Raw genomic sequence first — 57,671 nt, 5'->3', positions numbered from 1 at the left:
CAAATGGACAAGATACAGCAAAAAAAGATCAGAATACGAAGAAGAATGAGAAAATTACAGTTGTGCTTGATTGGACGGCAAATACAAATCATACAGGTTTATATGTTGCACAAGAAAAAGGATATTTTAAAGAGGAAGGCTTAGATGTTGAAATCATTATGCCAGGAGAAACAGGCGCTGATCAGCTCGTTGCTTCAGGTAAAGCAGACTATGGTGTAAGCTATCAAGAAAGTATTACTCAAGCTCGTGTGCAAGGAGTACCACTTGTTTCAATTGCAGCAGTCATTCAACACAATACATCAGGTTTTGCTTCACCAGCTGAAAAAAATATTAAATCTCCAAAGGATTTCGCAGGGAAAACATATGGAGGATGGGGAGCACCTGTTGAGAAATCAGTCATCTCATCATTGATGAATCAGGAAGATGCAAATGTTGAAGATGTTTCGATTGTAAATATTGGAGATGCTGACTTTTTTACAGCAGTAAAACGCGATATTGATTTTGCATGGATTTATTATGGTTGGACAGGTATTGAAGCTGAGTTACGCGGTGAAAAAATTAATATGATTTATTTAACTGACTATAGTGAAAATCTTGATTATTATACACCTGTGCTAGCTACGAATGAAGAGAAACTTGAAACAAATCCAGAACAAGCAAAGAAATTTTTATCTGCTGTTTCAAAAGGTTATAAGTATGCAATTGAAAACCCAGACCAGGCAGCGGACATCTTAATCAAAGCTGCTCCAGACTTAGATCCTGAATTAGTAAAGAAAAGTCAAGAATGGTTAGCTTCTCGCTATCAAGATGATGCACCGAGATGGGGGGAACAAAAGCAGGAAGTTTGGGAAAACTATGCAAATTGGATGTACGAAAATAAATTATTAGAAAAACAACTAGATGCAGAGAAAGCATTTACAAACGAATATTTACCAAAGTAAGGAGTAGTTAAAAATGACCAATGCATTAATCAGCATACAAATTATCCCGAAAACAAAAAATGGTGAGGATGTCATTCCATATGTGGATGAAGCAATTAAAATCATTGCTGAAGCAGGTGTGAAATATGAGGTACATCCATTGGAAACCACAATGGAAGGTGAGCTTCCTCAATTATTTACTATTATTACAAAAATGAATGAGCGCATGATCGAAATGGGAAGCCGAAATGTAATCTCTCAAGTGAAAATCTTATATCAGCCAACTGGAATTGCAATGGATGATTTAACGGAGAAATACCGCTAATGAAAACGAACTACTTGAAGGGATGGAGACCGATTATTGTTCTCCTTCTTTTCTTTTTTCTTTGGGAAATTCTTGTTAAAAAGACTAATGTCCCTGAGTGGCTTTTACCAGCACCATCTAAGATTATCAAAGAAATGATCACAGGCTGGGAAAGCTTTTCGGGACACTTGCTCGCGACAACAAAGCTTGGATTTTCAGGTTTTGCAATCGGAGTTTGTATAGGATTATTAACGGCAGTGTTACTACATGTGGTTCCATTTGTGAGAGAGTCTGTTTATCCATTGCTCATTCTATCACAAAATGTCCCGGTAATTGTTTTAGCACCCCTTCTCGTCATATGGTTTGGTTTCGGTGTTTTGCCGAAAATGATCGTTATTACACTTGTCTGCTTTTTTCCGGTTACTGTTGCAGCACTTGATGGCTTTAAACAAACAGCTTCTGATTTAATCCATTACATGAAAATGTCAGGTGCCAGTCGTCAACAATTGTTTTGGAAGCTGGAACTGCCACACGCACTTCCAGCGATTTTTTCTGGAATTAAAATTTCTGCTACATATAGCATTATGGGAGCGGTTATTTCTGAATGGCTCGGAGCCAAAGAGGGGGTTGGGGTATACATGACACTAGCTTCTTCTTCATTTCGAGCTGATCGTGTGTTTGTTGCAATATTTGCCATTATGGCTCTTAGTCTCATATTCTTCGCAATCATTATGCTATTAGAACGCTTACTTATTAGATGGCAGTTAAAAGGAGCTAAATGATATGAGCATATTAACCTTGCAGGATATTTCAAAAACATTTTCAGGAATTGAAGTCATCAAGAACCTTAATATGCAAGTAAATGACGGCGAATTTGTATCGATACTTGGACCTTCCGGGAGTGGGAAAAGCACACTCTTTTCTTTGATTGGTGGAATTCTTACACCTGAAAAAGGAACGATTTTACTAGAAGATGACATCATTAATGGGAGAACAGGCTCAATTAGCTATATGCCGCAATCGTCTTCTTTACTTCCTTGGAGAACGGTTTTACAAAATGTTCTTCTTGGTCAGGAGTTAACTGCCAAAAAGAATAAGGAAAAAGCTATGCAAATGCTAGAAAAAGCCGGTTTAACTTCATATGTCCATGCTTATCCACATGAACTGTCAGGCGGAATGAAGCAGCGTGTTTCATTTATTAGAGCGTTGTTAAGTCCGCAGCCGCTTATTTTACTCGATGAACCATTTTCTGCTTTAGATGAACTAACCCGTCTTGATATGCAGAAATGGCTATTATCAATGTGGGAAAACAATCGTCAAACAGTTTTATTTATCACACATAATATTGAGGAAGCCTTATTTTTATCGGATCGTATTGTTATTCTTTCAAATAAACCTGCATCGATTGTGAGTGAATTTGTGATACCGTTTAAGAGACCTCGAGATGAAGAACTTTTTCTTACTGAAGAATTCTTGGAGTGGAGAAGAAAAATTTATCGTACATTAAAGGTGTGACACCTAAAGCGTAGTATATTAAAAATCTACGCTTTTTTTTAAACTAAAGGAATTTAAATAGTAAGAACCGAATATAAATTGTGATTATTTTTATATGAAAACAAAAAAAGAAAGACTGTCAATTAGTCTTTCTTTTCCGAATCTTTATTGGTATTTAATTCTGCAAGCTTAGCAAGTAGTATATGCTGCGGCATATGCATAACTTGTTCAAGTGGAACATTCAATGACTCAGCAAGTTTTTGTGCTGTTTCAGCAGATATTTGTAATGGTCTCATTTGCATTCCTCCTCTTTCTTATTTTACACGAAATGAAGGTGTTAACAAGATGACATTAATAATTGGACATAGAGGTTCTGCTGGGAGTTTTCCAGAAAATACGATGATATCTTTTAAGGCAGCAATGGATGCAGGGGCAGACGGTATTGAATTAGATGTCCAAATGACAAAAGATGGAGAGATCGTCGTAATCCATGATGAAAAAGTAGACCGTACAACAAATGGTACAGGATTTGTGAAAGATTTAACGTTAACTGAAATCTCTCGATTAGATGCAAGCTATACATTTCCTGAATATAAAGGGTCCGCAAATGTACCTACCTTAAAGGAAGTACTAGAATGGGCAACAACACGAGATTCATGTATCGTTAACGTCGAATTGAAAAATGGGATCATTGACTATCCAAATATTGAAGAGAAAACAATAGAGTTGATCAATCATTTCAATCTTCAGAAAAGAGTCATTATCTCATCATTTAACCACTACAGTTTGGTTAAATGTAAGGAGATTTCATCTGACATTGAAACAGCCATTTTATATATGGTAGGGTTATATAAACCTTGGAATTATGCAATAAGTATTGGTGCAAAAGGTTTACACCCACATTATTATGCTGCAAATCCGAAGATTATTTTAGAATCGCAGCAATGTGGAATAGATGTCCGTCCATTTACAGTAAATGAGATAGATACAATAAACAGCCTTTTTAAAAATAAATGTTCAGCGATAATTACTGATTTTCCTGAATTAGCTGCTCAGTTAAAAAAACATAATGAATAACCAAAAGAGTGTGTCCGTAGCGGGCACACTCTTTTTTTGATGCATAATTATTTCTTAGTAAATCTCTTTTGAACTCTATTTTGTTTTCGATCTCTGTAAAAAATAAACCCCGCAACAAAGCTTAGACCACCTAGAAATAAAATAACCCCAATTAAAAATTGAAGCCACAAAAATGGAATTGGAGGTTGAAGAATTCCAAATGTCATATCTCTCATGAGTTTAACTCCATATGCAGCTAGAAAGGCAGGTATGACCATAATGAAAAGTGCAAGAATTCTAGACATGTGTAATAGTCCTTTCAAGTTCTCTCAATTTATTGTCTTGATCTCTCCGTTGTTTGTCAAGGGAAATTGTTTAGGATATGATAGAGGTGTGCAATTTTTTGCAAAAGTTATTCAATAGCAAATGCGGCACTTATGCTATTGCTTGTATAAATATATGGAATAAATGTTTGTATGTTGTTATTTTTCTGGCTTCAGGCACAAGGATATCAAATGATGTTTAACTTAAGGGCAAGGAAAAACGTTAAATGTAAGTCTTAGGTAATCTTTTGATCAACAACATTATGGTAATGAACCATGTGTTAAGCCTGTTAGTTTTTGGATGATGTAAAGCAATGTATAAAATACGCTTTTCTTAATCAATGTTATATCAAAAAGGGGACAGATTTATGCAGCGAGTATTAATAGTTGGTGCGGGTAAAGGTGGAACAGCTTTATTAAGAAGGATTATTGAAAAAAGTATTTTGGAAGTTGTAGCAATAGTAGATCTAAATAATGATGCTCCGGGGATGAAATTAGCTAGAAAGCTTGGTGTTGCAACGAGGACTGAATGGACATCTGTCATTAAAAATAATCTTAATATTATAATTGATGCGACTGGAAACGATAAAGTCATAGAGCAATTAGAAAAGCAAAAAGCACCAGAGGTTATGATGATTCCTAGTACAGTGGCGCATATCATTTTTGAACTTATCGAAGAGAAGGAAGAATTAATAACGCGACTAAAAGAAGAGGCTTATAAGCAACAAACTATTTTTAATTCAACAAATGATGGCATGATTGTGATTGATTTGCAAGAAAAGATTATTTTATTTAATAAAAGAGCGGAGGAAATGACTGAATATCCACGTGAAAAAGCACTTGGACAAAAGATTAATGATGTTATTTCTTCAAGTAAGTTGGCGAGAACACTTAGTACTCGAGAAATCGAATTAAATCAAGAACAAGTACTTGAAAATGGACTTAAAATTATCACAACGCGTATTCCTTTGATTGATGAAGCAGGCAATCTGCTTGGTGCTTTATCACTTTTTAAAGATATTACAGAAGTTGTTCATCTAGCTGAAGAGGTAACGAATCTAAAGGATATACAAGTAATGCTTGAAGCGATTATTCAATCATCAGAGGAGGCAATTTCTGTTGTTGATGAAGAAGGTCATGGTTTGCTCATTAATCGAGCATATACAAAAATGACTGGCTTAACAAAAGAACAAATTATTGGAAAGCCGGCGACAGCTGATATTTCAGAAGGTGAAAGTATGCATATGAAAGTACTGCAAACAAGACGTCCTGTACGCGGTGTTAGAATGAAGGTAGGTCCTGCTAAACGAGATGTTATCGTGAATGTTGCTCCTGTTATCGTTAATGGAAAGCTAAAAGGGAGTGTAGGTGTTATTCATGACATGTCTGAAATCCAAACGCTGACAACGGAACTAAGTCGGGCAAGACAAATCATTCGTACCTTGGAAGCAAAGTATTCATTTGAAGACATTATTGGCATAAGTGAAGAAATGAAAATGGCCATTGAACAGGCAAAATTAGGAGCAAAAACACCTGCTACTGTCCTTCTTAGAGGTGAGTCTGGTACTGGGAAAGAGCTTTTTGCACATGCTATCCATAATGCAAGTGATCGTAAATATAACAAATTTATTCGGGTTAATTGTGCTGCAATATCTGAAACTCTCTTAGAGAGTGAACTTTTTGGCTATGAAGAAGGTGCATTCTCAGGAGCAAAACGAGGTGGGAAAAGAGGATACTTTGAGGAAGCGAATAATGGAAGTATCTTTTTGGACGAAATAGGGGAATTATCGGCAAACATGCAAGCGAAGCTTCTTCGCGTATTACAGGAAAATGAAATTGTAAAAGTCGGTGGAACAAAGCCATTGCAGATTAATGTCCGGGTGATTGCTGCAACAAATATAAATATTGAGAAAGCTATGTCTGAAGGTAGGTTTCGCGAAGATTTATACTATCGCTTAAATCGTTATCCGATTTCAATACCGCCGCTCAGAGACCGAAAAGAAGACATTCGTGCATTATGCGAGAGGTTAATTAGTAAATTAAATCAAGTTTATGGGAGAAATATCGAAAGTGTAACACCCCAAGCAATTGATATTCTTAATCGATATGATTGGCCTGGTAATGTAAGAGAGCTTGAGAATGTGTTAGCTCGAGCGATTATTTTTATGGAACACCATGAATCGGTTATTGATGCGACACATATCCCAGTACTTGAAATTTCGCCAAATGAAAGAAAAATACAACAAAATATATCAATTGTTCATAATAATGAGGAGACATTAGCTGAGGCAGTTGAACGTGTTGAAGCTGAAGTCATTAAAAATTCTTTAGAGATTCATGAGTATAATCGGACAAAAACAGCGAAAGCATTAGGGATATCGTTGAGAAGCTTATATTATAAGATGGAAAAATATAACCTTGCAAATAACAGCATGCAATAATGTTCATGGTTTGCAAAATAGTGCATATTCGTTATATGATAAAGAGAGAGAATATGGACAATCAATTCTTGCAGCTATCATAAGAATCTTATTCCTATTGAAGTTGATCAAATCGCATCAACACTCAGTTGCAGAATAAATAGTTGATGACTGTTTTATTTTTCAGGCCGATATTTTGCTTTCTCACTTTTTTTGGCATATTTATTGCTAAAAGATTATTACATACAGATGAATTCACCTTGGAAGGAATGGAATATAAATGAAGCTAGATTATCTGCTGACAGAAGCAGCAAAAATGAAGGGTACTGTCGTTGCAGTAGCTTCAGCAGAAGATGAAGAGGTAATTGAAGCCGTTTCTGAGGCGATAAAACGTGATCTTGCTCAATTCATACTCTTCGGAAAAAGAGAGGAAATTTTGGATCTCTTACATTCAAAGGACATCATGAAGGATCAGGTTCAAATTATTCAAGCGAGAACACAAGAACAAGCGACAGAATTAGCTGTAAGATCTGTATATCAAAAAGAAGCATCAGTCCTTATGAAAGGGAATGTGCCAACAGCCAAGCTTTTAAAAGCTGTATTAAATAAGGAATATGGTCTTAGAACTGGGCGTGTACTGTCACATGTAGCTATTTTTGAAGTTCCTGGTATTCAGAATTTAAAAATTGTAACTGATGCAGCAATGAATATTAATCCTGATTTACAACAAAAAGAACAAATCATTCAAAATGCTGTTGAAATTGCTAGAGCAATTGGAATAGATACACCTAAGGTTGCTGCATTAGCAGCTGTAGAGGTTGTAAATCCATCCATGCAAGCAACTCTTGATGCTGCTGCTCTTACAATAATGAACAAAAGGGGTCAAATCAAAAATTGTATTATCGATGGACCGTTAGCGCTGGACAATGCCATCTCGCTAGAAGCAGCAGAACATAAAAAGATTGAGAGTGAGGTAGCTGGAAAAGCAGATGTTTTGCTAGTTCCTACTATAGAAACAGGAAATGTTCTTTATAAATCTTTGATTCATTTTGCGAAATCAAAGGTTGGAGCTGTGATAGCTGGAGCAAAAGCACCAATTGTTTTAACAAGCCGATCAGATTCTTCTGAAAGCAAGCTTTACTCTTTAGCTCTCGCGATATATTCATCTCAAAAGTAATTCATATTAGGAGGAAGTTACATCATGGAAATTTTTAAATATATGGAGCAATATGATTATGAGCAATTGGTATTTTGCCAAGATAAACAATCGGGGTTAAAGGCGATTATTGCCATTCATGATACAACACTTGGGCCGGCTTTAGGTGGTACTCGCATGTGGACATATGCTTCAGAGGAAGAAGCGATTGAAGATGCTCTTCGTTTAGCACGCGGGATGACATATAAAAATGCTGCTGCTGGATTAAACCTAGGTGGTGGAAAAACGGTTATTATTGGTGACCCAAGAAAAGATAAAAGTGAAGAATTGTTCCGTGCCTTCGGTCGTTATATCCAAGGCTTAAATGGACGTTATATAACTGCAGAGGATGTTGGGACAACTGTTGAAGATATGGATCTTATCCATGAGGAAACAAATTATGTAACTGGAATTTCTCCTGCATTTGGTTCTTCAGGCAATCCTTCTCCCGTTACTGCGTATGGAGTTTATCGCGGCATGAAAGCTGCAGCAAAGGAAGCCTTTGGTTCAGATTCACTTGAAGGCAAGGTTGTTGCTGTTCAAGGTGTTGGAAATGTTGCGTACAGCCTATGTAAACATCTGCATGAAGAAGGTGCACAGTTAATTGTTTCTGATATAAACAAAGACGCTGTACGTCGAGCAGTAGAAGACTTTCATGCAAAAGCGGTAGATCCTAATGATATATACGGTGTGGAATGTGATATATATGCTCCATGTGCTCTTGGTGCAACAATAAATGATGTAACAATACCTCAATTTAAAGCAAAAGTCATTGCTGGTTCAGCAAACAACCAGTTAAGAGATACAAAGCATGGAGATATGATACATGAGATGGGCATTGTTTATGCACCAGATTATGTCATTAACGCCGGCGGAGTTATCAATGTGGCAGATGAATTATACGGCTATAACAGTGAACGTGCTCTTAAAAAGGTTGAAGGGATTTATAATAATATCGCACGAGTAATCGAAATTGCAAAACGAGATAATATTCCGACATATAAAGCAGCTGATCGCTTAGCTGAGGAGCGTATTGAACGCATGAGAAATTCACGAAGTCAATTCCTGCAAAATGGCCACCATATTTTAAGCCGAAAATCATAATGATACTTGGAGGAGTTACAGAGATGGAAATTTCTTAACTCCATATAATACATAAACTAATATTTCAGGATACACGACGGAGGTTAATACGTTGCAAGTGAATGAATTTCGAATTCTTGTCCTTAACCCAGGGTCTACTTCAACGAAAATAGGTGTTTTTGATAATGAGCGATCTATTTTTGAAAAAACGCTTAGACATGACATAGATAAAATTAATCAGTATTCTACGATTATTGATCAGTATGAGTTTCGAAAACAAACAATCTTAGAAACGCTTGATGAAGAAGGAATCAACATCTCAAAATTAAATGCTGTCTGTGGTCGCGGGGGATTGCTCCGTCCGATTGAAGGTGGCACATATACAGTAAATAATCAAATGCTTGAGGATTTAAAAAAGGGTTTTGCTGGGCAACATGCATCAAACCTAGGTGGAATTATTGCTTATGAAATAGCTAGTGGTTTAAATATTCCTGCATATATTGTTGATCCTGTCGTAGTAGATGAAATGGAAGAGATTGCGAAAGTTTCTGGAATCCCTTCAATTAAAAGAAGAAGCATTTTTCATGCGTTAAATCAGAAAGCCGTCGCACGGCGTGTTGCATCAGAGTTCAATAAAAAATATGAAGAAATGAACCTTGTTGTCACGCATATGGGTGGCGGAATAACGATAGGTGTACATAAACAAGGGCGTGTGATAGATGTAAATAATGGCTTGCATGGTGACGGTCCATTTAGTCCAGAACGTGCTGGAACAGTTCCTGCGGGTGACCTTGTTTCCATGTGTTATTCAGGTGATTTTTTTCGTGAAGAAATGATGAAAAAGCTAGTTGGGCAAGGTGGCCTAGTTGGATACTTAGGGACAAATGATGCAGTCGAGGTAGAAAAGATGATTGAGGCTGGAGATGAAAAAGCAGCACTTATATACGCTGCAATGGCCTATCAAATTGCGAAAGAGATTGGCTGTGCGAGTGCTGTATTAAAGGGCAAAGTCGATGCCATTGTTTTAACGGGAGGCTTGGCATATAGCAAAAAATTTATTCAAGATATTTCCTCATATATTGATTGGATTGCAGATGTTCTTGTCATACCAGGAGAAAATGAGCTTCAGGCTCTTGCTGAAGGTGCCTTACGTGTACTAAAGAACGAAGAAAAAGCAAAAAGTTATCCAAATACAAAACAAGAGTTGGCGTTAGAAAGCCAATTTTGAACATGATATTAATAGTCATTAGCTAGAAATAGGGAGGCGTCAAGATGGCAACTGAATATGATCTCGTCATAATTGGCGGTGGAACAGGCGGATATGTTGCGGCAATTCGTGCCACACAACTAGGTCTAAAAACAGCAATAGTCGAAAAAGGCAAGCTTGGAGGAACATGCTTGCACAAAGGCTGTATACCAAGCAAAGCACTCCTTAGGAGTGCAGAAGTCTTTGCAACAACAAAAAGAAGTGAAGAATTTGGTGTTGAAACAACCGGGGTTAGCCTAAATTTCTTAAAAGTTCAGGAAAGAAAACAAAGTATTATTGATCAACTACATAAAGGTGTACAGCATTTAATGAAAAAAGGCAAAATTGATGTTTATGAGGGAATAGGGCGTATTCTAGGTCCATCGATTTTTTCACCAATGCCTGGAACGATCTCTGTTGAGATGAACAACGGCGAAGAAAATGAAATGCTCATCCCGAAAAATGTCATAATTGCAACGGGTTCAAGACCTAGAAGCTTACAAGGACTTGAAATTGACGGTGACAGAGTTTTAACTTCAAATGAAGCACTAGACTTAGAGCGTTTACCAGATTCTATCATTATAGTCGGTGGAGGAGTAATCGGGATCGAATGGGCTTCTATGCTATCAGACTTCGGAACAAAAGTCACTGTACTAGAATATGCCGACCGTATTTTACCGACAGAGGATAAAGAAATCTCAAATGAAATGGAGCGTATTATGACAAAAAAAGGTGTTTCCATTGTCACGAATGCGAAGGTTTTGCCGAATACGCTTGAAAAAGGTGAAGGTGTAACGATTAAAGCAGAGCTTCAAAGCGGGGAAAATACATTTTCAGCTGATCACATTCTTGTTTCTGTTGGGAGACTTCCTAATGTCGAAGGAATTGGACTTGAAAATACTGAGATTAAAATTGAAAAAGGTTATATTGAAACAAATCAATATTATCAAACAAAAGAATCGCATATTTACGCAATTGGTGATGTAATCGGAGGATTACAATTGGCACATGTTGCTTCACATGAAGGAATTGTTGCTGTAGAGCATATTGCAAATACGAATCCAATGCCAATAGATGAAACATTGATTTCTAAATGTATTTATAGCTCACCTGAAATTGCAAGTGTAGGATACACAGAGGATGAAGCGAAGCTAAAAGGTATAAAAATAAAGATCGGAAAATTTCCGTTTAAAGCAATTGGGAAAGCACTAGTATATGGTGAAGCAGAAGGCTTCGTTAAGCTAGTAGTGGATGAGGAAACAGAAGATTTATTAGGTGTTCATATGATAGGGCCGCATGTAACGGATATGATTTCTGAAGCGGGCCTTGCAAGAGTGTTAGATGCTACCCCTTGGGAGGTTGCACATACAATACACCCACATCCTACACTATCTGAGGCGATCGGAGAAGCAGCGCTTGCTGTTGATGGGAAGGCTATTCATTTTTAAGGGGGTAATCGAATGACTGAAAAACGACATCAATCATTAGGCTTAACAGATGAAGATGTATTAAAGATGTACGAAACAATGGTAATGGCAAGGAAAATAGATGAACGTATGTGGCTTTTAAATCGTGCCGGAAAAATACCGTTTGTTATTTCCTGCCAAGGACAAGAAGCTGCTCAAGTAGGAGCGGCATTTGCACTTGATCTAAATGAAGATTATGTTCTACCATATTATCGAGATATGGGAGTCGTGTTAACGTTTGGAATGACAGCGAAAGATTTAATGCTATCTGGATTTGCTAAGCATGAGGATCCAAACTCAGGTGGAAGACAAATGCCAGGTCACTTTGGTCAGAAGAAAAACCGTATTGTTACAGGATCTTCTCCAGTAACAACACAGGTTCCGCATGCAGTCGGCATTGCACTGGCAGGGAAGATGCAGAAGAAGAATTTAGTCACATTTGTAACCTTTGGAGAGGGTTCTTCAAACCAAGGTGATTTCCATGAAGGAGCAAACTTCGCAGCTGTTCATAAATTGCCTGTTATTTTAATGTGTGAAAACAATAAATATGCAATATCTGTCCCATATGAAAAACAAGTAGCATGTGAAAAAATATCTGACAGAGCTATTGGATATGGCATGCCGGGTATAACTGTAGATGGAAATGATCCACTAGAAGTATATGCAGCTGTAAAAGAAGCTGCAGACCGTGGTCGCAGAGGAGAAGGTCCTACATTAATTGAAACGATTTCCTATCGTTTGACACCACATTCTAGTGATGATGATGATCGCAGTTATCGTGAACAAGAAGAAGTTGCAGAAGCAAAGAGAAATGATCCAATCATTCAATTTGCTAACTATTTAACAGAAGCAGGCATTCTAACTGATGCAATCGAAAAAGAGATGATAGAACGGATAATGAAAATAGTGGATGAAGCAACAGATTATGCTGAAGCTGCTCCATATGCAGAACCAGAATATGCATTAAAATATGTATATGCAGAGTAAGGGGGAAAAAATATGGCGGTAATTTCATATATAGATGCCATTACGATGGCAATGCGCGAAGAGATGGAGCGCGACGATCAAGTATTCGTGCTAGGAGAAGATGTTGGGAAAAAAGGCGGGGTGTTTAAAGCAACAACAGGGTTATATGAAAAGTTTGGCGAAGAGCGGGTTATTGATACACCATTAGCTGAGTCTGCTATTGCTGGTGTTGGGATTGGAGCGGCGATGTATGGAATGAGACCTATTGCTGAAATGCAGTTTGCTGATTTTATTATGCCTGCTGTGAATCAAATTATTTCAGAAGCGGCGAAAATTCGCTATCGCTCGAATAATGATTGGAGCTGCCCAATTACGATCCGTGCACCTTTTGGCGGTGGTGTCCATGGAGCACTTTACCATTCTCAATCTGTTGAAGCAATATTTGCAAATCAGCCCGGCTTAAAAATTGTTATCCCCTCCACACCATATGATGCAAAAGGATTATTAAAAGCGGCAATTCGTGACGATGATCCAGTATTATTCTTTGAACATAAACGGGCCTATCGCTTAATTAAAGGTGAAGTACCAAATGACGATTATGTGATACCAATTGGTAAAGCTGATGTAAAAAGAGAAGGGGAAGACATTACTGTTATTACATACGGATTATGTGTCCATTTTGCTTTGCAAGCTGCAGAAAGATTAGCAAGTGATGGAATCTCTGCACATGTAGTAGATTTAAGAACAGTCTATCCTTTAGATAAAGATGCGATTATTGAAGCAGCGTCAAAAACTGGTAAGGTCCTGCTCGTAACAGAGGACACAAAAGAAGGAAGCATCATGAGTGAAGTATCAGCGATCATCGCTGAAAATTGCTTGTTTGATTTAGATGCTCCAATTATGAGATTAGCAGGCCCAGATATTCCTGCAATGCCATATGCACCAACAATGGAAAAATACTTTATGGTCAATCCAGATAAAGTAGAAGAAGCAATGCGTAAGCTAGCGGAATTTTAAATTTCAATGTTTTACTATGAAAGCTAAAAATGTGAATGTTTCGCTCATGTGTATAGTCTGAAAGTTTTAAGCCACATATAAATAGAAGATTATTCTGAGTTTGGTCTTATAAATGTTAGAAAGTCACATGATGCTTGAATGCATTTCTAATAAGGAGGTATACCAGTGGCAATTGAACAAATTAAAATGCCTCAGTTAGGTGAGAGTGTAACAGAAGGTACGATTAGTAAATGGCTTGTTGCTGTGGGTGATGAAGTAAAGAAATATGACCCCATTGCAGAAGTGATGACAGACAAAGTAAATGCCGAAGTTCCATCCTCCTTTAGCGGTATTATTACTGATATTCTTGCAGAAGAAGGAGTAACATTATCAGTAGGGGAAATCATTTGTCATATCGAAGTTGAGGGGCCAAAAGCTTCAACTGAAACTGAAATTGGCACAAAGAGTGATAGAAAAGAAACGGTTGAAAATCAAGCGACGACCCTTGTAGATCAACCCAATAAAAAACGTTATTCTCCAGCAGTACTCCGTATAGCACAGGATCATAATATTGACCTAGAACAAGTGAATGGAACAGGTGCAGGTGGACGGATTACAAGAAAAGATTTATTACAGCTAATTGAGAGCGGGTCTATGCCATTAATTGGCGAAGAGAACAATAAAACGGAACCAAATGGTGAACGATTAACATCTCAACCACCTGTAGAGCTCGATCAAAAGCAACCACAATCTACTCCATCTTCGGTGACAGGTGATATTGAAATACCTGTTACTGGTGTTCGTAAAGCAATTGCAGCAAATATGGTTCGAAGTAAGCATGAAGCTCCACACGCTTGGATGATGATGGAAGTTGATGTGACAAATCTTGTAGACTATCGCAATTCTGTTAAGGCTGATTTTAAGCAAAAAGAGGGCTTTAACTTAACATTCTTTGCATTTTTCGTGAAGGCTGTAGCACAAGCGCTAAAAGAATATCCGCAAATTAATTCAATGTGGGCTGGAGATAAGATTATCCAGAAAAAAGACATCAATTTATCAATTGCTGTTGCTACAGAGGATTCCTTATTTGTCCCAGTTATTAAAGCTGCAGATGAAAAAACGATCAAAGGTATTGCAAGAGAAATAACAGAATTAGCGATCAAAGTACGCAGTGGCAAACTCACTTCAGCTGATATGCAAGGCGGTACATTTACCGTGAATAATACAGGTTCGTTCGGATCTGTTCAATCTATGGGTATTATCAATTATCCACAGGCTGCAATCCTACAAGTTGAATCAATTGTCAAACGTCCGGTAGTTATGGCAGGTGGGATGATTGCTGTTCGTGATATGGTAAATCTATGTCTGTCCCTTGATCATCGGGTATTAGATGGCTTAATATGTGGTCGTTTCTTAAAACGAGTAAAAGAAATATTAGAAAATATCTCAAAGGAAACAACATCGATCTATTAATGTTTTTTTGTCAAGTAATTGAAGAGAGATCTGTCCTTCATCAAAGCGATGAAGGATTTTTTTAAATTTTAGAGCGTATAATCATTCATAGATGTTACCAACATTTGGATTGTCATGGTGATTCATATGAAGGTAATAAAATGACCGGATACTTAATGGAAGTCTTAATCATTCAATAAGTTTAGAATAAGGCTGTAGCAAAGAACATAATTGCTGTAGGTGAAAAACTATAATAAAATAGAAATGTAAACGCATTCTTTTTCAATTGTTTAATGAGTTTAAAATGATCATGGATTTTCGACAAGGGGGTGGGCTTCCAAAAAGGAAGCGCTTCATGGGTGAGGAGCAAAGCATGATACATAATAAGGGGATATGGAATGATTGGAAAGTAGCAGCAGAAAAGGCATTAAGGGGTAAGAGATTTGAGAGTCTTATGTCCATGACATATGAGGGAATTGCATTAAAACCATTATATGTTACAGAGGACATTATCCATCAAAGTAGCAGTTATGCTTATCAAGACAGTAATAATTGGAAGATTTGTCAACTGCTTTTGGCTGATGAATGTATGGAATTAAGTGAGATGATTAGGCATGCAAAGCTTCGCGGTCAGGACTCTTTTTATCTCAACGATTTTCATTTTATTAAAAATGCAGAAGATGTTGAATGTGCATTTGAACAAATTGATTGGGAAGCAGATTCTATTTTTTTCGATGTAGGCGAAGAATTAGGTATTATTCCTCTTTTTTTGGATAACAGGCTCATATGCAATGAACTCATAAAGGTAAGAGGAGTGATAGGATTTGATCCGTATGAAGATTTATTGGTAAGTGGAAAGACTTCTATTTCTCTTGACACAAAATTTGATTATCTTGCAGACATCATGAAATGGACTGAAGCAAATGAATGTGCTGTGCGCTGTTTACTAATTAAAAGCAGTTTATATCATGATGCTGGTGCTAATAGTCTTCAAGAGCTAATTTATACCTTTTCAACTGTGCTTGATGCTATAAACGAGCTTCTTCATCGCGGTGTTTCGATTGAAGTAATTGCAAAACACACACAATTTTCATTTTCTATCGGATCTAATTATTTTATGGAAATAGCAAAATTAAGAGCTGCAAAACAAATATGGGCATCGCTCATCAATGCTTTAGGAGGTAGCGAAGCAGCACAGAAAATAAATGTACATGCGATTACTTCGACTTTTAATAAAACAGTTTACGATGCACATGTGAACTTACTTCGTACATCAACTGAAGCCTTTACTGCTGCTGTTGCAGGTGTTGATGAATTAACAATTCTTCCCTTTGATAGTGTACTAGAAAGGAAGGGAGAATTGGGAGAACGAATTTCAAGAAATACACACTATATTTTAAAGGAAGAAAGCTTGATTTCTAAAGTAGTAGATCCAGCTGCAGGATCCTATTATGTAGAAGCCATAACGAATGAATTGGCAACTAAAGCATGGAATGGAATCCAAGAAATCGACGAAAATGGCGGGCATCTTAACATATTAATGAAGGGGATACCACAATTAGAGTGTGAAAAAATGCTAGCTCAAAGACGCTCTGATATCAATAGCTTGCTAATAAAGATTATTGGATCAAATGCTTTTGCAAATCTTTCAGACCACAGTACCAAGCCTCAAAAATCAAATCATAAAAGAGCAGCTAGTCAAAATGCTGTACAGGTTGGAACATTTCACGAAGCTTTGTTATATATTCGGGAAAAGAATGATATCCCAATGATAAAACCTAACAAACAAACAGAACAACTTCAGATTCCAAAAATAAACCATCAACGTTTAATAGAGCATTTTGAACAGCTTAGGGTTAATGCTGAAACACATTATCAAATTTCCGGGAAAAAGCCAAAAGTAGGGGTATTGACCTTTGGTCCATTAAAAGATTATAAACCAAGGCTTGACTTTGTAACAGGATTACTAGCTGCAGGCGGGATATGTGTAGAGGTTATGCCTTATAACCAACAATGTACTACTCATCATGTAAACACAATTATCTTCTGTGGAAGGGATGAGGAATACCAGCTTATTGACGAGAAGTTCATTCAAAAACTAAAGGATGTTCATCTATTTATTGCCGGCAAAAAACATGAAATGAAAATAGATGAAAATCGGATAGAGGCTTTTCTTTCAGCTAACATGGATGCATACCAGTTTTTAATCAAGTTGCATCGACTACTGGGGGTTAAAAATTGATGAAACGCCAAACGATTGCAGGTGCGAAGCTCTTAAAAACAACCACTTTTCCGGAAACATCGCCTTCCTATTTTAAGACAAATGAGCAAATTCAAGTGAAAAATAACTATACGGCTGTTGACCTGGAAGGGATGAATCATTTGGATACTTTTCCAGGTGTTTTTCCATACTTAAGAGGACCTTATGCAACAATGTATGTAAATAGGCCTTGGACAATAAGACAATATGCAGGATTTTCTACAGCTGAAGAAAGCAATGCTTTTTATAGACGAAATTTAGAAATGGGTCAAAAAGGACTATCTGTTGCGTTTGACTTGGCTACACATCGCGGATATGACTCAGATCATCCCCGTGTTGAAGGAGATGTGGGAAAAGCTGGCGTTGCAATTGATTCGATTCTTGATATGAAGCTATTGTTTGATGGAATTCCACTCGACGAAATGTCTGTCTCGATGACGATGAATGGTGCTGTCTTACCAATCATGGCTTTTTATATTGTAACAGCCGAGGAGCAAGGGGTGACGAAGGAAAAGCTTAGCGGTACCATTCAAAATGATATTTTAAAAGAATATATGGTTCGTAATACATATATTTATCCACCAGAGACATCGATGAGAATTATCGCAGATATTTTCGAATATACAGCAGAGCATATGCCGAAATTTAATAGTATTAGCATCTCTGGTTATCATATGCAGGAGGCAGGGGCACCAGCTGATCTAGAACTTGCATTTACATTGGCTAATGGGCTTGAGTATATTCGAACCGGCTTAAAGGCAGGACTTGAAATTGACCATTTTGCTCCTAGACTATCATTCTTTTGGGCGATTGGGATGAACTACTTTATGGAGGTTGCTAAAATGCGGGCAGCACGCTATATGTGGTCCTCAATTGTAGAGCGATTTAATCCTAAAAACCCTAAATCGCTTGCATTACGTACTCATTCTCAAACATCGGGATGGAGCTTAACGGAACAAGATCCATATAATAACGTCGTTCGCACATGTATTGAAGCACATGCAGCAGCAATGGGGCATACACAATCGCTCCATACAAATGCTTTGGATGAAGCAATCGCACTGCCAACCGATTTTTCGGCACGAATTGCTCGAAATACACAATTGTACTTACAAAATGAAACAGGGATATGTCAGGTCATTGATCCATGGGGTGGATCTTATTATGTCGAGTCATTAACACATTCTCTGATTGAGCGCGCAACGATGCTTTTGGATGAAATAGAAGAACTTGGCGGGATGACAAAGGCAATTGAAACAGGATTTCCAAAAATGAAAATTGAAGAAGCTGCTGCAAGAAGGCAAGCAAATATAGATTCCGGAAAAGAAACGATCATTGGTGTAAATAAATTCAGATTAGAAGAAGAAGATCCTCTTGATATATTATCGATTGATAATACTGAAGTCAGAATGAAGCAAATGGAAAGAATTCGGCAATTAAAAGCAAATCGTCATGAAGAAAAGGTGAATCAAGCCTTACAAGCAATTACAAAGGCAACTGCTACCGGAGAAGGAAATTTACTAGCATTAGCAGTTGAGGCAGCACGTCAACGTGCTACACTTGGTGAAATCTCCTATGCAATTGAAAAAGTGAGTAAACGCCATCAAGCAATGATACGTTCAATAAGTGGTGTTTATAGTGCGGAATTTTCAAATGTAGAAGAAATTAATGCTGTTAGAGAAAAAACAGATCAATTTTTTGAGCTAGAAGGAAGACGGCCAAGAATCTTAATTGCAAAAATGGGCCAGGATGGCCACGATCGAGGGGCAAAGGTAATTGCAACAGCATTTGCTGATTTGGGCTTTGATGTTGATATAGGACCACTATTTCAAACACCTGCAGAAACAGCAGCACAAGCAATCGAAAATGATGTACATGTGATCGGAATGAGCTCATTAGCAGCTGGACATAAAACGCTTCTTCCCCAACTAATAAAGGAATTAAAAAGATTAGGAAGAGAAGATATTGTCGTGATCATTGGCGGTGTTATCCCTTACCAAGATTATGCTGAATTAAAAGAAATGGGGGCAGCTGAAATATTTGGCCCAGGTACTGTCATCCCTGTGGCGGCAACGAAAGTGTTAGCTATCATTATTGAACGTTTAGGTTATGAGGAAATAGAAGAATGACAAAATATTTTCGTAAAAAGAACGAAATCGCTGTTAATGATTATATAGAGGGAATTGTGAAAGGTGATCGTGTCATCTTAGCACAGGCTATTACATTAGTTGAAAGTAATGCAAAAAGGCATTTTGAAAAAGGTCAACAAATCATTGAAGCACTTTTACAGCGAGAAAACTCCTCGATAAGAATCGGGATTACAGGAGTGCCAGGTGCCGGCAAAAGTACATTCATTGATGCATTTGGTACCTATTTATGTGACAATGGCTATCGCATTGCTGTACTAGCTGTCGATCCTAGCAGTGAAGTTTCAAAAGGGAGCATTATGGGGGATAAAACGAGAATGGAACGATTAGCTAAAAACCCCCGTGCATTTATTAGACCTTCGCCTTCAGGGGGGAACCTTGGCGGTGTTAATCGAAAAACGAGAGAAACGATCATTTTATGTGAGGCTGCAGGATTTGATGTCATCTTAGTTGAAACAATGGGAGTAGGACAAGGAGAATTTGTTGTCAGGAATATGGTGGATTTTTTCATCCTTCTTGTTTTAACAGGTGCTGGTGATGAATTACAAACAATGAAGAAAGGAATAATGGAATTACCTGATTTAGTCGTTGTTAATAAAGCAGATGGCGATAATCTATCAAAAGCAAAAAAAGCAATGCACGAATATAATACCCTTCTTCATTTTTTAAAGCCATATACAGACGGGTGGACAACAAAAGCTGTTACGGCATCTGCCATAAAAGATAGTGGAATAGAGAATATTTGGAAGTTGGTTTATCAGTTTGTTGAGCAAACGAAACTAAGTCAAGTTTTTGAAAAGCGAAGAAAAGATCAACAACGTGATTGGCTTCATCAGTTTCTTAAGCAAGAACTATATCAGTCTTTTTATCATCATCCAATCGTGCGAGAAAAACTTTCACATTACGAAAATGCAATAATAAATGGGAATAAAAGTGTTGCAGCAAGTGCATTAGAATTATTAGATCTATTTAGGAATGATAAATACTAGCGAACTATTTGCCCTATTAATAGAAAGATTGGTAAAATGAATGTAATGTTTATAAAAGGAGAGGTTATAATGAGTATGGACTTTAATTTATTTATGAATGATATTGTAAAACAGGCACGTAAAGAGATTAGTGCAGCAGGATATAAAGAGCTAACTACATCTGAAGAAGTAGATGAAACACTTAATAAAAACGGCACGACTTTAGTGATGATTAACAGTGTATGTGGTTGTGCAGGCGGAATCGCAAGACCAGCTGCAGCACATGCAGTTCATTATGACAAGCGTCCTGATCAGCTTGTTACTGTTTTTGCAGGACAAGATAAAGAAGCAACAGCACGAGCGCGTGAAATGTTTACTGGCTACCCACCTTCATCACCATCCTTTGCATTATTAAAAGATGGGAAGATCATGACAATGATTGAACGACATGAAATCGAAGGTCATGATCCAATGTCAGTGGTTTCAAAGCTTCAAGCTGCGTTTGATGAATATTGTGAAGAGGTTTAAATGAAGCTTGAAAAAGGTATAAAGAGGTGGGCGCAAATGTGTCTGCCTCTTTTTCTAAAAGCTAGATACATACTATTTATTTGCAAACTAAATTAACATAATATTTTCACAAATACATTTTTATAAATTATTATTGCATAATTATTAACCTGTGTTAAAATACAGAATATCGAATAATTATTAGTAAAATTATCTATATTCATTATGAAAAAATAATTAATTAATTATAGGAGGAAACTATATATGAAAAAAATATCATTATTTTTAATAAGTATACTTGTCATAAGTATGTTGGCAGCATGTGGAACGAATACTGAAGAAGGAAATGAAACTTCATCAGGATCAGATGCTGAAGATAAGAAAGTCTTAAAAATGGCTACTTCAGCTGACTACCCTCCATTTGAGTATATTGATACGACAAAAGGCAGTGAAATTATTGGGTTTGATATTGATCTTGCAAATGCGTTAGCAGAAAAAACAGGGTATGAGTTGGAAGTTCAAGATATGGACTTTAATAGTTTAATTCCTGCACTTCAAGCAAAACAGATTGATTTAGTTTTGTCTGGGATGACTCCTACACCTGAACGTAAAGAGAATGTTGATTTTTCAGATATTTATTACGCGGCAAATCATATGATCCTATCTTTAAAGGATAAAGAAATTAAAAGCGTTGAAGAGCTTGATGGTAAAACAATTGGTGTTCAATTAGGCTCGATTCAAGAAGAGAAAGCAAAAGAAATTGCAGAAAAAGTTAATGTAAAAATCGAAAATCGCAACAAAATTTCGGAATTGATTCAAGAAATGAAATCGGGTCGACTTGACGCAGCAATTATTGAAGATACTGTAGCTAATGGCTATTTTGAAAAAGATGCTGATTTAACAGGCTTCAAACTTCCGGATTCAGAGGAAGCTGGTTCTGCAGTTGCATTCCAGAAGGATAGTCCAATTACGCAAGAATTCAACGATGCGTTAAATGAAATGAAAGAAAACGGTGAGCTTGATAAACTAGTAGTAAAATGGTTTGGTGGCGAAGAATAATTTTATCCCTCATTAGCATCAAGGGACTGACAACTACTTTTTAGTGTCAGCCCTTTTTTATGAAAAAAAAGCTTAAAAAAGATTGAAAGGATTTGAAGATAGAATGGATATTAACTTTTCTTCAATTGTTCCATCCTTGCCTTTTATTTTGCAAGGAATATGGGTCACGTTACAAATTGTTGCTATCTCATTGTTAATTGGTTTTGCTTGGGGAATTGTATTAGCTTTACTTAAGATTAGCCGCATAAAACCTTTGATGTTTCTAGCTGATGCGTATACATCTATTTTTAGAGGTACACCGTTAGTTTTACAATTACTTATCATCTATTTTGGTCTACCACAACTATTAGGATTTCCTATTGAACCATACCCAGCAGCAGTAGCAGCTTTTTCGTTAAACTCAGCTGCCTATATATCAGAAATTATTCGTGCAGGTATTAATGCGATTGATAAAGGTCAAACAGAGGCTGCAATGGCTTTAGGTGTTCCTTATACAAAAATGATGAAGGATATCATTTTACCGCAAGCTTTTAAAAATATTTTGCCTGCCTTAATGAATGAATTTATTACGTTAACAAAAGAATCTGCCATTGTAACCGTAATTGGCGTTCAGGATATTATGAGGCGAGCTTATCAAGTAGGCGCGGATACTTACAATTATTTTGCCCCGTTAATTTTTGCTGGAATTATATACTATATTCTCGTTATGCTATTAACACTTCTTGGTAAAGGTGTAGAAAGGAGAATGAAACGCAGTGATTAAAATTGAGAATTTGCATAAGTCATATGGAAAGCTAGACGTATTAAAAGGAATATCGACAACGATTGCCGCTGGTGAGGTTATTGCAATAATTGGGCCCTCAGGTTCAGGTAAATCAACGTTCTTACGTTGCTTAAATTTACTTGAGACGCCAACAATGGGTACTGTGTGGATTAATGACCAAGAAATTACAAACTCGAAAACAGACATTGGAAAAGTTCGTCAAAATGTTGGTATGGTATTTCAACATTTTCATTTGTTCCCACACAAAACGGTTCTGGATAATCTGACATATGCACCGATGACAGTAAAAGGGCTTTCTAAACATGAAGCGGCTGAACAAGCGAAATCATTATTAAAAAAAGTCGGCCTTCTAGAAAAGGCAGCAGAATATCCAAATCGCTTATCGGGAGGACAGAAACAAAGGGTTGCAATCGCTAGAGCACTTGCGATGAACCCAGATGTTATCCTATTTGATGAGCCAACATCTGCATTAGATCCTGAAATGGTAAAGGAAGTATTAGAAGTAATGAAGGATTTAGCTCAAACGGGTATGACAATGGCGATTGTTACACATGAAATGGGCTTTGCTAAGGAAGTTGCAGATCGTGTTCTATTCCTTGATGAAGGTAATCTTGTTGAAGATGCACCGCCTAGCGAGTTTTTTACAGCACCTAAAACGAAAAGAGCACAAGAATTTCTTGAAAAGATGTTATAATATACATGAAAAAAGATGGTCATCTAGATGACCATCTTTTTTCATCCTATTTGTGTAAACTAATAGCAAGAATTATTAATTAAGGAGTTACACTATGTTTAAAATCGGTTATCGAACAATAAAAACAGCACTTGGCACGACCATTGCAGTTATGCTTGCAGAATTTCTTCAGTTGGACAATTATGTATCTGCGGGGATTATTACCGTACTTTGTATCAAAGTGACTAAGAAAAAGTCACTACAAAGCTCCTGGGCCCGATTGCTTGCTTGTACAATTGCAATTATTTTTTCATTTATATTTTTCGAAGGTCTTATGTACCATCCATTTATAATTGGTCTATTATTACTAGTATTTATCCCTACAACTGTTATTTTGAAAGCAACTGAAGGTATTGTTACAAGTGTTGTCATTATCTTTCATTTATATAATTCTGAAAAGATTACCCTGCAATTGATTGGAAACGAACTGATGCTAATCATAATTGGAATTGGTGTTGCACTTATCATGAATCTTTATATGCCAAGTTTAGATCGAAAGCTTAAAAATTATCAACAACAAATTGAAGAGAATTTTGGAGCTATTTTTTTGGAAATTGAACATTATCTTATAGATAAAGATCGCGTCTGGGATGGACGAGAAATTATCAAGACAGCAGAATTAATTAGCGATGCTAAAACAATGGCTTTCCGTGATGTAGAAAATCATTTTTTACGTAATGAAAATACATATTATCATTATTTTAAAATGAGAGAAAAACAATTTGAAATAATTGAACGTGTCATACCATTGATCACTTCCATTCATACATCTGTTGAACAAAGCCAAATAATAGCTGAATTTATTAAAGATCTTCGTTTACATATTCACCCTGGAAATACAGCACATAAATTCCTTGTGCAATTACTGAAGATGAGAGGGTTATTTGAAAACATGGAATTACCTAAATCTAGAGAAGAGTTTGAAGTGAGAGCAGCGCTTTTACATTTTATCAAAGAAATGGAATCTTATTTAATCATAAAAAGTCAATTTAAAGGGATGGAAAGGTAGTATCGTTCATACGATGCTTGAACATATTAATAGTAAAAGGACGTAGATTCCATGAAGGTAATGTTTCTTTTTCTCTTTCTTATTGCATCACCTATATGGCCGATTGGCCAAAATCCTATAATTGGTGATCCTTTTATTATTATCAACAAGCTTACGAACGAGCTGGCATTTGTTAATCAAAATGAAATTAAAAATATCTACCAAGTAGCAACTGGTAAAACAGAGGAATTGACACCAGAGGGGGAATTTACAATTACTGTGAAAGCTGTAGACCCTTATTATCGAAAAAAGAATATTTCCGGTGGAGATCCGAATAATCCACTTGGTTCAAGGTGGATAGGAATCGATGCAAACGGAACAGATGGTAGAATTTATGGAATACATGGCACAAACAATGAGTTATCAATTGGACAGTTTGTGACACAAGGCTGTGTGAGAATGCAAAACAAAGATGTAGAACAACTATTTGAAGAGATCCCGCTTGGAACTAAGGTGTTAATTATAAATAGCCAACAAACATTTGAAGAGCTTGCCATTGAATATGGAGCAATAAAAAAATGAGTCTGATCAGCATAGGGGATACCCCATGTTTTTCAGACTCATTTTTTCTACTTCGTTGTATATTAGCCGTTTAAGCAATAGTGCTAAAACCACATGGATACGCCTGCAAGTAATGTAGTTACGAGCATAACTCCTATCATTAAATAAACGACGATTTTTTGTGTTTTACGAGACATATTTCTTCACTCCTTATCTTATTATTTTAACGTGAATCGTTTATTAGGACAACTCTTATTCAGATCCTTTAATTAAAGAGTATTTCGTCAAAATAGCAGGAATTTTACATAGTAGGAGAGAAGTTTGTTATATCTTGATAACGTTTTCATTTTTGGTGAAGGAGAGATGACTATGGTTAAAAAGGTTGATCATATTGGAATTGCAGTTCATTCAATTGAAGATGTCTTACCTTTTTATACAGATATTTTAAAGCTCCAATTAGTAGGTTTTGAAGAAGTGCATTCACAGCAAGTAAAAGTCGCCTTTTTATCCGCTGGCGAAACAAAGATTGAATTACTTGAACCTATCTCTGATCAAAGTGCGGTTGCCAACTTTCTCTCAAAAAGAGGCGAAGGGATTCATCATATCGCATTTGGGGTTGAGAATCTAGAATCTAGGTTAGCTGAATTGAAGGAAAAAGGGGTACCACTTATCGATGAAACACCAAGAAAAGGTGCTGCACAGGCAAACATTGCCTTTTTACATCCTCAAGCAGCAAATAAAGTGTTAGTTGAGTTATGCGAAAAACAGCGGGGTGATGAAAATGACAATTGATATTTATCAAAAAATTAATGAACTATATGATAAAAGACGAAAAGTGGAACTTGGGGGCGGAGATGAAAAAATAGCTAAACAGCATGAAAAGGGAAAGCTTACAGCTAGAGAACGGATAAATTTACTTCTTGATGAAGGTACATTTGTAGAGTTACAACCTTTTATTGAGCATCGATGCAACGATTTTGGTTTAGAAGATAAAAGTGGTCCGGGAGACGGTGTTGTTACAGGTTTTGGGAAAATAAACGGGAGGCCCATCTATTTATTTTCACAAGATTTTACTGTTTTTGGCGGTGCACTCGGAGAAATGCATGCTAAAAAGATTGCTGCAGTCATGGATTTAGCTGCCAAAAATGGTACTCCATTTATTGGGCTGAATGACTCAGGCGGTGCGAGGATTCAAGAAGGTGTGGTATCATTAGATGGTTACGGAAAAATATTTTACCGTAATACAATTTATTCAGGAGTCATTCCACAATTGTCTGTCATCCTTGGACCATGTGCAGGCGGTGCCGTCTACTCCCCAGCAATCACAGATTTCGTGTTTATGGTTGAAAAGACAAGTCAAATGTTTATTACAGGCCCGAAGGTAATCGAGACTGTAACTGGAGAAAAAATTAGCTCTGAGGATTTAGGTGGGGCTTATGTACATAATACAATTAGCGGCAATGCACACTTCTCCGGTTCCTCAGAAGAGGAGGTCTTGCTTCAAGTTCGTAAGCTGTTAAGTTATTTGCCGCAAAACAATCAAGAAAAGCCACCGACTACTTCATATGAAGACTTGGATGATTATCTTCCTAGCTTAACGGATTTAATTCCATTTGATTCTATTCGTCCATATGATGTTCGGATTGTGATTGAACAAATCGTTGATGAAAATTCATTTATGGAGATTCAAAAGAATTTCGCTAAAAATATTGTCATTGGTTTGGCAAGAATAAAAGGGGAAGTTATTGGTCTTGTCTGTAATCAGCCTAAATACATGGCTGGTGGATTAGATATTAATTCTTCTGATAAAGCGGCAAGATTTATCCGTTTTTGTGATTCGTTTCAAATCCCAATTATTACACTTGAAGATGTTACTGGATTTTTTCCTGGTGTAAAACAGGAGCACGGTGGTATCATTCGGCACGGAGCAAAGATTTTATATGCATATTCTGAGGCAACAGTACCTAAATTGACTGTGATATTACGAAAAGCATATGGTGGAGCATATGTAGCCTTAAATAGTAAATCTATCGGTGCAGATCTTGTATTTGCTTGGCCGAATGCAGAAATAGCTGTAATGGGACCACAAGGAGCAGCAAATATTATTTTTTCTAAAGAGATCGAAAATAGCACAAACTCAGAACAAACTAGATTAGAAAAAATAGAAGAATACCGTGAAAAATTTGCAAATCCTTATGTTGCGGCTAGTCAGGGTATGGTGGATGATGTGATTGATCCGAGGGAAACAAGAATAAAACTTATCCAGGCTCTTGACATGCTTAGAACAAAAACAGAAACAAGACCTATGAAAAAACATGGGAATATTCCCCTTTAATATTAGGAGGTAAAACAAATGATGATTAACAAACAGCGTTTACTTGATGAATTTTTAGAGCTTGTACAGGTAGATTCAGAAACAAAGCATGAAGCTGAAATTGCGAAAGTATTAAAAGAGAAATTTTCTAGTCTTGGATTACAAGTTGTAGAAGATGACACAACAGCAGTAACTGGCCATGGAGCTGGTAATTTAGTATGTACGTTAGAAGCAACGAAAGATAATGTTGACACCATTTATTTTACCTCTCATATGGATACGGTTGTACCTGGAAATGGCATTAAACCAAGTATTAAAGATGGATATGTTGTAACAGATGGTACAACAATCTTAGGAGCTGATGATAAAGCTGGATTAGCTGCAATGTTAGAAGCAATTAAAACAGTAAAGGAACAAAATATTCAACATGGAAAAATTGAATTTGTTATTACTGTAGGTGAAGAATCAGGTTTAGTTGGGGCAAAAGCACTTGATCCATCGTTAATGACAGCGCAATACGGCTATGCGTTAGACAGTGACGGAAAAGTAGGCACAATTATCGTTGCGGCGCCAACACAAGCGAAAGTAAAAGCAACGATCTATGGAAAAACAGCACATGCTGGTGTTGCACCAGAAAAAGGTATTTCAGCAATAACAATTGCTTCAAAGGCAATATCGAGAATGCCATTAGGACGAATTGATCACGAAACGACAGCAAATATTGGACGCTTTGAAGGTGGCACACAAACAAATATCGTTTGTGACTTAGTACATATTCTTGCAGAAGCACGCTCACTAGTGCCTGAAAAAATGGAAGAGCAAGTGAAAAAGATGAAGGATGCATTTGAAGCGGCCGCTACTGAAATGGGAGGCCGTGCTGAGGTTGAAGTAGAAGTGATGTATCCAGGCTTTAAATTTGCTGATGGAGATCATGTTGTTGAAGTAGCAAAACGTGCAGCCGCTAAAATTGGACGTGAAAGTGAACTTCAAACAAGTGGTGGCGGAAGTGATGCTAATGTGATTGCTGGTAATGGCATTCCGACTGTTAACTTAGCCGTAGGATACGAAGAAATTCATACAACAAATGAAAGAATGCCGATTGAAGAGCTTGAAAAGACAGCTGAATTAGTAGTTGCAGTTATTCAAGAAGTGGCACAATAATTAGTAGGGAATCAATCTTTTCCTTACAGGAGATACAAAAAGAGTGTGAAGGATCCCTTTACGCTCTTTTTGTATTTTTTCATCCATCAAGTAAATAATAAATGAAACATTTTGTTCTGTTGAAGCAGCTCAATTTGTTTTTTTATGAAGGAATATCCAAATGTGACTATTTCCTCCAGTTAACATGATTATTACCATCTATACTTTTAAAGAAAACAAAGAAAATAAGAAGGTACGTAATCATTAACAAAGGAGGAGTTTCAATTGATAAAGAATAAACTTGGCATGGTTGTTACAAGTGCGTTAATTGTTGGCCTTGTTGCGTGTAATAATAATGAAGCAATGGATGTAAATGAGAATGATCAGATTGGAACAATGGATGTTTCTGATAATTTTAATTATAACGGTAACCGTAATTACGGCCCTTTAACACGTGTAAATAACGGAAATCGAAATGGTGAGAATGGATTAAGAATAGCTGATCGTGATAATGAGAACAATTTAACAAATAATGATTTTGACTTTGATTTTTTACCAGATCGTAACTTTAATGGGAAAGATATGGATAATCTGACCATCTCAAGCTCAAAAACGGATATATCCAGTCAAAACTATCCTCACACTAGAGCAATAGCTGTTCAAGAAGCTAAATTTAGAACAATTCAAGCCGATACTGTTGAAGAAGCGAGACAACAGGCGGAACAATTTATTCAACAACAACAGCAACAATTTCAAGGGAGAGCACAAGCTCCTATCGATCAACAACCAAGAGCACAAGTTCCTATCGATCAACAACCAAGAGCACAAGCTCCTACTCAGCAACAACCAAGAGCACAGGCTCCGACAGCTCAACAACAACCAAGAGCACAGGCTCCGACAGCTCAGCAGCAACCAACAAACGAGCAGCAAACACAAACACAGCAACCTGCACAGCAACAGCCAGCAGCTAAAGCTCCAGCAGAGAAAAAGCCAGGAGCAGACCAGCCAGCTAAAGGTTTAAGCCAAGCGGTTCAACAAGTAATCGATTTGACGAACGAAGAGAGACGTAAAAATGGTTTGCCAAACTTAACAGCTGATACAAAATTAAGCGGGGTAGCGCAAAAGAAATCCGAAGATATGAGACAAAATAACTATTTCTCTCATACAAGTCCAACATACGGTTCACCTTTTGACATGATGAGAGACTTTGGTGTGACATATAAAACTGCAGGTGAAAATATTGCCCAAGGACAGCAAACTCCACAACAAGTTGTCCAAGCTTGGATGAATAGTGAAGGGCATCGAAAGAATATTCTAAGTAAAGATTTTACTCACATTGGTGTAGGATATGACCAAAATGGCCATCACTGGACACAAATGTTTATAGGAAAATAATGATCTAAGCAGATTCATCAGTAATAATGATGGATCTGCTTTTTAAATACTGTTAATAAAATAGTCATGCATTTAGAACAAAATGGATTATTTTGTATATTTTCTCATAAAGAAATGGTACTCTTTTAGTAGGATACACAAATTTCAAAATATTTACAAAATGGTGATTGCTTTGTCTACACAAAAATATAAATACTTTGATTTTTCATTGGTTTTTTTCTTATTTTTGTTAATGATCTGTAGCTGTGTTACGATTTTTAGTGCACAAAAATATGCCCAATATGATGAAAATTTCTTTGTCAAACAAATGATTTGGTTTTCTTTAGGTATTGTTGCTGCAATGGTTGTCTTTCTATTTGATTTTGAGCAAATTAGTACTGTAACACCTTATTTTTATGGAGTAGGTATTATGTTACTAATAGGTGTTCTCATTGCGCCTGAATCAATTGCTCCGTATCGCAACGGGGCAAAATCTTGGTTTATTGTGCCTGGATTGGGTTCCTTACAACCTTCAGAATATATGAAAATATTTTTGATTATGATGTTGGCATATATAACGAATAAGCACTTTGAAAAACAAGATAGAGACCAAATTAAACAAGATCTTGTTCTCCTATTAAAAATTGCTGCGGCATCTCTCGTACCAATAGTTTTAATCCTATTACAAAATGACTTTGGGTCATCATTAGTTATGGTTGTAATTACGCTTGCTGTTATTTTTTTATCAGGTATAAATTGGAGAATTATCCTGGCAATTTTATTCCTTATTATTGGAACAATAGCTGTACTTGTGATGATTTTCATTCATAATGCTGATTTATTATTAAACATTTTTGGTACATATCAATTAAATAGAATTTATTCCTGGTTAGATCCTTTTGAACATGGTGAAGGTATTGGTTATCAATTAAAACAGTCTCTATTAGCTATCGGATCGGGAATGATTGATGGAAAAGGTTTTCATAATAGTGATGTTTATATACCTGAGGCACATTCTGATTTTATTTTTACAATTGTAGCTGAGGAATTTGGATTTTTAGGTGCTTCTTTTGTCGTTTCTCTTTATTTTTTAATCATTTATCGAATGCTTGGTATTGCTTTGTATGCTAGGAGTAGTTTGTTTGAATTTTATATATGTATTGGTATGGTAGCATTATTTACATTTCATTCTTTTCAAAATATCGGGATGGTTTCGGGCTTAGTCCCGATTACAGGTATTCCATTGTTATTAATGAGTTATGGAGGAAGTTCTGTTATAGCTAGTATGTTAGGAATTGGCCTAGTTTTGAATAGTTCATTGAAGAAAAGAGAATATATGTTTTCTAATGATTAAACTGAATAAACTTGTAAAAACACGATGAATTTCAAACATCGTGTTTTTTATTTGTATCATTTTAATTGTTAGATTTTCTGACAAACTACTAATAAATTGTCCTTTAAAACTATATTCTATAGAATATATGTTTTCCGATTTAGGGAGGAATAGGAATGAAGCTTACAGCTCGTGAGCAAGAAAAACTTATGATTGTCGTTGCAGCTGATTTAGCTAGAAGACGTCAAAAAAGAGGATTAAAACTAAATTATCCAGAAGCAATTGCGATTCTGACATATGAAGTGATGGAAGGTGCAAGGGATGGAAAAACGGTGTCAGAATTGATGCAATTTGGCCGTCATATTTTATCAAGCGAAGATGTAATGGAAGGGATTTCAGAAATGATTCATGATATACAAGTGGAAGCAACCTTTCCGGATGGGACAAAGCTAGTTACGATTCATGAACCTATTCAGTGAATTTTACTTTATAAGGAAAGAGTGTGAAAAATGATACCAGGTGAATACAAGTTAAAGCAGGAGCCTATAACATGTAATGCAGGAAAGCAGCCTATAAAACTAGAGGTTATAAATAATGGTGATCGGCCAGTACAAATTGGCTCCCATTTTCATTTTTATGAAATTAATCGTTCGCTTTCATTTGATCGTAATGAGGCATATGGCCGCAGATTAAATATTCCGGCAGGTACGGCGGTACGATTTGAACCAGGGGATAAAAAAGTGGTTGAACTTGTGACATTTTCAGGTGAACGAAAAGTGTATGGACTAAACAATTTAACAAATGATGTACTAGATAAAGGAGTGTAAACATGAGTTTTCATATGTCGAGACATCAATATGCAGATATGTTTGGACCAACAGTTGGAGATCAGGTGAGACTTGGTGATACTGAGCTATTTATCGAAGTAGAAAAGGATCTTACAACATACGGAGACGAAGTAAAGTTCGGAGGCGGAAAGGTTATTCGTGATGGGATGGGACAGCATCCTTTAGCTACGAGAACAGAAGCAGTTGATCTTGTCGTAACAAATGCGCTGATTCTTGATTATACAGGGATATATAAAGCAGATATCGGGATTAAGGATGGCCTAATCGCGAAAATTGGAAAGGCAGGAAATCCATTGCTAATGGATCATGTTGATATCATTATTGGAGCATCAACAGAGGTACTTGCTGGAGAGGGGAAAATTGTTACAGCTGGCGGGATTGATGCACATATTCATTTTATTTCCCCTCAACAAATCCAAACAGCTATTGAATCTGGAATTACAACAATGATTGGTGGTGGAACGGGACCTGCAACAGGAACGAATGCAACAACTTGTACGCCAGGTTCATGGAATATTCATAGAATGCTAGAAGCTGCAGAGGAATTTCCTATGAATCTTGGATTTCTTGGGAAAGGCAATTCTTCGAGTGAAGAAGCGCTTATCGAACAAATCGAAGCTGGAGCAATCGGATTAAAGCTGCACGAAGATTGGGGAACAACTGCTTCGAATATAGATAAAGCACTGTCAGTAGCGGACAAATATGATATTCAAGTTGCTATTCATACGGATACATTAAATGAAGGAGGTTTCGTTGAAGATACAATTCGGGCGATCGATGGACGGGTTATTCATACATATCATACAGAAGGTGCTGGGGGAGGGCATGCACCTGACATTATCAAGGCTGCTTCATATCCGCATATTCTTCCATCTTCAACAAATCCGACTAGACCATATACAATCAATACGATAGCTGAGCATTTAGATATGCTTATGGTATGTCATCACTTAGATCCTTCCGTACCGGAGGACTTAGCGTTTGCAGATTCAAGAATAAGAAAAGAAACGATTGCAGCAGAAGATATTCTCCACGATCTCGGTGTATTTAGTATGATCAGCTCAGATTCCCAAGCAATGGGAAGAGTTGGCGAAGTCATTATAAGAACATGGCAAACAGCTGATAAAATGAAACGCCAGCGGGGAGAACTTGTTTCAGGTGAAAAAAATGATAATGCAAGAGCAAAGAGGTATATTGCCAAATATACCATTAATCCTGCAATAACCCATGGAATATCAGATAATGTTGGTTCCATCGAGGTTGGGAAGTTAGCGGATTTTGTATTGTGGGAGCCAGCTTTTTTTGGTGCAAAACCAGAATTAATTGTTAAAGGCGGGATGATCGCTTGGAGTGTGATGGGTGACCCAAATGCCTCCATTCCGACACCACAGCCTTCATTGTATCGCCCGATGTTTGCGAGCTACGGTAAAGCAAAATATTCGACATCAATGACATTTTTGTCCCAAGCAGCTTATGAGCAAAAGATTCCCGAACAGCTTGGTCTTCAAAAAAAAATAGGTGTTGTGCGAAACATTCGTCAGCTGAAAAAATCGGATATGGTCTTGAATGGAGAAACACCAGAAATTGAAGTAGATCCACAAACATATGAAGTAATAGTAGATGGTGAATTAATCATATGTGAGCCAGATGACAAAGTCGCTCTTGCGCAACGATACTTTCTATTTTGAGGTGAGATGATGATAATCGAAAAAATTGTAGGTAATATAAAAGATTTAGATACAGCCCCGCAGCATATTGAAAGAGTATATGTAAGGAGTGATGATTTAGTAAAAAAAATTCAACGTGTGAAAACTGATCATGGGAAAGAGATAGGAATTCGGCTTAAAGATATAAAGGAGTTATCAGACGGTGATATCTTATTTCAAGATGAGAAAAATTCGATTGTCATTAGTGTGATTGAAGATGATGTGATTGTTATCAAGCCAACAAGCATTCAACAAATGGGTGAAATTGCACATCAGCTAGGGAACCGCCATCTTCCAGCCCAATTTAATAAAGATGAAATGATTGTACAATACGATTATTTAGTAGAAAAATTGCTCAATGAACATGAGGTTCCCTTCATACGGGAAAAAAGGAAAATGAATGAAGCTTTTAAACATATTGGACATTCCCATGACTAATAAACTTTTTCATCTTCTCCAAATCTGTGATTCTAATTTTCCATCAGGGATATTTTCACATTCATTTGGATTAGAAACTTATATTCAAGAGAACAAAATTTTTAATAAAGACACATTCTTAATTGCGATAAAGCAGTTCCTTCAAACACAGTTTTTGTATACGGATGGTTTTGCATGCCGTATAGCCTATGAATCCTTGAAAATAAACGATCTTGAAAAAGTTTGGCAACTTGATCAAGAGTTATTTTCACTTGCAAATGCAAGAGAGACTCGTGAAGGAAATCGTAGAATCGGGCGGCAGCAAGTGAAAGTTTTCAATGAACTATTCATAAATGAGCAATTAAAAATCTATGAAGCGAAAATAAAAGCTAAACAAGTACATGGTCATAGTTCAATCGTTTTTGCAATGGTGTGCTTTGGCTTGAAGATCGATTTGCAAACGACACTATCATGTTATTTATTTGCAACTGCCTCATCGCTTATTCAAAACGGAGTCAGGGGTATTCCACTTGGGCAAACAGATGGGCAAAAGCTCTTACTAGAATTGCAGTCTTTCTTAGGAGCTCTAGTAGAAGAAATATTACAATGTGAAGAGGAAGTGTTTGGTGCTAATGCAACTGGACTTGAAATTGCACAAATGATGCACGAACAACTTTCGGTTCGACTGTTTATGTCTTGAATTGACTATGAAAAAAACAAATTATGAAAGGATGAATATAGAAATGAGTGAACCCATTCGTATTGGAGTTGGCGGACCGGTTGGTGCGGGAAAAACACTTTTAGTTGATAAACTAACAAGAGAATTAATGATAGATTATGAGCTTGCTGTGATAACAAATGATATTTATACAAAAGAAGATGCACAATTTTTAATAAAAAACGGAGCATTGTCTGAAGATCGAATTATCGGTGTTGAAACAGGCGGTTGCCCACATACTGCCATTCGCGAAGATGCCTCGATGAATTTTGCGGCGATTGATGAATTGAATGAACGACATCCAAATCTTGACTTAATTTTTGTTGAAAGCGGTGGTGACAATCTGGCTGCTACCTTCAGTCCAGAGTTAGTTGATTTTTCAATCTATATCATTGATGTTGCACAAGGGGAAAAGATTCCGAGAAAAGGCGGGCAGGGAATGATAAAATCTGATTTATTTATTATAAATAAAATAGATTTAGCACCATATGTAGGGGCAAACCTTGAGGTAATGAGACAAGATACACTAGCATCTCGTGGTGATCGACCTTATATTTTTACAAATCTTAAGGATGGGACGGGTGTAAAGGAAGTAGTTGATTGGATCCGGAAGGAAGCTTTTTTAGTAGGGCTTGAAGCATGACCTATACAGGCTGCCTTCAGCTTGAGGTAGGTAAAAAAGAAAATAGGTCTGTCATTGGTAACAGTTTTTTTGATGGTGTTTTCAAAATTACCCGGCCAACTTATTTTTCAGATGGAATGCCACTACTCACACTTTTGCATGTGGGAGGCGGTTATGTTGATGGAGATACATATAAATCTGAAGTGATCGTTCATGAAGATGCACAACTTGCCTTAACAACACAAGCGTCCACAAAGGTCTATAAATCACCGAGGTATGGTGTTGTTCAAACAATGGATTATCACTTAAAAGAGAATAGTGTGCTTTTTGTAAAACAGGATCCATTAATTCTTTATCATGATGCAAATTTTTCTCAATATACAAATGTGCATATGAGCTCAACATCTACCTTTTATTATACGGACATTATTACTCCAGGATGGTCACAAAACGGAAGACTGTTCCAATACAAAAAGCTTGCTTCTAAATTGAGAATCTTTATTAATGGACAGTTAGAGGTTTTCGATCATCAACTGATTGTCCCTGAGAAAATGAGTGGAGACTTGATGCGATTGGAAGGCTACACACATATTGGTACGATGATTATGATCCATCAACAAATAAGTGATGAATTAATTGACGATATAAGGAGTGAAATGTCAACAATAGCTATTGATGTGCGTTTTGGGATTAGTATGTTAAATGTTAAGGGTTTTTCAATTAAAGTTTTAGCTTTAAGCACTCCAGAAATCGAACTCATCTTTTCTATATGTGAAAAGATGTTCCGTAAGAGATTATATAATCAAGATAAAATTGAGTGGAGAAAATAAATCAATCGAGTGAAGAGAAAAGAAGAGTGAACTCAGAGTGAGTTTGCTCGTATTAGTGTATGAAAGAGCAGTGTAACAATTCAGTTTATTTGGAATATCAAATAGAAGAAAAAGTCATATACATGGTAAAAGACTATCAAATCGTGTTGGTTGAAAAAACTCTCCATTGTTTGAAATTTCCCTTAATTTCATAGTATGATAGTAATAGAAAATGATTTGAGCTAAAGAGGGGTTTACGATGGATATATCAAAGGTGGTTGTTTTTCGTGCAGGTAATGAAGAATATGGAATTCCCATTGAGCATGTGATTTCGATTGAAAAGATTGAGAATATAAATGTTATTCCTAATATGCCTTCCTACGTGAAAGGTGTTGTGAAAGTAAGAGGAGATTTAATTCCAGTAATTGATATGAATCATATTTTTTACCAGAAGGATACAATAATCGATGGAAATAGCAAATTAATTGTTGTCCAATCGGAAGAGATAGCATCTGCTCTAATTGTTAAAGATGCAAAAGAAATCTTAGATGTTCAAGAGGAGCAACTAAAATCAATTCCTGTCGGAGCATTTCAATCAACAAAATACTTTACTGCTGTTATTAGCCTGAATGAACGATTGATTACAATCATTCATCCAAATCTTCTTATCTCAAGTCTTGATGAAATAGCTTTAGTAAAAGAAGAAATCATTAGTCACCAATAATTTGTATTGGTGATTATTTATTTATGTCTTTTAAGAAGGCTGTTTTCGCAAACTTTATTGCTATTTACCAAGTACTGCGGTGTGGTTGATTGCAGCGAGAGATGCTCGCTATTTAGCGGGGCGGGCGGTGAGTCTCCCCGGCGTAAACGCCTGCATGAGTCTCACCTGTCCCGCTGCTCTAAGCAGGAGTCTCGCAATCTGCTCCAATCAACCTTAAATAGTTTTCGTTTTAAAAGCAACAATATCTTATAATAGAGCCTTTAAAAAGAAGGACAGAATAAGTTCTTATACTAGTTTTAATGTCTGCTCCCGCGCCTTGCTCTCGAGTTATTTTGCCATATGCTTTGTGAGCTAGAAAGGGGTTGTTACGCTTTCTTCTTAAGAAAGAATAAATCAAACTAATCATTTAGGGGTGTCGATTATGGAACATCCTACAAGCGGTCGAATCATCTTACATGTCGATATGAATAGTTTTTATGCATCCGTTGAAATGGCCTATGATCCTTCTCTTAAAGGAAAACCATTAGCAATTGCAGGTAATGTGGAAGAGAGGAAGGGGATCATTGTTACATGTAGTTATGAAGCTCGCGCAAAAGGGGTCAAAACGACGATGCCGCTTTGGCAGGCGAAAAAGCTATGTCCAGAGCTCATTGTAAAAAAGCCGAATTTTGAGCGTTATCGAAAAGCGTCTAGAGCCATGTTCGACTTGTTAAGAGACTATACAGAGCTTGTTGAACCAGTTTCAATTGATGAGGGGTATATAGATCTTACTCACTATCAAGGCATTAAATCTTTAGAAATCGCAAAAGTCATTCAAGAACGGCTATTAGATGAACTGTTACTGCCGTGCAGTATTGGAGTGGCTCCAAATAAATTTTTAGCTAAGATGGCTTCAAATATGAAAAAACCGCTCGGAATTACAGTACTTAGAAAAAGGGAACTCTCTGAAAAACTATGGCCACTGCCTGTTCATGACATGCATGGTGTTGGGGATAAAACAGCTGAAAAGCTCAAAACAATTGGTGTTAACACGATCTATGACCTCGCACATGGAGATCGTGCACAACTTAAACAATTGCTGGGGGTTAATGGAGAGCGGTTAAAGCAACGTGCAAATGGTGTTGATAATAGAGTTGTAAATCCTGATTCTATTTATGATTTTAAAAGTATTGGTCATTCAACAACTCTTGCTAAAAATACGACAAATGAAGCAGAATTAACAGAAATTTTACGTAAGCTAGCACATTCTGTAGCTGTAAGGATGAAACGAAAAGATGTTCTTGCAACAAAGATTTTTATTACGATCAAATACGCTAATTTACAATCCATCACAAGAAGTAAAAAATTAGAAAACTCCATCGGGGATGTTGATGATATCTTTTCTGTTGCAAAACAACTTTTTTTCACACATTGGAATGAAGATCCAGTAAGGCTTTTGGGAATAACGGGCCAAGATTTGGTTGAAAAAGACGACGCGATGAAGCAATTAGATCTTTTTACATTTGAAAAAGATGCAAAAGAAGAGCCTATTCTTTCTGTCATAGAAAAAATAAACCAAAAATATGGAAATCAATTCATAAGACGAGGTGTAAAAGGTAAAAAAGAAGAAGATTTTTCATCAGGGACGAGCTTCAATAAAGACTTTTTACTGGAGTAACTGACCATTGGAATGATTGACCGATAAAAAATAGAGCTATTACTAAGTAATAGCTCAAAAAATTAAGGAGATTGTTTGGGTAGTTCTTACACTTCTATTTTATGCAGCAAATAAGAGAAGGTATGAGGCAAATAGACGAGCTAATTCGCACATTTTTTCTACTTTTGAACAGTTTCTATAATAAACCATGACATTTTAATTGTAATGCTGCAGCTTTCATTCGAGACTTGAATGACATTAGACAATAAGCCACTCTCTATTAAAGGAGAGAGTGGCTTATTGTTAGTGTTTTTTACAAATATCTCTAACGAATGTGTGTTGAATTTATCTTAGTTAACAGGCAACCATTCGTTATCATCATCTTTAAGTAATTCGTCCGCTTCTTTTGGTCCCATTGATCCTGAAGGGTATGTTGTAAGTTCAGCTTTCCCTTTTTTCCAAGCTTCTGAGATTGGATCAACGAAGCTCCAAGATAATGCAACCTCATCCCAGTGAGTGAAATTTGTTGCATCTCCTCTCATGCAATCGTAAAGCAGCTTTTCATATGCTTCAGGTGTGTTAATTCCATCAAAGAAATTGTTTGAAAGATCCAATTTAACTGGTTTAGAGTTTCCGCCATCTTTCTTTACATTTAAATGGAGAGTAATTCCCTCATCAGGCTGGATATTTATAATGAGTAAATTAGGTGGAACAGTTTCCCCTTTTTTATAATAAAGGTTCATAGGAATATCTTTAAATTGAACGACGATTTTTGTTGATTTTGCAGCCATTCTCTTACCAGTACGAATGTAGAATGGTACACCAGCCCATCTAAAGTTATCTATTAACAACTTTCCAGCTACATACGTTTCTGTTTGAGAATCGTCATCAACATTATTTTCATCACGGTAGGCAATTAATTGTTTACCATCTAATTCCCCATTTGAATATTGTCCACGAATAAAGTAATCTTTTACTTCATCTTCAGATACTGCACGAAGCGCTCTTAGTACCTTTACTTTTTCACTTCTAATCTCATTTGTATTAAGTTTGATAGGGGGCTCCATTGCCAATAACGCGACCATTTGAAGCATATGGTTTTGAACCATATCCCGCAAAGCACCTGAATTTTCATAATAACGTCCACGGTCTTCTACACCCAATGTTTCACTTGATGTTATTTGAATGTTTGATATGTAACGATTATTCCATAAAGGTTCGAATAGAGCATTTGAGAAACGAATTACTTCAATGTTTTGGACCATTTCTTTTCCTAAGTAATGGTCAATACGGTATATTTGATCTTCGTTAAAAGCTTCGCGTATTTCCTGGTTTAGTTTTTGAGCTGATGGAAGATCATGTCCAAATGGTTTTTCAATTACAATTCGACTCCAACCATTTGTAGCAGTTAAACCTTGCTTCTTTAAATTTTGTGCAATTGTACCAAAAAATTCTGGTGCCATCGCTAAAAAGAAGACACGGTTACCTTCTGTTTCGTATGTACCATCTAGATTGTTCAACAAATTATTCAGTTCTAAATAAGAAGTAGGATTTGTGACATCAAATGGATGATAATAAAAATGAGATGTGAAATCGTCTAGTTCTTTTGATTCCTTCATCGCTGTTTGAATGGAATCAGATACATTGTTTCGAAACTCATCATTTGACCATGGTCTTCTTCCTACACCTACTACCGCAAACTCTTGGCTTATTTTATTGTTTTCAACTAAGCGGTAGATGGATGGAAACAACTTACGTTTTGCTAAATCTCCAGTTGCACCGAAAATAACAATAATTGCTTTAGGATGTTTTTCTTGAGTAATCACGTTCATACCTCACTTTATCAATTACAATTTATTCATTCAGTGAAAAATTCACATATGAAATCGATTCCTAATATAGCATATTACAATGTTTCATAAGGATGTTCAAATTTTCGAACTGTGATTGCAAAATAAACTTTACAACAATTGATCCTGTATGTAATTGTAAAACTAATATTATCCTCTCATCTAATATAGTATAAACGATAACTCGAAAAATATCGTGTTAAAAGACTAATTTTTATTAAAATTTTTTTATTATTCTGTAAGTTATATTAACAAACAATAAACAAATGTTTGTCATTTCACTTTCGATCTCATTCATGTATTCTTGAATTAAAGTGATTTTTAGGAGGAAATATAGTGAATGTCATGTTTCTTGGAACAGGGGCAGGGATACCGGCAAAAGCACGAAATGTTACGAGTATAGCTCTTCAATTGTTAGAGGAAAGAAAAGCGATATGGCTGTTTGATTGTGGAGAGGCGACACAGCATCAAATTTTACATACATCGATTAAACCTAGGAAAATAGAGAAGATTTTTATTACCCATATGCATGGTGATCATATATATGGGTTGCCAGGGTTGATTAGCAGCCGTTCATTTCAAGGCGGTGAAGATCTTTTAACAATTTACGGACCAAGAGGTCTTGAGGAATTTGTAAGAATTTCTCTTTCAGTAAGTCATTCACATCTTACATACCCAATTAAATTTATAGAAATTGAGGAAGGCATAGTTTTTGAAGACCAACAATTTAAGGTTATTGCTAAGAAATTAGAGCATGGAATTGATTCATATGGTTATCGTGTTGTTGAGAAAGATTTACCTGGGAAGCTGCTTGTAAATAAATTAGAAGCTTTTTCAATTAAACCTGGTCCAATCTATCAAAAGATTAAAGAAGGGAAGCAGATTCTTCTTGATGATGGAACTATTTTAGAAGGTAAGGATTTTCTAGGACCACAGCAAAAAGGGAGGATTGTAACAATTCTTGGTGATACAAGATATACTGAGTCTAGTTTGGAACTTGCATTAGAAGCAGACTTGCTTGTTCATGAGGCTACTTTTTCTGAAGAAGATGAAGAGCTTGCATATAATTATTATCATTCCACGACAAAACAAGCTGCATTTATTGCAAGAAATTCGAAGGCTAAAAAGCTTCTTCTTACACATATAAGCTCGCGATATCAAACTGAAGCTGATTTAATGAAGCTAGTAGAAGAGGCTAAAAGGATTTATCCGATGTCCTATTTGGCTTCTGATTTTATGCAAATTGAAATTCCTAAAAATCGTGTATGAATCGTATCCAATAAAAGGATAGATAAATATAATTTTTTACTTTATCTATCCTTTTTATTCTGTTATTTGGATTGTCCATTAAGCTCAAGTTTAGAATGAGATAGGACAAGTTCCTCTGTAAACATATCTTTTAATTCTGTTGCTCTTTCAGTTGCTCGTTTAATACAGGAGACAAGGGCCTTTTCTACATCTTGCTCTTTTAGGATGTTAATTCCTGCTTCGGTCGTTCCGTTAGGGCTTGTGACTTCCTTTCTAAGTTGATAAGGTGATTTTTCAGAAGATGCAATCATGGAAGATGCTCCTAGCAATGTTTGAGCGATGAGTTCTCTTGCTACAACCATATCTAACCCAACTTCAACGGCTGCCTTTTCCATTGCTTCTACTAGAAAATAAACATATGCAGGTCCACTGCCTGAAAGCCCTGTTACTGCATCTAGTTGACCTTCATCCACAATTTTACATATTCCAATAGCTTCAAAAAGTGCTTTACATTTATTGATTTGACTCATTGTTACGTTTTCACTAGCAGCGATGGCAGTTGCTGATTTGGCAATTGCTGCAGATGTATTTGGCATTGCTCGTATGACGGCTGTTTGTCTCCCAATGATACTATTAATTGTATCGATTGTGATTCCGGCTAATAGAGAAACGATGAGTTGGTCATGAATATATTCTTGAAGGCCATCCAAACTACTTTTTATGTCCTTTGGTTTTACTGCTAAAACGATAATTGATACATCTTTGACTAAAGATATTTTATTATGAGTCGTGTTAATTCTGTATTTTTTTGACAGTTCCTGCAAACGCTCTGTATTTGAATGATTTGCAACAATAATTTGCTCGGGTTGAAATACACCGCCTTTTATAAGACCTGCAATCATTGCTTCTGCCATTGATCCCGCTCCAATAAATCCAATCTTCTCCATGGTAAATCCTCCTTTTTTATCACCAATATAAAAAGCCATTCCGTCCTTAAAAAAGGACGGAATGGCTCCGCGGTACCACCTTAGTTGAAATATAAAATTTCCAGCTTTGTTTTCTTTATCGCAGAAATACGGTTAGGTTTTCCTAACTGCTCGTAGGGTAGGTTCAATAGGAAGATAGGCAATGGAGCCTTTCAGCCGGGAGCCCCACTCTCTTTTGCTGCTTACTATTTACTATTCCTAGTCAATGCTTTTTTCATATTTGTTTTCGTCTGAATTTTTTCCATTATGCATTGCTGGACAGGCACTTGTCAAGTTAAATTATTTGAATAAAATGACAAGTCATGGCTGACAAGGTACAATATCAGTAATAAGGTTATTGAGAAATAATGGGGTAATCTATTATCTATACAAATATAATAAATGGGGCGGAGAAAAATGGATCATCTTACACAGTCTAAGCATGTGTTTAAAATAGAGCTGCCAACACCTTTTCCAGTTGGTGACATAAATGTGTATGTCATTAAGGGAGATCAATTAACTCTCATAGATGCAGGCCCAAAAACAGAAGAAGCGTGGAATTCGTTTCAGCATCAATTAAAACAAATTGGATACTCGCCTAAGGATATTGAGCAAATCGTGCTCACACATCACCATCCCGACCATGTAGGAATGCTTGATTATTTTAACGAGGAAATTCCTGTTATAGGGCACCCTTTTAATAAACCTTGGCTAAAGAAGGATCAACAATTTTTTAGAAGCCAATCGATGTTTTTTAAGGAATTGTTTAATGAATTCGGTGTGGACCGACATTTTCTACCCATATTAGAGTCTCTGAATCAACAAACGATGGAATATTCATGTGACAGAGAATTGAAGGGTTTTTTAAGGGAAGGTGAGGTAATAGGAGGGCTTCCGGGGTGGCGTACTTTAGAAACTCCCGGTCATGCTCAAAGTCATTTAGCCTTTTACGAGGAAAGCACCGGGATATTAATCGGCGGAGATTTACTTTTAAAACATATTTCTCCAAATCCTTTACTAGAACCTCCGATGACGAGTGAGCAAATAAGGCCTAAGCCGCAACTACAATTAAATCAGTCAATATCGCGATTACTAGAAATACCAATTTCGATTGCATACACTGGACATGGTGAGAACATAGAGGCTGTACATGAGCTCATTTCATATCGACTAAAGAAACAAGCTGAACGTGCGGAACTTGTCCGGACATTTTTGATTGAGAAACCATTAACAGCATTTCAAGTATGCCAAATTCTGTTTCCGAAAATCTATGATAAACAGCTTTTACTGACAATGTCTGAAACAGTTGGACAGCTTGACTATTTATCAGAGGCTGGACAAATTAGTGTTGATGTGACACAAAAAACACATCGATTTTTTGCTATTTAACTTTTAGAGGTGACGGATTTGAATACACGTATACAAGGCTGTTTTGTTGCAATTACTGGAGCATCAAGCGGTATTGGTGAAAAAATTGCGATTGAGTGTGCTAAACAAGGAGCACATCTTATCCTTCTGGCAAGAAGGGAGGAGCGTTTAGCACAGCTTGCTGAAAAAATAAAAAATGATTATGGAGTTTCGAGTCATTATTATCCATTAGATGTCCAAAATCTTGATTCCATTCAGCATGTATTTACAACGATTCAAAAAGAAATTGGACAAATTGATGTTCTTGTTAATAATGCTGGCTTTGGAATCTTTAATAATGTTCAAGATGCTACAATGGATGAAATGAAAAATATGTTTGAGGTTAATGTATATGGGTTAGTTGCATGTACAAAAATGGTGCTGCCAGCTATGATTGAAAGAAAAAAAGGACATATTATTAATATTGCTTCCCAAGCTGGAAAAATTTCCACACCAAAGTCTAGTCTTTATTCAGCTACGAAGCACGCTGTATTAGGCTTTACAAACAGCCTGCGAATGGAAGTGAAAAACAGTAACATATATGTTACATCTGTAAACCCTGGACCTATTAAAACAGATTTTTTCACAATTGCTGATAAGCAAGGTAACTATGTGAAAAATGTTGAAAGGTGGATGCTTGATCCGAACAAGGTTGCGCGAAAGATTGTTCATTCCATGTTTACTCCAAAGCGTGAAATCAATCTTCCAGGTTGGATGAATGCAGGTAGTACAATATATCAGGTAATGCCGAGACTATTTGAACGAATGGCGGGAAAAGCTTTTTTAAAAAAATAATAAATATAACTCGTTAATTATTTTGACTTTTTTATGACGATTCAAATTTGTAAGATAACTTTCGTAAATATCAATGTTATCATGTATACATAGTCATACACATAATTTGCCGTAGTGTTATGAATTTTTTGATGGGAGAGTTTTATAGATGTATAAAGAGAGCGACCCTTTAACAAGTGATGCAATGGAGATATTATTGAAGACTAGTAGAACTTTTTCTATACCTATTAGTTATCTATCTTCCGGTCTTAAAGAGGCAGTAGCCTCTGCATACTTATGTATGAGAGCCATTGATGAAATTGAGGACCATCCTCATCTTGATGAGCAAGTTAAAATCCTTTTATTAAAATCCATTAGTCATAAATTGCAGAATGCTCCTAGTGCTGCTGATCTTGCTAATTTATTTAATCCATATAAAACTGAGCTTCCCGAAGTTACCTTAAGATTAAGTGATTGGATTAAGTTTTGTCCCCCCACTATTGTTGATGAAGTTCTAAAGAGTACTTCTATAATGGCGGATGGAATGGCCAAGTGGGTTGAAAAGGAATGGGCAATTAAAAATGAGAGTGATTTAGATGATTACACATATTATGTCGCTGGATTAGTTGGCGTCATGCTATCAGAAATTTGGAAGTGGTCTGACTCGATTGAAACAGATAAGGAACTTTCAATTGCCTTTGGACGCGGTCTTCAAGCAGTCAATATCCTCCGTAATCGCGATGAAGACAGAAAAAGAGGTGGGGTTGACTTTTTTCCTGATGGGTGGACTTTTGAAGATATGCTGAATTACGCTAAGCGAAACCTTGCTTTAGCTGATAAATACATTGAAAGTCTTAAACCAGGTCAGATTCGTATTTTCTGCGAGATTCCTTTATCGCTAGCTTACAGTACACTTGACGCCTTAACAGAAGGTAAAGAAAAAATTAGCAGATCTGATGTAAATGAAATCGTTTCAAAAATAGTAAGTAAGTGAGAACCGGTTATTTTATTAAACACCTATTAATTGGTTTTTTCTTTTATTATTTTTTAGAAAAACGAAGTCCTTCGCCAATAGTTCTTGGCGGCAAGTCTTCTTTTTTTCAGTGAGGATAGAAGTATCTCTCCTAGTTATTTCCTCTAAATAAACAACGAGGATACTTTGTTTTTGCTTTTGTAATTTTTCTTGTAACGGTAATAGAATGACATTGAGGAGATAGTTACGATATTTTGGTAAAACATATTAAACAAAAATCGAGTGTAAAACCGCATAGGTTTTATACTCTTTTTTTATTACACAACCTAATACGTAAAAGGATCGTACATTTGACCGACATCACCGAAATTAGGATCGTGTACCGGCACATCTCTGACAATAAATGAAGCGAAGTTTAGTTCTTTTGCTCTTTTGGCTAATTCATTTGCTTTTCTATATCATTTTTGGGACACTGCCCATATATGATTCGATTGGAAAAAACAATCCAATCGAATCATATATTTTCCTGATACATGCGCGGAAATCCATTATGTTTTTTGAATGTATCCCATTATTATTTCCTCCAGACATTTAAAGCTAAATAATTATATTGAAGATACAATTTGTTCCTAATATGGGGGGTAAACTAACTTATACTGATCTTTTAGGAGTGATAACATGTTCATGCAAGGAAACATTATTGCAGGCGAATTTGATTCATCTATGAATGAATTTTCCCTGCAAAAAGTAAAAAATTTCAACACAGAATCGATCCTTAACGAAATCCAATTAAATAATATCTATTATTATTTAAAAAAACACCGGCATGAAAATGATGGGCAAATTATTACCCTATATGACCAAATGCCAGTGCGCTTATCTCAAGATGAAATTAACCTGTTTATCAGCGATCTAGAGAAAATCTTATTCATGTATCACTGATGGAGAAAAAGGCTAATAAAGCCTACAAAAGGATTTGAGATTTCAGGCAAGAAATCTAGAATAAGCAGATCCAATGGATCTGCTTTGTTTTTCTATGGATTTGTTGACCAAAGCCCCGCTGTTTTAACGAATACTCTTGGATTAAGTTTTAACCCGGCTACGATTAACTCAGCTAGGTCTTCTGGGTGCATAACGTTATCTTCATTGCCACTAACAAGATTTGTATCAATTGCCAAATCTGTTACGACCGTACTTGGTGTTAAAGCAGTTACACGGATATTATGCTTTCTAACTTCTAACATGAGTGATTCTGTTAGTCCTAAAACAGCGAATTTAGAAGCACTATAAGCACTTGTTACAGGAGCACCCTTTTGGCCGGCAGATGAAGAGATATTGATAATATCACCTGATTTTCTCTCAATCATGCCAGGTAATACAGTTCTTGTTACATTATATACACCCATCAAGTTCACTTGGATGATACTTTCCCAATCTTCAGGAGTTAACTCAAGAAAACCGCCAAATTTAGCTATACCTGCATTGTTAATTAAGATATCAACAGCTCCTAGGTCTGATTTGATATGCTCAACGGCATGATGAACTGATTCAAGATCAGTTACATCTGCTGTTGCGGCTGATACTTTTACGCCATATTGCTCTAGTTCAGCAGATACCTTTTCAAGATTGGCCATGTTTAATCCAATCATTCCGATATTAACGCCTTCTTTTGCTAAGGCGATGGCAGTAGCCCGTCCAATTCCTCTTCCTGCTCCAGTGATTAGAGCTGTTTTTCCATTTAACGAACTCATTCTATCACTCCTAAAAAATTTTAAAAACAACTAATAAATAATAACAAATTAAGGTAATTAATACTAATAGAAAGACCGCAATTTGCTTTAAACAGTTTGCGGTCTCTTATCTTAATTTCTTAGAAAATCATTTCTTTATTCTAAATTGGCATGTCAACCATACATCTTATTTGTATCTATACCTTTTTTCTCCATGAACCTTAGGATGACAGCTTTTATTTATGGCCAGGGAAAGGATTGTTCTCCCTGGCTTTTTGATTATGAAATGGAAAAGGCATATATATTGCTATTGATGGAGCCGATGAAGTCAATCTAGAAACTGATTAAAGGCAGTTTTGCTCTCTTTTTCTTTCTCCAAAAAGTTTCTTCCTTTTCCTTTTTTCTAATCCTGAAAAGCGGCTTCTAATTCATTTATTCCTGGTTTGTTAAATAGCCATATACAATATCTTCAACGACTTCATACCACTCTGTATCTTTCTTTTTTTCCTCGGCAATTTTTTCAATTATTTTTATGTAGTCATCATTTGAAAGTGGATCTATTTCAAGATCTCGTCCGTATTGTAAAAAGCTATTCCTGAGCATCTTAAATAAAAATTTTTTCTCCATGTTACACCTCGCTAATCGCTAGTATACAATTTTTTTGGCTTGTTTCGAAGAGCTTTTAAAACTTAAAAGTTTTTTAGTTAATTTGGTGCATAGCTCCAGCGCCTAGCCCTCGAGGTCACAACCCCCCCTCAAGAAAGGTGAAAATCACCTTTCTTGAATGCTCTTTTTGTGCTTGTGTGGCTAAACAGGCGCTTCCGCTTTTCTGCTTTGGTGAAAATTCCCATTGAAACCGAACGTATATTCTCTTAAAATAAAGAATATACTAAATGCGAACATATATTCTGTTTGGAGGAAGCGGCTATGATTGAAAACTATGATCTATTGCCAAAACGAAAAATTCTTTGCGTTGATATGAAAAGCTTTTATGCAAGCTGTGCTGCGGTTTTGCTTGGCTTGGATCCATTGACATGCTATTTAGTTGTTGTTGGTGATACAGAACGACAAGGAAGCATCGTGCTGGCAGCTTCTCCACGAATGAAGAAGGAATTTGGCATTAAAACGGGAACACGATTGTTTGAAGTCCCAAATGATCCGCGAATTCATATTGTCAATCCAAAGATGGGCATCTATATTCGAATGTCGACTGAAATAACAAAATTGTTTCATCGTTATGTGCCGAAGGAAGCAATTCATACTTACAGTGTTGATGAAAGCTTTATTAAAGTCGATGGAGTAGAGCAAATGTGGGGTGATGCGCGAACAATTGCCGATAAAATTCGTGATGACATGCAGTCAGAGTTTGGTCTTCCTAGTGCAATCGGGATTGGGCCAAATATGCTTCTCTCAAAAATTTGCTTGGACATTGATGCAAAAAAAACGAGTGTAGCAGAGTGGACGTATGATGATGTGAAAGAAAAGCTATGGAATATTGAGCCCTTAAGTAAAATGTGGGGGATTGGGTCTAGAGTGCAAAAAACATTAAATCGAATGGGGATTTTTAATGTAGGACAACTTGCGCATTACCCGCTTGAGCTTCTCGAGAAAAAGTTCGGTGTGATGGGGAACCAGCTTTATTACCATGCATGGGGAGTCGATTTATCGGAAATTGGAGCACCGATTATGCAGGGACAAATCAGTTTTGGGAAAAGTCAAATTTTGCTTCGTGATTACCCTGATCCAGAGGAAGTAAAGCATGTCATATTAGAAATAAGCGAGGAAGTTGCCCGGAGAGCACGTCAGCATAAAAAGATCGGACGAACGATCAGCCTTGGAATTGGGTATAGTCGTGATGAATTCGGCGGTGGCTTTCATCGATCGAAAACAATTGACCAGCCAACAAATATAACGATGGACATTTATGAAACATGTCTAGAGCTATTTGGAAAATTTTATGCGAATAAAACAGTACGGCAAATATCAATTACCTTATCAAACATTGAAGAAGATTGTGAAATGCAGCTTGATTTGTTTCAACAAAATCGCTTTAAACAACGAACACTAGGTTATGTCATGGATTCAATACGTCATAAATATGGATCAGACGCAATTTTACGTGCTGTATCGTATACACCGGCCGGAACAGCGAAGCATCGTGCGAAACTTGTGGGAGGTCATAAGGCATAATGTGGTCTTCAGAACAAAAGCTTAAAAGTTGCCTCGAGCTAGAGCAAAAGACGTACACGAATGAAGCTGGTATTGCCTTCAATTAGTAGTTGGCCGTAAGAGCAGGCTAAACAGCAAATTGGAAAAGCTGCGATTATCCTACTAAAGAATATTGTATTAAGGACTTTATTTGTTTTTTAGGAGGACGTATAGCACGTGAGGACATATTTAACGTATGTAGCTTTAGGAGATTCCTTGACGGTTGGAGTAGGTGCATCGTTTTTAGCACCTGGGTTTGTGAGGCGTTATATAAGATTGACAGAAGAAAAGCTAAATAAGCATGTATTTGCCGATATATATGCGAAGTCAGGAACTGAGACAGGCGGCGTACGAAAGATAGTAGAAAGTCCAGCTCTACATGAAAAGATAAAGCGTGCTAACATCATTACACTATCTGCTGGAGGAAACGATTTAATAAATGCAAGCAAGGATTTTGTTGAAACAGGAGAAATAACCGAGCTTACAGATTCAATAAAAGAGTGTCACAGCAATATGGTGCAAATTATACAGAAAATAAATGAATTGAAAAAGGAATGCAGTATACCTTATAGGGTTTACCTCCTTAATCTTTATAACCCGCTGCCTGACATACCGCTTGCGGATAAATGGGTGCGGTTATTTAATCGTCATTTAAACAGCTTTGACAATGGATCTACCATTCGCGTCGCTGATCTTTACTCTGTATTTAAAGGGAGACAAGATGAATTGTTGTCTAGAAGAGATCATATTCATCCAAATGATTTTGGGTATCAAGAGATTGCGAAAACATTATTTCATATAGGCTACCCAAGAGAGTTTTTAAAAGATATTTAGTTGTTTAGGGTGGTGACAAGAACATGATACGGGACAGAGGAAATATTAAATGGACATCAATGATGCTGCCAGAGCATGTAAAACTACTAAGAGATTGGTCTGAAGCAGATCATTATCAAGAAAAACGTGAGCTTGATGAGCAACAGCTTGAGCAGTTTAATGAGATCATTTGTATGGCAATGGAAGAACATGCCGAGCTAGTTTTCACATATTATCAAGAACATTTTCATCACAATTGCTCTGGTTATGTTCATTATATCGATCCAATTCAGCATACGCTTTGCATTGTTGATGAACAAAGTGACAATCATATCCAACTGCCATTCGAAAACATTGTTGATGTGAAGCGAAAATAGATGGTTGTCCGAATCTGAACAAGGCACTTACGCTTTTCGAGTAAAAGTTTTTGTACTTCGTTTTAGTGTCTAGCTCAGGGCGCCTAGAACCTCGGGGGCATAAGCAACAGATGAATTGAAGGAAAAGCACACCTTCTATTCATCCGCGTCTTATGCCTGTCGGCGCTTGAGGAGCTTGAGCTTTTCTTATTCATTCATGCATGAAATCAGTGTGTATGGTAAACTAATTCGTATAGTATATAGCGAAGGGGATTTATCATGCAGGTCACATTTACAAAAGAAGCAATCGAGCAAATAACGCCAAAGCTAGAAGCGAATAAGAATAGAGTTTTAAAGTTAAAATATGATACAGAAGGCTGTGGCTGCGTAATGAGCGGTGTTACGGTATTATGGTTAGTAAAAGAGCCTGAAGAGGATGACGTAAAGTTAGAAACAAATGCTGTACCATTGTTCGTTGAAAAAACGAAGATGGTGTTTTTGGAGGAGCAAATTACCATTTCATTTAATCAATCAGCAAATTGCTTTATGTTAAAAAGCCCTTCACAAATTTTAAATCCACGTATGAGCCTTCTTGTAAAGTGAGGGGAACTAGGTGAAGGATTGTTTAATATCAATAAAAAATGTTGCATTAAATAAAACATGGGTATCGTTTTTAAATGATAACCACCCATATAGTCTTCTCCATTGGTCGATAGGGGGAGTTCATGATGATAAAAAGGACGTCTGGCTGCTCCAAGATGAAATGTCATTTGAAGCACAGGAATTTCCAACAATTGATGAGGCAATAAAATGGATGGAAGAAAATATGGAACATATCTCAGATGTGCTTGGATAAGAGTAAAGGCTGTCACGTGTAAATTGTGGCAGCCTATTTAATCACTCTTTTAGCACCAATAAATGACTCCATCCAAGAGTCGATTTCAGAGATCATTACTTTGTTTTCAGGGCGATACGTATGAATCATATAGCCGTTTCCGATATAGATACCAACATGACCAATTTTTGATAATCCTTTTTTATCTTTTCGTTTTTTCGTACTGAAAAAAAGTAAATCACCTCTTCGGATCTGAGAGAAAGAAATGGGGACACCTACTAAAAATTGTTGGCGAGAGTTTCGTGGAAGAGGAATGCCGTTCAGGCCAAATATATACTGTGTAAATGAACTGCAATCGAATATATCTGATCGATATGAAGGGGCGTTAAAGACATACGGAGTCCCTAAGTAGTGTATTCCAGTCAAAATAATCTGATCTGCAAGCATAATAACCCTCTTTTAAAGACTTTTACTTTATATCATGCAAAAATAAATTTATTTGATTGGACAAGAATCATAAACAAAAAAATTTTAGTTACAGCTTGTTAGTAAAAAAAGAAGGTCTAAACCAATTAGTCACTCATTTATTCAGATTAAGATAAAGCAGACTCGTTTTATTAGGGGTTTAAACCAATTTCATTGAAAAATTCATCGACAACTCTAGCGTATTCTTTCTGATTTTCTGAGTAAGACATCGCATGTAAGCCCTTATCTGCGACATAGAGTTTTTTTGCACCTTGCTTTTTCTCGTAGAGTTGTTTGGACATTTCAGCAGGGATGTAATCATCATCTTTACTGTGAATAAAAAGAACTGGATTCACAATGTTAGCTATTGAGTTGATTGGTGAAACAGCTTTGATGGAGTAACGATCACGAAGCTGAACAAAGGGTTTTGCGATCGGCATGATCAAAAAGCCTGGCAACTTAAATTCAACCTTAAGCCGGTAAAGTAACTGTGCTTCAAGTTCTGAAAAGGGGCAGTCGGCAATATAAAAATCAGCACCGTCTTCAACCGTTCCAGCGTAAAGCAATGTCGTTACAGCACCCATCGACTCACCGTGAATGCCTAAGACAATTGGCTTTCCAACTTCTTGTTTTAACCATTGTACAACCTTTTGAAGATCGAATTTCTCATAATGACCATAGCTTGTTGTTTTTCCACCGCTTTCACCATGTCTCCGGTGATCATAAATAAGGACATTCCAGCCTTTTTTTAAGAATAAATTCATGTACTTCACAGAATTTAGACGGTTTACAGTAACACCGTGACATGAGATGATATACCGGTTCGTCACATGCGGAGCAATGAGAGATCCTTTGATGATATATCCAAATGGTGATGGAATTGAAAAGTGCTGTTTGTGAAGAGCATCAAAATCTTTTTGGTTATATAGGCCAAGATTTGTTTCACGATCAATGATTTCTTCATCTGTTTTCTTTTTTATGTACATCATTTTATTTGTAAAGAAAAATCCAACAATGAGAATATACGAAAGGATAATAAGTAAACCAACAAATACTCTTTTCATAAGCAGTCTCCTTTTTGCCCGATTCCCCCTTATTTTACATCAATCATAACGAGAACGGAACAAAATACAAATAGATAGAGAAAAAAGACAAGCCTGTAAGCCTGCCTTTTTGTCCCATTTAAAATGGGCAATAAAAACCCCGCTAAAAGATATTCGGGGGGAGGGCAATAACTGCCAATAGCTGTGAGTCTGGCTTTACTGCTCGGAATTTTGTCTCTTAGTAGGATGTATTGCTTTTTCAACATTCTCAATTGCCATCATCTTTTTTGAGGTATCAGCGTTAGGTTTCCCTTTTTGTCCTCGTTGCTTTGCCAAAGATAATCACTCCTTCCTACAAATTAAAATGTCTGTAATAAGAAGAATTTATTCAGTACTAAACGAGATGAATTTTTTTATAAATCTCTTTCCATTCATAGCAAGTTTTTTTATACTCTGAATAAAGATAATTTTACAGCATGTATAGAGGAGGGGACTTGGATGAAAAAAACGAATAAGAAAAAAGACGATCAAGCAGTATCTGTTTCAGATCATTTAAATAGTGGCTTATTAGAGCAATTAAAGGCAGTGAAAAAAGGATTAGCAAAGGAACAGGAAGAAAAAGAAGCAGCGCTTGAACGCGAAAGAATAGAAGAGCGAAAAAAAAGGGAAAAGAATAAGAGTTTTGAAGAACTTTTAAATGAGAGTCCATTATCCTGGAAGGATTATAAATAAAAGGCTCTTTTCTAAGAGATCGTTGTTTTTAAAACGAAAAAATTTAAGGTTGATTGAAGCGGAAGTGCGAGACTCCTGCGGGAGCAGCGGGGCAGGTGAGACTCATGCAGGCGTTTACGCCGAGGAGGCTCAGCGCCCGCCCCGCGGAAAGCGAGCATCTCTCGCTGCAATCAACCACACCGACTACTTGATAAATAGCAACAAAGTTTGCGAAAACAGCCAAATAAAAAGAGAGAGAAAGAGAGGGCATAGAAGGAAACAAGAAACAACCAGGCAATGCCCGGTTATTTCTTGTTTGTGAGGATAACTCGCTGTTATTGATGGTGAAAGGCATATAAGCAGTAAAGGAAATCGTCGAAAGGAAGAGAACACTCACCTTCAAGCTCGCCATTGCCAGTGATACTCGTTCTGATGGTGTTTCCCCATACCTGAAGGCTATCGTTATTTGGATTGTAAAAGTAAACTCTAATAAAGCCTAATGGGTCTGGGCTAACGCGTTGAATTAATACTGCATGGGCACCGAGCGCTAGGCCGGACTGGTTATAAATAGTGATGCCAGCAGGTTGGGGAAGTCCCTCATTGACAGCCGGATTGTGTGAAGGATGATAATGACGGTAAAAACGGGCTCTAAATTCTAAATCACTATAAATATCTGAAAACTCACTCCATATTCCTTTTATATGAAAAGCAGGGTTAATCCATTTATGGAGATCTTGACCGCGTTCTCTAGTGGTATTTAACATTTCTAAATAAATTGAATCTAGATGCGGAATTAAGAGTAGTGATACGATATCAATATTATCAACATCTTCTAGTGGAACTTGAGAAAGTGTATCTGAAGAAATGGATTTTCCTTCAAAATCAATTGTCATTTTTCCGTATTTTAGAAAAGTATGAAACATTCTTAGTAGCATAACGGGTTCTTTTTGTGACCAATAGCTAAGTGCTCTTGTTGACTGGCAAGTTGGGTTAAAACCTTGGCCGATCCCAAGTGGTTGCCCTAAAACACTTATCATTCCAGAAACAACAAGTGAACGTAGAGAATCTGTGTTTGAAAGGTTAGTAACTGCTGTAAGCTTGTTAGCATGCTTTTTATGAATTGGAACCTTCAAAAGTTTCTCAAATACTTTTACAAATTCAAGTGTAAATATCTCTCGTTGCAATAGGCGCATTAAGCCGTAAATGCTTTTTCTCGTTTTTACAGTAATAGACGAAGTGATGAGAGATGAGATAAATTGACCATGTAAACGCAGATTTTCCTTAGCAGTTTCGTCAACACATAGTAGACTCGGCAGTAAGTCAGGTTTTTCTTTATTTATATAGGTTAGAAATGTCGCATGAAAAGGTGAAACAAGTCCTGTACGATCCATTGAATCACGGAGCTGTTCTGCTTCCCGGATTAATAAGGAATCATTGCTAGCTTTCAGACTATTTTCATAATCAGCCTCAGAAGCCTCAGCTATATCTGATGGATAGTAAACTGCTTTTTCATAATGGACCCAACCAGAATCAACATCAGCTAAACTTCCGGCTAATCTTCTTGCGCTGGCAATCACTTTTAAGATTTTGTCCGTTACAATTGGTCTTTGGAGGGCCAGATTATCAACTTCCTGATACAAGCTTTGAAAAACAAGCGGTGAAAAACAATAGTCTGAAATGAATCCTAGGATGTCGGCCAGCTGTTTGTCTTTAAAAAGTTGCATGACTCGATTTTCTTCTGTTTCTTTTAATAGTAAAAGATCAAGATTCAAAGCCATTACTTTTGTCAAAAAATCATTAGCTTCCTGTGCGGACATTTCGGGATGCTCATAGGTTCCTCTGGCAATCGCAAGAATTCTTAAATTGCTCATTGTCTCAACTGCTGCAATAACGCCGCCAGCTTGGAGAGTACCTCTTACAAGAGAAGGGTCGAGCTTTCGTACATTTTCCCATACCCGTCCTGTAAAAACCCCGGCTTGATCAAAAAGATGGGCATATTGAAAAAGTTTTTCTAATCCACCCTGTTCCTTTAAAATGGCGGCAGCTTCTTCATGTACTGCCTGCTGAAAAAACCTTTTATTTGGTGCGGAAGTTCCCCATAACTGATTAAAAGTCCGTAGAAACGAATCGTCAGAAGCAAATTGAAAAAGTCCCATATATCATTCCCTCTCCATAAAATCGCTTTGTTGTGTTCATATATCATATTGGCCAAATGCAAAGAGAATTACACTTTATAAGAAAAAATGAAAGCGGTCTCGTTCAAATCTGGTAAGAGATTAAGGTAGAAAAAATATTAGTGGAATGTTATGTGATTAAAACTTGTATTAAGAAGTGTATGATGTGAGGCAATCTTATACTTACATTAAAAAATGCTTCAATTTTCCAATTCGTGCATGTAAAATAATACAATATTTTAATAAAATTGCGTATTTCTTAGGAATACGCATTCGATATCTAAAGCTTTAAATTCAATCGTTAAATGGATAGTAGTACATTTATTTTACATAAAAACATCAATAGATCAATCGTTTGTGTAAGTAAATATTACGTGGTTTTCAAAAAAATGATGAGAATGAGAATTTGTGTAAGAAAATTTAATATATAAAAAGACCCGAAAAAAATACTTTCCGGGCCTTAATAATATTAAATTATGAAAGCCTATTTAATGAAAGAACAATTTATACCCATAAATATTCTTTGCCCCAGCTGTCTTTTGCCAGAACTTCCACTTCTTCAACAAGGCTATCTTCAACCATGAAAGTATCTCCTTGTTCGTATGGGTTATAGTGAAATGCGTACATTCTTGATAGAAATTCATGGAATGGCAAGGATGATTCTCCTTCAAGTTCACCAAAACCTGATACACTTGGTTCGATCCCCTGACCCCAATTTTGTCCGCTGTCATTGTTTGGATTGTAAAAATATATACGCCAATTCTCATTTTGATCTTTTTGAATTCTTTGAATCGATACTGCATGAAGTCCAAGTAACGCCCCGTGAACATTTGTTATGAAAATCCCAACCGGATTAGGATAGATCAACTCATAACCTTCATTATACTCAGGATGGTGGGTTGCATAGAATAACCGGACAAAAGCAGAATAGTTTGAGACATTTAAAGTAAGCTGATTGATTACATTAATAAAGCCTCGGGGAATCCACTCACCATAAAATTCCGGGTTTACCCATTTATGACCATCTTCTCCACGTAGGAGTGTTCGTTTCATCATTTCGTTATAAATTTTATCGAGATGTGGAACAAGAACAATTGATACAGGATCCAAATCTTGGTGAATTTCAGTTGCAACTCCATCCTCAAGGATACTTGAATGGATAATTTCCCCTTCAAATGTCATATCAATATCATTGTCACGTGCTGCACGGGCAATGTATTCAAGCAGCTGGCCGATGCCGTGCTGTGACCAGAGTGAGATCGCCCTTGCCGATTGACAAGTTGGATTTAAACCTTGTCCAACACCAAGCGGCTGGCCTAAAACACTCACTACTCCAGCAACGAGTACACCGTTTAAACTAATCCCGCCCTTTTGATACTCAGGCTTTGTAAGAATATCTTTTACATGAGCATGGATAGGGAGCTCAAATAGACGGCGAATAGCAGGCGCTATTGATTCTTGTGTTAATACACCTCGGTCAAGCATATTTGCAAGTCCGAGTATTGATTGCCTTGTTTCAGGGAAAATAGAAAGCTGGATCATGTCGTGAA

Annotated in this window: 58 protein-coding genes, 1 pseudogene and 1 other annotated feature (2 of these 60 only partly in view); of the genes and pseudogenes, 47 read left to right on the top strand and 12 right to left on the bottom strand. The window is 36.6% G+C overall.

The features are described from left to right. The 4 genes in view from GMB29_RS19050 to GMB29_RS19035 are tightly spaced (at most 13 nt apart) and all read left to right on the top strand, a layout consistent with a single transcriptional unit that may run on beyond the window. A protein-coding gene (locus tag GMB29_RS19050) for an ABC transporter substrate-binding protein (protein WP_136352984.1) crosses the window boundary here: on the top strand, nt 1-941 show its 3' portion. 55 nt of this gene lie to the left of the window's left edge; only the last 941 of its 996 coding nucleotides appear in the window; its start codon lies beyond the left edge, outside the window; its stop codon occupies nt 939-941. Between the two features lie 13 nt (nt 942-954). Further along, a complete protein-coding gene (locus tag GMB29_RS19045) occupies nt 955-1,245 on the top strand; it encodes a thiamine-binding protein (protein ID WP_136352982.1) in 291 nt (96 codons plus the stop codon). Further along, the gene (locus GMB29_RS19040) at nt 1,245-2,006 is read left to right on the top strand and encodes an ABC transporter permease (protein WP_136352980.1); all 762 of its coding nucleotides are present in this window, start codon (nt 1,245-1,247) and stop codon (nt 2,004-2,006) included. The genes GMB29_RS19045 and GMB29_RS19040 overlap by 1 nt, the downstream gene beginning before the upstream one ends. Nucleotide 2,007: 1 nt before the next feature. Further along, the gene (locus GMB29_RS19035) at nt 2,008-2,739 is read left to right on the top strand and encodes an ABC transporter ATP-binding protein (protein WP_136352978.1); all 732 of its coding nucleotides are present in this window, start codon (nt 2,008-2,010) and stop codon (nt 2,737-2,739) included. Between the two features lie 122 nt (nt 2,740-2,861). Here GMB29_RS19035 and GMB29_RS19030 read toward each other — a convergent pair whose 3' ends face one another. After that, a complete protein-coding gene (locus GMB29_RS19030; RefSeq protein WP_136352976.1) occupies nt 2,862-3,014 on the bottom strand; it encodes a YycC family protein in 153 nt (50 codons plus the stop codon). Between the two features lie 49 nt (nt 3,015-3,063). Here GMB29_RS19030 and GMB29_RS19025 point away from each other — a divergent pair, with 49 nt between their 5' ends. Continuing rightward, on the top strand, nt 3,064-3,795 hold the full coding sequence (locus tag GMB29_RS19025) for a glycerophosphodiester phosphodiesterase (protein WP_136352974.1): 732 nt from the start codon (nt 3,064-3,066) through the stop codon (nt 3,793-3,795). A gap of 47 nt (nt 3,796-3,842) precedes the next feature. Here GMB29_RS19025 and GMB29_RS19020 read toward each other — a convergent pair whose 3' ends face one another. Beyond that, the gene (locus GMB29_RS19020; RefSeq protein WP_136352972.1) at nt 3,843-4,079 is read right to left on the bottom strand and encodes a DUF2627 domain-containing protein; all 237 of its coding nucleotides are present in this window, start codon (nt 4,077-4,079) and stop codon (nt 3,843-3,845) included. Between the two features lie 386 nt (nt 4,080-4,465). Between GMB29_RS19020 and GMB29_RS19015 the strand changes: the two genes are divergently transcribed. From GMB29_RS19015 to GMB29_RS18935, 17 genes are all read left to right on the top strand, one after another. Beyond that, a complete protein-coding gene (locus GMB29_RS19015; RefSeq protein WP_136352970.1) occupies nt 4,466-6,538 on the top strand; it encodes a sigma-54 interaction domain-containing protein in 2,073 nt (690 codons plus the stop codon). 259 nt (nt 6,539-6,797) lie between these two features. Further along, nucleotides 6,798-7,694 carry a phosphate butyryltransferase gene (gene yqiS, locus GMB29_RS19010; RefSeq protein ID WP_136352968.1) on the top strand — a complete coding sequence of 299 codons (897 nt, stop codon included), beginning with the start codon at nt 6,798-6,800 and terminating at the stop codon, nt 7,692-7,694. Nucleotides 7,695-7,718: 24 nt separating this feature from the next. Further along, complete coding sequence (gene bcd / locus GMB29_RS19005; protein ID WP_136352966.1) at nt 7,719-8,816, top strand: branched-chain amino acid dehydrogenase; 1,098 nt, start codon at nt 7,719-7,721, stop codon at nt 8,814-8,816. A gap of 91 nt (nt 8,817-8,907) precedes the next feature. After that, complete coding sequence (gene buk, locus GMB29_RS19000) at nt 8,908-10,023, top strand: butyrate kinase (RefSeq protein WP_136352964.1); 1,116 nt, start codon at nt 8,908-8,910, stop codon at nt 10,021-10,023. Between the two features lie 44 nt (nt 10,024-10,067). After that, nucleotides 10,068-11,489, top strand: coding sequence for a dihydrolipoyl dehydrogenase (lpdA, locus tag GMB29_RS18995; protein ID WP_136352962.1), 1,422 nt, complete (start codon nt 10,068-10,070; stop codon nt 11,487-11,489). Nucleotides 11,490-11,501: 12 nt separating this feature from the next. Next, nucleotides 11,502-12,494, top strand: a complete 993-nt coding sequence (locus GMB29_RS18990) for a thiamine pyrophosphate-dependent dehydrogenase E1 component subunit alpha (RefSeq protein WP_136352960.1) — start codon at nt 11,502-11,504, stop codon at nt 12,492-12,494. A gap of 12 nt (nt 12,495-12,506) precedes the next feature. Continuing rightward, nucleotides 12,507-13,490: an alpha-ketoacid dehydrogenase subunit beta gene (locus GMB29_RS18985; protein WP_136352958.1), complete on the top strand. Its 984-nt coding sequence runs from the start codon at nt 12,507-12,509 to the stop codon at nt 13,488-13,490. Between the two features lie 165 nt (nt 13,491-13,655). Further along, nucleotides 13,656-14,942: a dihydrolipoamide acetyltransferase family protein gene (locus GMB29_RS18980; RefSeq protein ID WP_136352956.1), complete on the top strand. Its 1,287-nt coding sequence runs from the start codon at nt 13,656-13,658 to the stop codon at nt 14,940-14,942. Nucleotides 14,943-15,276: 334 nt separating this feature from the next. Next, nucleotides 15,277-17,163, top strand: coding sequence for a methylmalonyl-CoA mutase family protein (locus tag GMB29_RS18975; protein ID WP_168733819.1), 1,887 nt, complete (start codon nt 15,277-15,279; stop codon nt 17,161-17,163). Beyond that, nucleotides 17,163-19,310 (top strand): methylmalonyl-CoA mutase, encoded by a 2,148-nt coding sequence (gene scpA / locus GMB29_RS18970; RefSeq protein ID WP_136353369.1) that lies wholly within the window; start codon nt 17,163-17,165, stop codon nt 19,308-19,310. The genes GMB29_RS18975 and scpA overlap by 1 nt, the downstream gene beginning before the upstream one ends. Then, nucleotides 19,307-20,317, top strand: a complete 1,011-nt coding sequence (gene meaB / locus GMB29_RS18965) for a methylmalonyl Co-A mutase-associated GTPase MeaB (RefSeq protein WP_136352952.1) — start codon at nt 19,307-19,309, stop codon at nt 20,315-20,317. Before scpA ends, meaB begins: the two co-directional genes overlap by 4 nt. 69 nt (nt 20,318-20,386) lie before the next feature. Next, nucleotides 20,387-20,824 carry a BrxA/BrxB family bacilliredoxin gene (locus GMB29_RS18960; RefSeq protein WP_136352950.1) on the top strand — a complete coding sequence of 146 codons (438 nt, stop codon included), beginning with the start codon at nt 20,387-20,389 and terminating at the stop codon, nt 20,822-20,824. A gap of 243 nt (nt 20,825-21,067) precedes the next feature. Further along, complete coding sequence (locus GMB29_RS18955; RefSeq protein WP_136352948.1) at nt 21,068-21,862, top strand: transporter substrate-binding domain-containing protein; 795 nt, start codon at nt 21,068-21,070, stop codon at nt 21,860-21,862. Between the two features lie 103 nt (nt 21,863-21,965). Continuing rightward, a complete protein-coding gene (locus GMB29_RS18950; RefSeq protein ID WP_136353367.1) occupies nt 21,966-22,625 on the top strand; it encodes an amino acid ABC transporter permease in 660 nt (219 codons plus the stop codon). Further along, nucleotides 22,618-23,340 (top strand): amino acid ABC transporter ATP-binding protein, encoded by a 723-nt coding sequence (locus GMB29_RS18945; RefSeq protein ID WP_136352946.1) that lies wholly within the window; start codon nt 22,618-22,620, stop codon nt 23,338-23,340. The genes GMB29_RS18950 and GMB29_RS18945 overlap by 8 nt, the downstream gene beginning before the upstream one ends. 94 nt (nt 23,341-23,434) lie before the next feature. Then, nucleotides 23,435-24,388: an aromatic acid exporter family protein gene (locus GMB29_RS18940; RefSeq protein WP_136352944.1), complete on the top strand. Its 954-nt coding sequence runs from the start codon at nt 23,435-23,437 to the stop codon at nt 24,386-24,388. Nucleotides 24,389-24,439: 51 nt separating this feature from the next. After that, on the top strand, nt 24,440-24,949 hold the full coding sequence (locus GMB29_RS18935) for a L,D-transpeptidase (protein ID WP_136352942.1): 510 nt from the start codon (nt 24,440-24,442) through the stop codon (nt 24,947-24,949). Between the two features lie 83 nt (nt 24,950-25,032). On the opposite strand, the gene prli42 is transcribed toward GMB29_RS18935, so the two are convergent. Further along, nucleotides 25,033-25,125: a stressosome-associated protein Prli42 gene (gene prli42, locus GMB29_RS18930; RefSeq protein WP_155443920.1), complete on the bottom strand. Its 93-nt coding sequence runs from the start codon at nt 25,123-25,125 to the stop codon at nt 25,033-25,035. Nucleotides 25,126-25,297: 172 nt separating this feature from the next. On the opposite strand from prli42, the gene mce reads away from it, so the two are divergent. The 14 genes from mce to GMB29_RS18860 all read left to right on the top strand — a co-directional run bounded on the left by mce (nt 25,298) and on the right by GMB29_RS18860 (nt 38,590). Continuing rightward, a complete protein-coding gene (mce, locus tag GMB29_RS18925) occupies nt 25,298-25,720 on the top strand; it encodes a methylmalonyl-CoA epimerase (RefSeq protein WP_136352940.1) in 423 nt (140 codons plus the stop codon). Continuing rightward, nucleotides 25,716-27,263, top strand: a complete 1,548-nt coding sequence (locus tag GMB29_RS18920; protein WP_136353365.1) for an acyl-CoA carboxylase subunit beta — start codon at nt 25,716-25,718, stop codon at nt 27,261-27,263. Before mce ends, GMB29_RS18920 begins: the two co-directional genes overlap by 5 nt. 21 nt (nt 27,264-27,284) lie before the next feature. Further along, entirely contained in the window at nt 27,285-28,403 is a 1,119-nt protein-coding gene (locus tag GMB29_RS18915) for a tripeptidase T (RefSeq protein ID WP_136353363.1), read from the top strand. 561 nt (nt 28,404-28,964) lie between these two features. Further along, complete coding sequence (locus tag GMB29_RS18910; protein ID WP_136353361.1) at nt 28,965-29,777, top strand: CAP domain-containing protein; 813 nt, start codon at nt 28,965-28,967, stop codon at nt 29,775-29,777. Nucleotides 29,778-29,949: 172 nt separating this feature from the next. Next, nucleotides 29,950-31,110 carry an FtsW/RodA/SpoVE family cell cycle protein gene (locus tag GMB29_RS18905; protein WP_168733818.1) on the top strand — a complete coding sequence of 387 codons (1,161 nt, stop codon included), beginning with the start codon at nt 29,950-29,952 and terminating at the stop codon, nt 31,108-31,110. 155 nt (nt 31,111-31,265) lie between these two features. Next, entirely contained in the window at nt 31,266-31,568 is a 303-nt protein-coding gene (locus tag GMB29_RS18900; protein WP_136352936.1) for an urease subunit gamma, read from the top strand. Nucleotides 31,569-31,598: 30 nt separating this feature from the next. After that, nucleotides 31,599-31,916, top strand: coding sequence for an urease subunit beta (locus GMB29_RS18895; protein ID WP_136352934.1), 318 nt, complete (start codon nt 31,599-31,601; stop codon nt 31,914-31,916). A gap of 2 nt (nt 31,917-31,918) precedes the next feature. Further along, nucleotides 31,919-33,625: an urease subunit alpha gene (ureC, locus tag GMB29_RS18890; protein WP_136352933.1), complete on the top strand. Its 1,707-nt coding sequence runs from the start codon at nt 31,919-31,921 to the stop codon at nt 33,623-33,625. 9 nt (nt 33,626-33,634) lie between these two features. Beyond that, nucleotides 33,635-34,081, top strand: coding sequence for an urease accessory protein UreE (gene ureE, locus GMB29_RS18885; RefSeq protein WP_136352931.1), 447 nt, complete (start codon nt 33,635-33,637; stop codon nt 34,079-34,081). Then, nucleotides 34,074-34,760, top strand: coding sequence for an urease accessory protein UreF (locus GMB29_RS18880; protein ID WP_136352929.1), 687 nt, complete (start codon nt 34,074-34,076; stop codon nt 34,758-34,760). The genes ureE and GMB29_RS18880 overlap by 8 nt, the downstream gene beginning before the upstream one ends. Nucleotides 34,761-34,803: 43 nt before the next feature. Then, complete coding sequence (ureG, locus tag GMB29_RS18875; RefSeq protein ID WP_136352927.1) at nt 34,804-35,421, top strand: urease accessory protein UreG; 618 nt, start codon at nt 34,804-34,806, stop codon at nt 35,419-35,421. Next, nucleotides 35,418-36,230: an urease accessory protein UreD gene (locus GMB29_RS18870; protein WP_136352925.1), complete on the top strand. Its 813-nt coding sequence runs from the start codon at nt 35,418-35,420 to the stop codon at nt 36,228-36,230. The genes ureG and GMB29_RS18870 overlap by 4 nt, the downstream gene beginning before the upstream one ends. 238 nt (nt 36,231-36,468) lie before the next feature. Beyond that, the gene (locus tag GMB29_RS18865; protein ID WP_136352923.1) at nt 36,469-36,933 is read left to right on the top strand and encodes a chemotaxis protein CheW; all 465 of its coding nucleotides are present in this window, start codon (nt 36,469-36,471) and stop codon (nt 36,931-36,933) included. A 421-nt stretch (nt 36,934-37,354) separates the two neighbouring features. Beyond that, a complete protein-coding gene (locus tag GMB29_RS18860) occupies nt 37,355-38,590 on the top strand; it encodes a DNA polymerase IV (protein ID WP_136352921.1) in 1,236 nt (411 codons plus the stop codon). Between the two features lie 329 nt (nt 38,591-38,919). Here GMB29_RS18860 and zwf read toward each other — a convergent pair whose 3' ends face one another. Then, entirely contained in the window at nt 38,920-40,392 is a 1,473-nt protein-coding gene (gene zwf / locus GMB29_RS18855) for a glucose-6-phosphate dehydrogenase (RefSeq protein WP_227551762.1), read from the bottom strand. 363 nt (nt 40,393-40,755) lie between these two features. Between zwf and rnz the strand changes: the two genes are divergently transcribed. After that, the gene (gene rnz / locus GMB29_RS18850) at nt 40,756-41,688 is read left to right on the top strand and encodes a ribonuclease Z (RefSeq protein WP_136352917.1); all 933 of its coding nucleotides are present in this window, start codon (nt 40,756-40,758) and stop codon (nt 41,686-41,688) included. Between the two features lie 62 nt (nt 41,689-41,750). On the opposite strand, the gene proC is transcribed toward rnz, so the two are convergent. Continuing rightward, nucleotides 41,751-42,614: a pyrroline-5-carboxylate reductase gene (gene proC, locus GMB29_RS18845; RefSeq protein ID WP_136352915.1), complete on the bottom strand. Its 864-nt coding sequence runs from the start codon at nt 42,612-42,614 to the stop codon at nt 41,751-41,753. Between the two features lie 49 nt (nt 42,615-42,663). Next, nucleotides 42,664-42,868 (bottom strand) — a binding site (T-box leader). 181 nt (nt 42,869-43,049) lie between these two features. Here proC and GMB29_RS18840 point away from each other — a divergent pair. From GMB29_RS18840 to GMB29_RS18830, 3 genes are all read left to right on the top strand, one after another. Beyond that, entirely contained in the window at nt 43,050-44,021 is a 972-nt protein-coding gene (locus GMB29_RS18840; protein ID WP_136352913.1) for an MBL fold metallo-hydrolase, read from the top strand. Between the two features lie 18 nt (nt 44,022-44,039). Next, nucleotides 44,040-44,834, top strand: coding sequence for an SDR family NAD(P)-dependent oxidoreductase (locus GMB29_RS18835; RefSeq protein ID WP_136352911.1), 795 nt, complete (start codon nt 44,040-44,042; stop codon nt 44,832-44,834). A gap of 148 nt (nt 44,835-44,982) precedes the next feature. Next, nucleotides 44,983-45,807, top strand: a complete 825-nt coding sequence (locus tag GMB29_RS18830) for a squalene/phytoene synthase family protein (RefSeq protein WP_136352909.1) — start codon at nt 44,983-44,985, stop codon at nt 45,805-45,807. A 308-nt stretch (nt 45,808-46,115) separates the two neighbouring features. Here the strand turns inward: GMB29_RS18830 and GMB29_RS27490 are convergent. Further along, nucleotides 46,116-46,321, bottom strand: a pseudogene (locus GMB29_RS27490) (LLM class flavin-dependent oxidoreductase); the annotation flags it as partial. Nucleotides 46,322-46,464: 143 nt separating this feature from the next. On the opposite strand from GMB29_RS27490, the gene GMB29_RS18825 reads away from it, so the two are divergent. Continuing rightward, entirely contained in the window at nt 46,465-46,728 is a 264-nt protein-coding gene (locus GMB29_RS18825) for a hypothetical protein (RefSeq protein ID WP_136352907.1), read from the top strand. Nucleotides 46,729-46,820: 92 nt separating this feature from the next. On the opposite strand, the gene GMB29_RS18820 is transcribed toward GMB29_RS18825, so the two are convergent. Together GMB29_RS18820 and GMB29_RS18815 are read right to left on the bottom strand one after the other, a co-directional pair. Next, nucleotides 46,821-47,537 carry a 3-ketoacyl-ACP reductase gene (locus tag GMB29_RS18820; RefSeq protein ID WP_136352905.1) on the bottom strand — a complete coding sequence of 239 codons (717 nt, stop codon included), beginning with the start codon at nt 47,535-47,537 and terminating at the stop codon, nt 46,821-46,823. Nucleotides 47,538-47,948: 411 nt separating this feature from the next. Next, nucleotides 47,949-48,143: a YqzH family protein gene (locus GMB29_RS18815; protein ID WP_136352903.1), complete on the bottom strand. Its 195-nt coding sequence runs from the start codon at nt 48,141-48,143 to the stop codon at nt 47,949-47,951. Nucleotides 48,144-48,443: 300 nt separating this feature from the next. Here GMB29_RS18815 and GMB29_RS18810 point away from each other — a divergent pair, with 300 nt between their 5' ends. The 5 genes from GMB29_RS18810 to GMB29_RS18790 all read left to right on the top strand — a co-directional run bounded on the left by GMB29_RS18810 (nt 48,444) and on the right by GMB29_RS18790 (nt 51,749). Next, complete coding sequence (locus GMB29_RS18810) at nt 48,444-49,706, top strand: Y-family DNA polymerase (protein ID WP_196305196.1); 1,263 nt, start codon at nt 48,444-48,446, stop codon at nt 49,704-49,706. Nucleotides 49,707-49,901: 195 nt separating this feature from the next. Continuing rightward, a complete protein-coding gene (locus tag GMB29_RS18805; RefSeq protein ID WP_136352901.1) occupies nt 49,902-50,558 on the top strand; it encodes a GDSL-type esterase/lipase family protein in 657 nt (218 codons plus the stop codon). 23 nt (nt 50,559-50,581) lie between these two features. Further along, on the top strand, nt 50,582-50,914 hold the full coding sequence (locus GMB29_RS18800) for a YolD-like family protein (RefSeq protein WP_136352900.1): 333 nt from the start codon (nt 50,582-50,584) through the stop codon (nt 50,912-50,914). A gap of 258 nt (nt 50,915-51,172) precedes the next feature. Continuing rightward, on the top strand, nt 51,173-51,496 hold the full coding sequence (locus GMB29_RS18795) for an iron-sulfur cluster biosynthesis family protein (RefSeq protein WP_136352898.1): 324 nt from the start codon (nt 51,173-51,175) through the stop codon (nt 51,494-51,496). Between the two features lie 10 nt (nt 51,497-51,506). Further along, nucleotides 51,507-51,749: a DUF2552 family protein gene (locus GMB29_RS18790; RefSeq protein ID WP_136352896.1), complete on the top strand. Its 243-nt coding sequence runs from the start codon at nt 51,507-51,509 to the stop codon at nt 51,747-51,749. 33 nt (nt 51,750-51,782) lie between these two features. Here GMB29_RS18790 and GMB29_RS18785 read toward each other — a convergent pair whose 3' ends face one another. Both GMB29_RS18785 and GMB29_RS18780 read right to left on the bottom strand, forming a co-directional pair. Beyond that, nucleotides 51,783-52,175 carry a C40 family peptidase gene (locus GMB29_RS18785; protein WP_136352894.1) on the bottom strand — a complete coding sequence of 131 codons (393 nt, stop codon included), beginning with the start codon at nt 52,173-52,175 and terminating at the stop codon, nt 51,783-51,785. Nucleotides 52,176-52,345: 170 nt separating this feature from the next. Next, a complete protein-coding gene (locus GMB29_RS18780) occupies nt 52,346-53,257 on the bottom strand; it encodes an alpha/beta hydrolase (protein WP_136352892.1) in 912 nt (303 codons plus the stop codon). A gap of 477 nt (nt 53,258-53,734) precedes the next feature. On the opposite strand from GMB29_RS18780, the gene GMB29_RS18775 reads away from it, so the two are divergent. Continuing rightward, nucleotides 53,735-53,968, top strand: a complete 234-nt coding sequence (locus GMB29_RS18775) for a YqkE family protein (RefSeq protein ID WP_136352890.1) — start codon at nt 53,735-53,737, stop codon at nt 53,966-53,968. A gap of 314 nt (nt 53,969-54,282) precedes the next feature. On the opposite strand, the gene GMB29_RS18770 is transcribed toward GMB29_RS18775, so the two are convergent. Both GMB29_RS18770 and GMB29_RS18765 read right to left on the bottom strand, forming a co-directional pair. Further along, entirely contained in the window at nt 54,283-56,103 is a 1,821-nt protein-coding gene (locus GMB29_RS18770; protein WP_136352886.1) for a hypothetical protein, read from the bottom strand. Between the two features lie 522 nt (nt 56,104-56,625). Beyond that, nucleotides 56,626-57,671: the 3' portion of a hypothetical protein gene (locus tag GMB29_RS18765; protein ID WP_136352884.1), read on the bottom strand. It continues 916 nt past the right edge of the window; 1,046 of the gene's 1,962 nt are visible here — the last part of the coding sequence; the start codon falls outside the window, past its right edge; its stop codon occupies nt 56,626-56,628.

The sequence above is a fragment of the Metabacillus sediminilitoris genome (assembly GCF_009720625.1).
Taxonomy (GTDB): domain Bacteria; phylum Bacillota; class Bacilli; order Bacillales; family Bacillaceae; genus Metabacillus; species Metabacillus sediminilitoris.
The sequence above is the reverse complement of the archived record's forward strand: the minus strand, read 5'-3'. Positions and strand labels throughout refer to the sequence as shown.

Excerpts from the sequence above, each read along its gene's own strand:
- GMB29_RS19045 (WP_136352982.1), top strand. The coding sequence starts at position 955 with ATGACCAATGCATTAATCAGCATACAAATTATCCCGAAAACAAAAAAT.
- GMB29_RS19040 (WP_136352980.1), top strand. The coding sequence starts at position 1,245 with ATGAAAACGAACTACTTGAAGGGATGGAGACCGATTATTGTTCTCCTT.
- GMB29_RS19035 (WP_136352978.1), top strand. The coding sequence starts at position 2,008 with ATGAGCATATTAACCTTGCAGGATATTTCAAAAACATTTTCAGGAATT.
- GMB29_RS19030 (WP_136352976.1), bottom strand. The coding sequence starts at position 3,014 with ATGAGACCATTACAAATATCTGCTGAAACAGCACAAAAACTTGCTGAG.
- GMB29_RS19025 (WP_136352974.1), top strand. The coding sequence starts at position 3,064 with ATGACATTAATAATTGGACATAGAGGTTCTGCTGGGAGTTTTCCAGAA.
- GMB29_RS19020 (WP_136352972.1), bottom strand. The coding sequence starts at position 4,079 with ATGTCTAGAATTCTTGCACTTTTCATTATGGTCATACCTGCCTTTCTA.
- GMB29_RS19015 (WP_136352970.1), top strand. The coding sequence starts at position 4,466 with ATGCAGCGAGTATTAATAGTTGGTGCGGGTAAAGGTGGAACAGCTTTA.
- yqiS (WP_136352968.1), top strand. The coding sequence starts at position 6,798 with ATGAAGCTAGATTATCTGCTGACAGAAGCAGCAAAAATGAAGGGTACT.
- bcd (WP_136352966.1), top strand. The coding sequence starts at position 7,719 with ATGGAAATTTTTAAATATATGGAGCAATATGATTATGAGCAATTGGTA.
- lpdA (WP_136352962.1), top strand. The coding sequence starts at position 10,068 with ATGGCAACTGAATATGATCTCGTCATAATTGGCGGTGGAACAGGCGGA.
- GMB29_RS18990 (WP_136352960.1), top strand. The coding sequence starts at position 11,502 with ATGACTGAAAAACGACATCAATCATTAGGCTTAACAGATGAAGATGTA.
- GMB29_RS18985 (WP_136352958.1), top strand. The coding sequence starts at position 12,507 with ATGGCGGTAATTTCATATATAGATGCCATTACGATGGCAATGCGCGAA.
- GMB29_RS18975 (WP_168733819.1), top strand. The coding sequence starts at position 15,277 with ATGGGTGAGGAGCAAAGCATGATACATAATAAGGGGATATGGAATGAT.
- scpA (WP_136353369.1), top strand. The coding sequence starts at position 17,163 with ATGAAACGCCAAACGATTGCAGGTGCGAAGCTCTTAAAAACAACCACT.
- meaB (WP_136352952.1), top strand. The coding sequence starts at position 19,307 with ATGACAAAATATTTTCGTAAAAAGAACGAAATCGCTGTTAATGATTAT.
- GMB29_RS18960 (WP_136352950.1), top strand. The coding sequence starts at position 20,387 with ATGAGTATGGACTTTAATTTATTTATGAATGATATTGTAAAACAGGCA.
- GMB29_RS18955 (WP_136352948.1), top strand. The coding sequence starts at position 21,068 with ATGAAAAAAATATCATTATTTTTAATAAGTATACTTGTCATAAGTATG.
- GMB29_RS18950 (WP_136353367.1), top strand. The coding sequence starts at position 21,966 with ATGGATATTAACTTTTCTTCAATTGTTCCATCCTTGCCTTTTATTTTG.
- GMB29_RS18940 (WP_136352944.1), top strand. The coding sequence starts at position 23,435 with ATGTTTAAAATCGGTTATCGAACAATAAAAACAGCACTTGGCACGACC.
- GMB29_RS18935 (WP_136352942.1), top strand. The coding sequence starts at position 24,440 with ATGAAGGTAATGTTTCTTTTTCTCTTTCTTATTGCATCACCTATATGG.
- prli42 (WP_155443920.1), bottom strand. The coding sequence starts at position 25,125 with ATGTCTCGTAAAACACAAAAAATCGTCGTTTATTTAATGATAGGAGTT.
- mce (WP_136352940.1), top strand. The coding sequence starts at position 25,298 with ATGGTTAAAAAGGTTGATCATATTGGAATTGCAGTTCATTCAATTGAA.
- GMB29_RS18915 (WP_136353363.1), top strand. The coding sequence starts at position 27,285 with ATGATTAACAAACAGCGTTTACTTGATGAATTTTTAGAGCTTGTACAG.
- GMB29_RS18910 (WP_136353361.1), top strand. The coding sequence starts at position 28,965 with ATGGATAATCTGACCATCTCAAGCTCAAAAACGGATATATCCAGTCAA.
- GMB29_RS18900 (WP_136352936.1), top strand. The coding sequence starts at position 31,266 with ATGAAGCTTACAGCTCGTGAGCAAGAAAAACTTATGATTGTCGTTGCA.
- GMB29_RS18895 (WP_136352934.1), top strand. The coding sequence starts at position 31,599 with ATGATACCAGGTGAATACAAGTTAAAGCAGGAGCCTATAACATGTAAT.
- ureC (WP_136352933.1), top strand. The coding sequence starts at position 31,919 with ATGAGTTTTCATATGTCGAGACATCAATATGCAGATATGTTTGGACCA.
- ureE (WP_136352931.1), top strand. The coding sequence starts at position 33,635 with ATGATAATCGAAAAAATTGTAGGTAATATAAAAGATTTAGATACAGCC.
- GMB29_RS18880 (WP_136352929.1), top strand. The coding sequence starts at position 34,074 with ATGACTAATAAACTTTTTCATCTTCTCCAAATCTGTGATTCTAATTTT.
- ureG (WP_136352927.1), top strand. The coding sequence starts at position 34,804 with ATGAGTGAACCCATTCGTATTGGAGTTGGCGGACCGGTTGGTGCGGGA.
- GMB29_RS18870 (WP_136352925.1), top strand. The coding sequence starts at position 35,418 with ATGACCTATACAGGCTGCCTTCAGCTTGAGGTAGGTAAAAAAGAAAAT.
- GMB29_RS18865 (WP_136352923.1), top strand. The coding sequence starts at position 36,469 with ATGGATATATCAAAGGTGGTTGTTTTTCGTGCAGGTAATGAAGAATAT.
- GMB29_RS18860 (WP_136352921.1), top strand. The coding sequence starts at position 37,355 with ATGGAACATCCTACAAGCGGTCGAATCATCTTACATGTCGATATGAAT.
- proC (WP_136352915.1), bottom strand. The coding sequence starts at position 42,614 with ATGGAGAAGATTGGATTTATTGGAGCGGGATCAATGGCAGAAGCAATG.
- GMB29_RS18840 (WP_136352913.1), top strand. The coding sequence starts at position 43,050 with ATGGATCATCTTACACAGTCTAAGCATGTGTTTAAAATAGAGCTGCCA.
- GMB29_RS18830 (WP_136352909.1), top strand. The coding sequence starts at position 44,983 with ATGTATAAAGAGAGCGACCCTTTAACAAGTGATGCAATGGAGATATTA.
- GMB29_RS18825 (WP_136352907.1), top strand. The coding sequence starts at position 46,465 with ATGTTCATGCAAGGAAACATTATTGCAGGCGAATTTGATTCATCTATG.
- GMB29_RS18820 (WP_136352905.1), bottom strand. The coding sequence starts at position 47,537 with ATGAGTTCGTTAAATGGAAAAACAGCTCTAATCACTGGAGCAGGAAGA.
- GMB29_RS18815 (WP_136352903.1), bottom strand. The coding sequence starts at position 48,143 with ATGGAGAAAAAATTTTTATTTAAGATGCTCAGGAATAGCTTTTTACAA.
- GMB29_RS18810 (WP_196305196.1), top strand. The coding sequence starts at position 48,444 with ATGATTGAAAACTATGATCTATTGCCAAAACGAAAAATTCTTTGCGTT.
- GMB29_RS18800 (WP_136352900.1), top strand. The coding sequence starts at position 50,582 with ATGATACGGGACAGAGGAAATATTAAATGGACATCAATGATGCTGCCA.
- GMB29_RS18795 (WP_136352898.1), top strand. The coding sequence starts at position 51,173 with ATGCAGGTCACATTTACAAAAGAAGCAATCGAGCAAATAACGCCAAAG.
- GMB29_RS18785 (WP_136352894.1), bottom strand. The coding sequence starts at position 52,175 with ATGCTTGCAGATCAGATTATTTTGACTGGAATACACTACTTAGGGACT.
- GMB29_RS18780 (WP_136352892.1), bottom strand. The coding sequence starts at position 53,257 with ATGAAAAGAGTATTTGTTGGTTTACTTATTATCCTTTCGTATATTCTC.
- GMB29_RS18775 (WP_136352890.1), top strand. The coding sequence starts at position 53,735 with ATGAAAAAAACGAATAAGAAAAAAGACGATCAAGCAGTATCTGTTTCA.
- GMB29_RS18770 (WP_136352886.1), bottom strand. The coding sequence starts at position 56,103 with ATGGGACTTTTTCAATTTGCTTCTGACGATTCGTTTCTACGGACTTTT.